Raw genomic sequence first — 55,619 nt, forward strand, 5'->3', positions numbered from 1 at the left:
GCTGCGGAGCGGGGCGGTAAGGGCGGTGTCAGCCATCGCGGCGGGCTCCCTCGGGGTCGTAGAGGACGGGGCTCGCGACGGTCACCGGGACCAGCCGGTCACCGACGGGGGCGTAGAGGCGCTCACCGATGCGCTCGCGTCCGCCCTTGACCAGTGCGAGGGCGAAGGTCCTGCCGAGGGCCGCGCTGCGGTAGCTGGACGTGACGTGGCCGAGCATCGGGACGGGGGGCGCGGGCAGCACGCTGTCGGCGACCAGGTGCGTGCCCTCGGGGAGGAATGTGCCAGGGTCCTCCGGGAGCAGACCGACCAGGTGCTTGCGGTCGGGGCGGACGGTGTCGGCGCGGGCGAAGGAACGCTTGCCGATGAAGTCGGGCTTCTTCTTCGAGACCGCCCAGCTCATGCCGAGGTCCTGCGGTGTCACCGTGCCGTCGGTGTCCTGGCCGACGATCGGATAGCCCTTCTCCGCGCGCAGGACGTGCATGGTCTCCGTGCCGTACGGGGTGATGCCGTACGGGTCACCCGCCGTGTACAGCGCCTCCCACAGGGCGAGGGCCTCCCACGGCGAGACGTTGATCTCGTAGGCGAGCTCGCCGGAGAAGCTGATCCGGCACACCCGGGCCTCGATGCCCGCGACCGTCGTGTCCCGCCATGCCATGAACGGGAAGTCGTCGTTGGCCACAGCCAGTCGCGGTGCGAGTGAGCCGAGCACCTCGCGGGACTTCGGACCGACCAGGGCGACGGTGGCCCACTGTTCGGTCACGGAGGTGCAGTGGACCTTGAGGTCGGGCCACTCCGTCTGGAGCCACTCCTCCATCCAGTCCAGCACGGTGGCGGCGTTGCCCGTGGTGGTGGTGACCAGGTAGCGGTCCTGGTCGAGGCGGATGACGGTGCCGTCGTCGAAGACCATTCCGTCCGGTCGGCACATCACGCCGTAGCGGATCATGCCGACCTTCAGGGTGCTCATCATGTTGGTGTAGAGCAGGTCGAGGAAGACGGCGGCGTCCGGGCCCTGGACGTCGATCTTGCCGAGGGTGGAGGCGTCCATGAAGGCGACGCCCTGGCGGGCGGCGGCGCATTCGCGCAGCACGGCCGTCTCCATGTCCTCGCCGTGCTGCGGGTAGTACCAGGGCCGCTTCCACTGGCCGACGTTCTCGAAGAGAGCGCCGTGCGCGACATGCCACTCGTGCAGGGCGGTGGTGCGGACCGGGTCGCTCAGCACGCCGCGGTCGCGGCCGGCGAGGGCTGCGAAGGAGACCGGGGTGTACGGGGGCCGGAACGTGGTGGTGCCGAGCGCCGAGATCTCCACGCCGAGCAGTTCGGCGACGACACCGCTGGCCAGGACGCCGGAGGTCTTGCCCTGGTCGTTGGCGGTGCCGGCCGTGGTGTAGCGCTTGGTGTGCTCGACCGAGCGCATTCCGGCGCCGGTCGCCCGGGCGAGGTCGTCGACGGTGACGTCGCGTTGGAGGTCGACGAAGCGCGGGGCGCCTTCCCGTCCCGGGACGGTGAAGACCTGCATGGGCGGCGTCTGCGGCTGCTCCGCCACCTGCGGCAGGAGGGGCGTCTCGGCGGTGTAGCCCTCGGCCTCCATCGCGCGGGCACCGGCGGCCGTCCCCTGCGCGAGGACTCGGGCGAGGTCGAAGACGCCGCTCGCGGCGCCCGCGACCTCGACGGCCTGGCGGGAGGTGTCGGGGACGAAGCTGCCGAGCTCCTCGTCGTGGCGGAGCTTGCCCCCGGCCTGGCTGAACAGGTGCGCGACCGGGTTCCAGCCTCCGGAGACCAGGAGCAGGTCGGCGGCGAACTTCCGTCGCCCTGTGGTCGCCCCGTACGGGGCGACGGTCACGGCGGTGAGACGCGGGGCACCGTCCGTGGCGGTGACGGCGTGCCCCGTCAGCACCTCGATGCCGGCCCGGCGGGTGCGCTCGGCCCACTCCCCCGGCTCGGGGCGGGTGTCGACCACGGCCTCGATGGCGACGCCCGCCGCGGCGAGGTCCAGCGCCACCGCGTAGGCACTGTCGTTGGTGGTGAAGACGACCGCGTGGCGACCGGGCAGGGCCCCGTGGCGGTTGACGTGGGCGCGGGCCGAAGCGGCCAGCATCACGCCGGGCCGGTCGTTGTCCGCGAAGGCCAGCGAGCGTTCGTGGGCGCCGGTGGCGAGGACGACGTGGCGGGCCCTGATGCGGTGGACGCGTTCCCGGGAGACCTTCTGGGGAGCCGCGGCGCCGAGGTGGTTGGTGCGGCGCTCGACGGCGAGCAGGTGGTTGTCGTCGTAGTAGCCGAAGACCGTGGTGCGGCGCAGGACGTGTACGTCGGGGGCGGCGTCGAGCCGGGCGGTCGTCTCGGCCACCCAGTCGGGGAGTTCGCCCGTGCCGAGGAGACTGCCGCCGGGCTCCGGCTGGTCGTCGGCGAGGATGACGCGGGCGCCCGATCGGGCGGCGGCCGCCGCCGCGGCGAGGCCGGCCGGGCCCGCGCCGACGACCAGGAGGTCGCAGTGGGTGTGCACGGCGTCGTAGCGGGCCGGGTCCGGTTCGGTGGCGAGGCGGCCCTGGCCGGGGAGGCCGGTCGCGACGAGGCCGTCGTAGAGCTCGACGGTGGTGGCCGGGAGCATGGGCTCGGGGAAGGGTTCCTCGATCTGGATGACGGCGTTGGGTTCTTCGACGCCGGCCGAGAAGATGCCGCGAGGGCGGCCCAGCTTGATGCTGGTGCCGGTCTGGATGACGCCGTTGGCGAGGAGGGCGGAGGCGAGGGTGTCGCCTCTGTAGCCCTGGTACTCCGTGCCGTCGAAGGTGAAGGTGAGGGGCTCGTCGCGGTGGATGCGGCCTCGGGTGGGGTGGCGGAAGGGCTGGGTTGTTTCGCCCCCGCCGCCCCTGCCCGTCCCTTGCTCCAGGGGCTCTGCCCCTTCGATCCCGCTGGGGGCCGCGCCCCCAGACCTCCCTTCGGCCTGGACGGCCTCGTCCTCAAACGCCGGACGGGCTGACGTCACCGAGCGTGCCTCGAAAGTGGCCGGGCGCTCCTCCCCCGCCCGGTACACCGTCAGGATCTCGTTCGTCGACGTGTCCCGTACGGCGTTGAACCAGCGGCGGCAGCCCGCGGTGTGGCTCCAGCGCTCGGCGAAGGGGCCCCTGGGGTTGTCGCGGAAGAAGAGGTAGCGGGCCCACTCCTCGTCGGTGAGGGACGCCGGGGCCTCCGGGTACGGCACATGGGCCTGGCCGCCGTAGTGGAACTCGGCCTCGTCGCGAGGTCCGCACCACGGGCAGGGGATCAGCAGCATGGATCGGCTCCCAAAGCTTCCAGTGGTCCTAGTGGGCCACCGCGGCCGCGCCGTGCTCGTCGACGAGCGCGCCGGTGGTGAAACGGTCGAGCGAGAAGGGGGCGTTCAGCGGATGCGGTGTGTCGTGGGCGATGGTGTGGGCGTAGACCCAGCCGACACCGGGGGTGGCCTTGAAACCGCCGGTGCCCCAGCCGCAGTTGAGGTAGAGGTTGTCCACCGGGCTGAGGCCGATGATGGGCGAGGCGTCGGGGCTGACGTCGACGATGCCGCCCCAGGTGCGCAGGACGTGGGCGCGGGCGAAGGCCGGGAAGAGTTCGAGGGCCGCCGCCATCTGCTCCTCGATGATGTGGAAGGCGCCGCGCTGGGTGTAGGAGTTGTACGCGTCGATGCCGGCGCCCATCACCAGCTCGCCCTTGTGGGCCTGGCTGACGTAGACGTGGACCGCGTTGGACATGACGACCGTCGGGTGGACCGGTTCCAGCAGCTCCGACACGAGCGCCTGCAAGGGGTGGCTCTGCACGGGGAGTTCGATGCCCGCCATGGCCGCCAGGACCGAGGTGTGGCCCGCCGAGCAGAGCGCCACCTTGCCCGCGGCGATCGGGCCCCGGGTGGTCCGGACTCCGACCACCCGGTTGCCGACCACATCGAGGCCGGTGACCTCGCAGTTCTGGATGATGTCGATGCCGGCGGCGTCGGCGGAGCGGGCCAGGCCCCAGGCGACGTGGTCGTGCTTGGCGATCCCCGCGCGGGGCTGGTAGGTGGCGCCCAGAACGGGGTAGCGCACGTCCGGGGAGATGTTGACGATCGGGCAGACGTCCTTGACGCCGTCCGCGTCGAGCCACTCGGCGTCCACGCCGTTGAGGCGGTTGGCCTCGACGCGGCGCACGCTGTCGCGGACGTCCTGGAGGCTGTGGGCGAGGTTCAGTACGCCGCGCTGGGAGAAGAGGATCGGGTAGTCGAGTTCGTCCGCCAGGCCCTCCCACAGCTTGAGGGCGTGCTCGTAGATGCCGGCGCTCTCGTCCCAGAGGTAGTTGGAGCGGATGATCGTGGTGTTGCGGGCCATGTTGCCGCCCGCCAGCCAACCCTTCTCCAGCACGGCGACATTGGTGATGCCGTGGTTCTTCGCCAGGTAGTGCGCGGTGGCCAGGCCGTGTCCGCCGCCGCCCACGACGACGACGTCGTAGGAGCGCTTCGGCTCCGGGTTTCGCCACAGCCAGTCGGGGTGTTCGGGGAGCTCGGCGCCGGGGGTGCGGGGGCTCATCGGGCGTCTCCGTTGTGGGACAGGTGCGGGTAGAGCGGGTGCTTGGCGGCCAGGGCCTCCGTGCGGGCACGCAGGGCGGCCATGTCCGGCTCCGGCTGGAGGGCCATGGCGATGACGTCCGCGACCTCGGCGAAGTCCTCCTCGGTGAAGCCGCGGGTGGCCAGGGCCGGGGTGCCGATGCGCAGGCCCGAGGTGACCACGGGCGGACGCGGGTCGAAGGGCACGGCGTTGCGGTTGACGGTGATGCCGATCTCGTGGAGCAGGTCCTCGGCCTGGCGGCCGTCCAGCTCGGAGTCGCGCAGGTCGACCAGGACGAGGTGGACGTCCGTGCCGCCGGTCAGCACCTTCACTCCGGCCGCCGCCGCGTCCGCCCGGGTGAGGCGTTCGGCGAGGATGCGGGACCCGGCGAGCGTCCGAGCCTGGCGTTCGGCGAACTCCGGTGTCGCGGCGACCTTGAACGACACCGCCTTCGCGGCGATGACGTGCTCCAGGGGGCCGCCCTGCATGCCGGGGAACACCGCCGAGTTGATCTTCTTGGCGAGGTCGGCCTCGTTGGTGAGGATGACGCCGCCTCGCGGGCCCCCGAGGGTCTTGTGCGTCGTCGTGGTCGTGACGTGGGCGTGCGGTACGGGGCTCGGGTGCAGGCCGGCCGCCACCAGCCCGGCGAAGTGCGCCATGTCGACCATCAGCAGGGCGCCCACCTCGTCGGCGATCCTGCGGAAGACCGCGAAGTCCAGCTGCCTGGGGTACGCCGACCAGCCCGCGATGATCATCTTGGGGCGGTGCTCCTTGGCGAGCCGCTCTACCTCGTCCATGTCGACGAGGTTGTCCGCCTCGGACACGTGGTACGGCACCACGTTGAGCATCTTGCCGCTGTAGTTGATGCGCATGCCGTGCGTGAGGTGCCCGCCGTGCGCGAGATCGAGGCCGAGGACGGTGTCGCCGGGCTGGAGCAGGGCGAAGAAGACGGCGGTGTTCGCCTGGGCGCCCGAGTGCGGCTGCACGTTGGCGAAGCCCGCGCCGAAGAGGGACTTGACGCGCTCGATGGCCAGTCGCTCGGTGACGTCGACGTGTTCGCAGCCGCCGTAGTAGCGGCGGCCGGGGTAGCCCTCGGCGTACTTGTTGGTCGCCACCGAGCCCTGGGCCTCCATCACAGCGGAGGGCGCGAAGTTCTCGGAGGCGATCATCTCCAGGGTGGACTGCTGGCGGTGCAGCTCGGCGCGGAGCGCGGCGTGGACCTCGGGGTCCAGCTCCGCCAGGGGGGTGTTCAGCGCGTTCATACGGCGTTCGCGTTCCTCTCGGCGGCCTCGACGACATTGGCGAGCAACATGGCGCGGGTCATGGGGCCGACGCCCCCGGGCATCGGCGCGAGCCATCCGGCGACCTGGGCGGCGCCCGGGTGGATGTCTCCGGCCAGGCCCTGGTCGGTGCGGGTGATGCCGACGTCCAGGACGGCCGCGCCGGGACGCAGCATGTCCTTGGTGATCAGCCCGGGCGAGCCGGCGGCCGCGACGACGATGTCCGCCTCGCGTACGTGCCAGGCCAGGCCCTTGGTTCCGGTGTGGCAGAGGGTGACGGTGGCGTTCTCGGAGCGGCGGGTGAGCAGGAGCCCGATCGGCCGTCCGACCGTGATGCCCCGCCCGATCACACACACCCGGGCTCCGGCGAGCGGTACGTCGTGGCGGCGTAGGAGTTCGACGATGCCACGCGGGGTGCACGGCAGGGGCGCCTCGACGCCGAGGACGAGCCGGCCGAGGTTGACGGGGTGCAGTCCGTCGGCGTCCTTGGCCGGGTCCATGCGCTCCAGTACGGCGTTGGCGTCCAGGTGGCGGGGCAGCGGGAGCTGGACGATGTAGCCGGTGCAGGCGGAGTCGGCGTTGAGCTCGTCGATCGTCTCCTCGACCTGCTGCTGGGAGGCGTCGGCGGGCAGCTCCCGCCGGATGGAGGCGATCCCGACCTGCGCGCAGTCCCGGTGCTTGCCACCGACGTAGGCGTGACTGCCCGGATCGTCGCCGACCAGGACCGTGCCAAGGCCAGGTGCCCGGCCGGTGAGGGCGGTCAACTTGGCCACGCGCTCGGCGAGTTCCTGCCGGATGGCGGCTGCGGTCGCCTTGCCGTCGAGGAGTTGTGCAGTCACCTCAAGGGTTCCTTCCAACGAGGGTGTAGCTGAACGCCCCCTTGAGGGGCGCGGGGAACTGCGCGACAAGCCACGACGCGCCCGCAGGCGACGACTCAGCCACGAAGCCGGGACATCGTCGGATCGAACAAAGGCTCCTGAGCCACTACCGCCTCGACGGACTGATCGAAGTACCCGATGTGCACGACGGTCCCCGGCTCCGCGAGTTCCACGGGCAACCACGCATAGGCAATGCCCTTGCCGATCGTGTAGCCATAAGCCGCACTGGTGACGTACCCCACCGCACAGTCCCCGTCGTACACCGGCTCCTTGCCCATGACGACGGCCTTCGGGTCATCGATCGTGAGACAGGTCAGCTTCCGCCGGACATCGGCCTTGCGCCGCTCCAGCGCCGCCTTCCCGACGAAGTCGTCCTTGTCGAGCTTCACGGCGAAGCCGACACCCGCCTCGTACGGGTCGTGCTCGTACGTCATGTCCGTGCCGAAGGAGCGGTAGCCCTTCTCCAGCCGGAGACTGTTGAAGGCGCCCCGCCCGGCCACGATGCCGCCCACCGGCTCGGCCGCCCGCCACAGCGTGTCCCACAGCTTCTGCCCCAGGTCGGCGGTGGTGTACAGCTCCCAGCCGAGCTCGCCGACGTACGACAGGCGCATCGCGGTGACGGGCACGGAGCCGATGTGGGCGCGCTTGGCGCGGAAGTACTTCAGGCCGGTCGCGGAGAAGTCGGCGTCGGTGAGGGGCTGGAGGACGTCGCGGGCGCGCGGTCCCCACAGGCCGATGCAGCAGGTGCCGGGGGTGATGTCGCGGACCTGGACCGTGCCGTCGACGGGCAGGTGGCGGGTGAACCAGTCGAGGTCCAGGTTGCCGTTGGCGCCGACCTGGAAGAGGTCGGGGGCGAGCCGGGCGACGGTGACGTCGCTGCGGATGCCGCCGTCGTGGTCGAGGAGCAGCGTGTAGGTCACCGAGCCGACGGACTTGGCGACCTTGCCGGTGCACAGCCGCTCCAGGAACTCGCCGGCGCCGCGTCCGCTGACCTCGAGCCGCTTGAGGGCCGTCATGTCGTACATCGCGACGGTCTCTCGGGTGGTCTGGGCCTCGGCGGCGACGATGGGCGACCAGTACCGCGCGGCCCAGTCGTTGGGGGTGACGATGGAACGGCCCTCGACGAGGCCCGCGTTGGCCTCGTACCACTGCGGGCGCTCCCAGCCGTTCGCCTCCAGGAAGAAGGCCCCCAGTTCCTGCTGGCGGGTGTGGAACGGGCTGGTGCGGATCGGGCGTGGGTCCCCCGACGGCTGGAGGGGGTGGAGGATGTCGTAGACCTCGACGAAGTTCTGGCAGTCGCGGGCCAGTACGTACTCGGGCGAGAGCTGGTGCGGTTCGAAGCGGTTGACGTCGCACTCGTGCAGGTCGAAGGAGGAGCAGTAGCCGTCGACGAGCCACTCGGCCATGGCCCGTCCGACGCCTGCGGAGTGCGTGACCCAGACGGCCTCGGCGACCCAGAAGCCCTTGACGTCGGGGGATTCGCCGAGCAGGGGCAGTCCGTCGGTGGTGAAGGAGAACAGGCCGTTGATGCCTTCCTCGACCTTGGCGTCCTTCGTCGCGGGGAGCAGGGACTGGGTCTCGCTCCAGGCCTCCTCGAAGTCCTCCTCGGTGAACTTCAGGACGGAGGGCATCTGGTCGGACTCGTCCACGGAGAGGATGTCGTCGGCGGAGATCGGCATCGGGCGGTGGCCGTAGTAGCCGATGCCCAGGCCGTCGAAGCGGTCGCGGTAGTAGAGGTCGGCGTCCTGGTGGCGCAGGATCGGGCGGACCGCCTCCTGCGTCTGTCCGGCCAGGGCCGGGACCGGGCCCGTCCAGGCGAGCTGGTGGGCGAGCGGGGTGAGCGGGAGGTTCATGCCGGCCATGCGGGCGATCTTCGGGCCCCAGATGCCGGCGCAGCACACGACGATGTCGGCGGGAATCTCGCCCTGGTCGGTCAGGACGCCGGTCACCTCGCCCTCGGCCTGCCGGACGTCGAGGACTTCGTGGCGGGCGAGAAAGTCGACGCCGCGCTCGGTGGCCCGGCGGATCTGCGCCTCGACGGCGAGGACCGCCTTGGCGAGGCCGTCCGTCGGGACGTGGAGGCCGGCGAGGACCTTGTCGGGGTTGACGAGGGGGTGCTGTGCGACGCACTCCTCGGTGGTCAGCAGCCGGGACTCGATGCCCCAGGAGGCGAGCCAGCCGTGGCGCCGCTGGAGCTCGGTGACGCGCTCGGGGCTGGTGGCCACCTCCAGGCCGCCGACCTGGAGGAAGCAGGGTTGCCCGTCGACGTCGAGGGAGCAGAACTTCTCGACGGTGTAACGGGCCATCTCGGTCATGGTCTTGGAGGGGTTGGTCTGGAAGACCAGGCCCGGGGCGTGCGACGAGGAGCCCCCGGTGGCGGGCAGTGGGCCCTGGTCGACCACGGTCACTTCGGTCCAGCCGCGCGCGGAGATCTCGTCGGCGAGCGCTGCCCCCACGACGCCCGCTCCGATGATGACCACCCGGGGTCCCGCCATCGCCGCACCTCCGACGTTGAAAGCGATCCAGTTGCTGTCTACGCAACAGGGTTCAGGTTGCGCAACTCAATGTGCCCGCCGTGCATCGGCGTGTCAAGAGGTCCGCGACGCCGGAAAAACACCCGGGCGCGACGGGGAGGTACCGGCGCAAAACGGCGAGGCCCGGCAGGCTGACGACACAGCCTGCCGGGCCTCTGCGGCCGGACTCACACGGGTGTTCCCGCGCCCTACTTGATCCAGGCGTCGACCTTGCCGCGGTTGGCCTCGACCCACTTCTTCGCCGCGGCCTCGGGCGCCATCTTGTCCACCGCGATGTACTTGGCCACGGTGTTCTGATCGTCGTTCGTCCAGGTGAAGTTCTTCACCAGGTCATAGGCAGGGCTGCCCGACTTGGCGAACTTCGCGCTGACGATCTTGTCGAGTTCGTACACGGGGTAGTCACAGGCGACCTTTTCCGCGTCGGCGTCGCAGCCCTCCTTGTACTCGGGAAGGCTGACCTTCTTCAGCGGCACCTCGGACAGGAACCACTGCGGCTCGTAGAAGTAGCCGATGACCCATTCCTTGTTCTTCTCGGCGTTGCGGTAGGCCTGGATGAGCGCGGTCTCGCTGCCCGCGTACACCACCTTGAAGTCCAGCTTGAGGTTCTTCACCAGCGCCTCGTCGTTGGTCACGTACGAGGGATCGCCGTCGAGGAGCTGGCCCTTGCCTCCCGACTCCGAAGTCTTGAACTTCGACGCGTACTTGTCGAGGTTCTTCCAGTCGGTGATGTCAGGGTGCGCTTTCGCCAGCCACGGCGGCACGTACCAGCCGATGAGGCCTTTGTTGCCCGTCGGGCCGGCCTCGACGGCCGTCTTCTGTTCGGTGATGTACTTCTTCTTCAGGTCGTCGTGGCCCCAGTTCTCGACGACGGCGTCGACCTCGCCCGTCCCGAAGCCCTGCCAGGCGATCTCCTCCTTGAGGTCCTTCTGCTCGACCTTGCAGCCGAGGTCGTGTTCGGCGACGTAGGCGAGGACCGCCGCGTTCGCCTCGTAGCCCACCCACGGGTTGATCGCGAGGTTGAAGGTGCCGCACTTGCCCGAGCTGCCCGAGCCGGCCGCGCTGTCGTCGCCGACCTTCGCGCCCCCGCAGGCCGTGAGGGTGAGGCCGAGGACGGCCAGGCCGGCAGCGCCGGCTCTCCAGTGTCGTGCCATGGTGAGGTGCTCCTTATGCCCCGGCGCGGCGAGCCGCTGCCTGAGTGATCCGGTCGAACATGACTCCGAGCAGGACGATGGCGAGTCCGGCCGCCAGTCCCTTGCCGTACAGCTGGCCCTGCGAGAACCCGGCCACGACGTCGTAGCCGAGGGCGCCCGCGCCCACCAGGCCGCCCACCACGACCATCGACAGCACGTAGATCAGGCCCTGGTTGGTGGCGAGGGTCAGGGCTCCCCGTGACATCGGCAGCTGGACCTTGGTGATGATCTGCCAGGTGTTGCACCCGGTGGACATCGCCGCCTCGACGGTGGTCCCGGGCACGGCCCGCACCCCGTCGGCGATGATCTTGATGGCGACGGGTGCCGCGTAGACGATCGCGGCGACGATCGCCGTGAACCGTGTCGCCCCGAACAGCGCGAGGAACGGCACGAGATAGACGAACGGCGGCATGACCTGGGCCGCGTCCAGGGAAGGCCTGAGCAGCCGGTCGACGAGCGCGCTGCGGCCCATCCACACCCCGAGAACGACGCCGAGCAGCATCACGAGCACGGTCGCCACCGCGGTGGACGCCAGGGTCGTCATGGCGTCCGACCACACACCGGTGCCGACGAGCAGGCCCACGCACACGGCGGTGGTGGCCCCGGCGCGCCATCCGCCCAGCACCGAGCCGAGCGCGACGAGGGCAGCGCCCACGAGCCACCACGGGGAGTCCGTCAGCAGGGTCTGGAAAGGGTTGAGGAGACCGTTGGTGAGGGCGTCCCGGAAGGCGTTGGTCAGGCCCGACAGGTTGTCCTGTGCCCAGGCGGTCACATCGGTCGCCGCCCTGGCGATGGTGCTTCCGGTGCTGCCCTCGCCGGGGAACTCGGCCGCCCACAGATACGTGTGCGACAGGTACACCAGGACCAGGGCCGCCACTCCCCCGGCCACCAGCAGGTGCCGCCGCCACTTGAGGAAGGGACTGTCCGAACCCCGGGCCGTGTCCGCGCGTCCACTCGCGGCGGTGGTGACCCGGTCCAGCACGATGGCCATGACGACGATGGCGAGTCCGGCGTTGAACGCCGTGCCGACGTCCAGTGACTGCAGCGCCTGGACGACGGTCGCTCCGAGGCCGGGCGCGTTGATCAGGGCCGCGATGGTCACCATGGCCAGGGCGGCCATGATGGTCTGGTTGACGCCCATCACCACGGTCCGCTTCGACATGGGCAGCAGGACCTTCAGCAGCGCCTGGCGCCGCGTCGCGCCCATCGAGTCCGCCGCCTCGACCGTGGTCTCGGGCACCGAGCGGATGGCGTGGGCGGTGATGCGGATCGCGGGTGGTGCCGCATAGATGGCCGTCGCGATGGTGGCGGAGGCCGGGCCGATGAGGAAGAACAGGGTCAGGGGCGCCAGGTACACGAAAGTCGGCATCGTCTGCATGAAATCCAGGAACGGCGTCACGATCCGGTTGACACGGTCGGACAGCCCGGCCCACACCCCGAGGGGAAGAGCGAACAGCAGCGCCACGAAGACCGCGGAGAGGGTCAGCGCCAGCGTGTCCATGCTCTCCTGCCAGAGCCCCTGCAGACCGAGGAAGGTGAAGCCGGCGACGGCCAGCAGCGCGACCCGCCAATTTCCCACGGCCCAGGAGACGTAGCCGACGATGCCCACCACACCGAGCCAGCCGATCTGCGGAACCGGGCGGCCCGCGGTCGGCTGCGAGATCAGCTGCTGGACGAAGGTCACCAGGGTGTCGATGACCAGGCGGATCTCGTTGAAGAAGTAGAGGAAGAGCGGGTTGGAGTTGCGGTTCGCACCGATGGAGTCGTTGACGTCGTTGAACCACCGGTGCAGGTCGGTCAGATCGGCCGCGGCCAGGGACAGGGTCTGCTTGCCGCGCAGCACGGCGAAGAGAACGAGCCAGGCGACCAGAATCGCGGCCACGACCATCGAACGGCTGACCGTGCGCGTGCGCCGGGCGGGAGCGGGCGGCTCCTCGGTCCCGGTTCTCTCCGGCCTCCGCGTCTTCTGCACGGCGACGGTCATCACGCGTCGCCTTCCTGCCCGGCGACCACCGCGAGGATCTCTTCGTCACCGACGATGCCGAGCAGCTTGCCGTTCTCGACGACCTTGACCGGCTTGTCGGCCGCGAGCACCGCCCGCGTGGCCTCCTTCACCACGACGTCCGGGCCCAGTTCGGGACCGTCGAGAAGGTCGTCCGGCTCCGCCGGGCGCATGATCCACCGCAGGGTCAGCACGTCACCCCGGGGCACGTCCCGGACGAAGTCGCGTACATAGTCGTCCGCGGGGGCGCCGACCAGCTCGTCGCCGGTGCCGCACTGGACCATCCTGCCGTCGCGCATGATGAGGATGCGGTCGCCCAGGCGCAGTGCTTCGGACAGGTCGTGGGTGATGAACACCATCGTCTTGCCGACCTCGTGGTGCAAACGGACGACCTCGTTCTGCATGTCCCGCCGGATCAGCGGGTCGAGCGCCGAGAACGGCTCGTCGAAGAGGAGGACATCGGGGTCGCCGGCCAGGGCGCGGGCGAGGCCCACGCGCTGCTGCATGCCGCCGGAGAGCTGGTCGGGGTAGGAGCTCTCGTACCCGGAGAGGCCGACGAGTTCGACGACCTCCAGCGCGCGCCTGGTGCGCTCGGCTCTGCTCATGCCGCGGATCTCCAGGCCGAAGGCCACGTTGTCGACGACCCGGCGGTGCGGCAGCAGCCCGAAGTGCTGGAAGACCATGGAGAACTTGCTGCGGCGCAGCTCGCGCAGGCGGCTCGCGTCCGCGTCGCGGATGTCCTCGCCCTCGAAGAGGATCTCGCCCGCGGTGGGTTCGATGAGCCGGGTCAGGCAGCGCACCAGGGTGGACTTGCCGGAACCGGACAGGCCCATCACGACGAACACCTCGCCGGGCGCGACGTCGAAGTGCACGTCGCGCACGGCGGCCGTGCATCCGGTGCGGTCCATCAGTTCGCGGCGGGTGAGTCCACGCAGTTCCTCGGAGCCGGGTACCTGGGCCGCCTTCGGCCCGAACACCTTCCACAGCTCGCGTACGGAGATGACCGGGGTGGGTGCCGCGTCCTGGGGGGTGCCGCGCCGCCGCGGCGCCTCGGTCGTTGCTGGGGTCATGTTCGACCTCTTTCGGCGTTCAGCCGCGGAACCAGTGCTGCGGCCGGGGTTGGATGTTCTGCCAGATGTGTTTGGGCTCCCGGTACTCGTCCAGGCCCGTCGGTCCCAGCTCCCGGCCCACGCCGGAGTGCCCGAACCCACCCCATTCCGCCTGCGGCACATAGGGGTGGTAGTCGTTGATCCACACCGTGCCGTGGCGCAGTCGGCGCGCGACCCGTTGGGCCTTGCCGGCGTCCTGCGTCCAGACGGCGCCGGCGAGTCCGTACTCGGTGTCGTTGGCGATGCGTACCGCGTCGTCCTCGTCGGTGAAGCGCTCCACGGTGAGGACGGGCCCGAAGGACTCCTCGTGTACCACGCGCATGTGCTGACCGCACGCGTCGAGCACGGTCGGCGGGTAGTAGTGGCCGTCGGCCAGGGCCGGGTCGCCCGGGCGTTCGCCGCCGCAGCGCAGGACTGCGCCCTCGGCGAGTCCGGCCGCGACGTACGCCTCGACCTTCGCCAGGTGCTGGGCGGAGATCAGCGGGCCGGTGTCGGCCTGTGGGTCGAAGGGGCCACCGAGGCGGATGTGCCGGGCGCGGCGGACCACCTCGTCGACGAACCGGTCGTGCAGCGAGTCCTCGACGATCAGCCGGGCGCCCGCCGAGCAGACCTGCCCGGAATGCAGAAAGACGGCCGTGAGCGCGAAGTCCACGGCCGTCTCGAAGTCGGCGTCGGCGAAGACGACATTGGGGTTCTTGCCGCCGAGTTCCAGGGCGACCTTCTTCACGGTCGCGGCGGCGGTGGCCATGATGCGTCTGCCGGTGTCCAGGCCGCCGGTGAAGGAGACCATGTCGACGGCGGGGTCTTGGGCGAGCGGTGCTCCCACCTCGGGTCCGGTGCCCAGTACGAGATTGGCGGCGCCGTCGGGAAGTCCGGCCTCCGCCAGGGCCCTCATCAGCAGGATCGAGGTGGAGGGGGTGAGCTCGCTGGGCTTGAGGACGATCGTGTTGCCGGCGAGGAGTGCCGGTGCGACCTTCCAACTCGCCTGTAGCAATGGGTAGTTCCAGGGGGTGATCAGTGCGCACACGCCGATCGGTTCGTAGACGACGCGGCTGACGGCGTCGTCGCGGCCGGTGTCGATCACGCGGCCGGCGTCGGTGCCGCCCAGCCCTCCGAAGTAGCGGAAGCAGGAGACGACATCGGCGATGTCGTACTCGCTCTCCACCAGCCGCTTGCCGGTGTCCAGTGATTCGGCGCGGGCGAACGCGCCGGCGTCGCGTTCGAGGATGTCGGCGGTGCGCAGCAGGAGCGCGCCGCGCTCGCGCTCGGGGGTACGTGGCCACGGCCCCTCGTCGAAGGCCCGCCGGGCCGCGGCGATGGCCGCCTCGGCGTCGGGGCGGGCTCCTTCGGAGACGGTCACGGAGAGTGTGCCGTCTGCGGGGCAGCGGATGTCCCGCCGGCCTCCGGCCACGGGATCCCGCCATTTGCCATCCACGTACAGGTCTGCCACGTCGGGGCCCTTCGAGCGAATCGCGTTGCGCATCACGCACCGCATTGCTTGTGGTGGAACACTCTGGAGAAGGCGAGAACGCACGTCAAGGGGTTGGCCGATGACGGTTTCACCAAGGAGGCACCCCATAGAACCCGACGCCGACCAGCCCGGACCACCGGATTTCCGGGCCGGTCGGCTGTCTGAGAACAGTGGGTTACGCGGATGCTTCGCGGTGCCGGTAGTACGCGGCGCCGGACGGCGGCAGCGGCTCCTTGCCGAGGATGAGGTCGGCTGCCTTCTCGGCGATCATCATCACCGGCGCGTAGATGTTGCCGTTGGTGATGTAGGGCATCACGGACGCGTCGACGACCCGCAGTCCCTCCACGCCGTGCACGCGCAGGTCGGCCGGGTTCACGACGGACATCTCGTCGGTGCCCATCTTGCAGGTGCAGGACGGATGCAGCGCGGTCTCGGCGTCCTTGGCGACCCAGGCGAGGATCTCCTCGTCACTCTCCACGGACGGGCCGGGCGAGACCTCCCCGGCGTTGAACGGCTCCAGGGCGGGCTGGTTGAGCAGCCTGCGCGCGACCCTGACGGCCTCGACCCATTCGCGGCGGTCCTGCTCGGTGGAGAGGTAGTTGAAGCGCAGCGCCGGGTGCTCGGCGGGATCCTTGCTCTTGATCTTCACCGAGCCGATGGCGTCGGAGTACATGGGTCCGACGTGCACCTGGTAGCCGTGTCCGCCGGCCGGCACGGAGCCGTCGTAGCGGACCGCGATGGGCAGGAAGTGGAACATCAGGTTGGGGTAGTCCACGTCGTCGTTGCCGCGGACGAAGCCGCCCGCCTCGAAGTGGTTGGTCGCGGCCGGTCCCGTGCGGAAGAGCCACTGCAGGCCGATGAAGGGGGCGCGCCACTTCGCGAGGTACGGCTGCATGGAGACGGGCTGCTTGCAGCCGTACTGGATGTACACCTCCAGATGGTCCTGAAGGTTCTCGCCGACGCCCGGCAGATCGTGTACGACGTCCACGCCGAGCGCCGCGAGCTCCTCGGCGTTGCCGACGCCGGAGAGCTGGAGGAGCTGCGGGGAGTTGATCGCGCCTCCGCAGAGGATGACCTCACCGGCCCGCACCCGCTGGGGCCTGCCGCGACCGCGCCGGTACTCGACGCCGACGGCCCGCTTGCCCTCGAAGAGGACGCGGGTGACCAGGGCGCGCGTGGTGACGGTGAGGTTGGGCCGCTTCCGCACGGGCTTGAGGTACGCCTTCGCGGCCGACAGACGGCGCCCGCGGTGCACATTGCGGTCGAACCTGGCGAAACCTTCCTGGCGATAGCCGTTCACATCGCTGGTCGGAGGGTGCCCCGCCTCCTCGGTGGCCTTGAGGAAGGCCTCGAAGAGCGGGTTGGTCCCCGGACCCCGTTCGAGGACGAGGGGGCCGTCGTGGCCGCGGAACTCGTCGTCCCGGTCGGCGGCCAGGCAGTTCTCCATCCGCCGGAAGTACGGCAGGCAGTGCGCGTAGTCCCAGCTCTCCATTCCGGGATCGGCCGCCCAGCGCTCGTAGTCCATGGGGTTGCCGCGCTGGAAGATCATGCCGTTGATGCTGCTGGAACCACCCAGGACCTTGCCCCGCGCGTGGTAGACGCGCCGGCCGCCCATGTGGGGCTCTGGTTCGGACTCGTACTTCCAGTCGTAGAAGCGGCTGCCGATCGGATAGGTCAGCGCCGCGGGCATGTGGATGAAGACGTCCCATGGGTAGTCGGGTCTGCCCGCCTCAAGGACCAGTACCCGGTTGCCGGGATCCGCGGAGAGCCGGTTGGCCAGTGCACAGCCGGCCGATCCACCACCGACGATGACGAAGTCGTACTGCAAGTCAGCCATGAGGCCTCGTCTCGCTCGCGCCGTAGAGAATGCGCGGCATGCTAGTACCGGTATCTCTATGCGCACCAGGTTGCGGACAACGCAACTTCAGATTTTCCGCTCCAGGCCCGTGACCTGCATCGCTGCCGGCTATGTTAATCACCCGTATAGTTGCGTTGTGAGCAACTACCATGCAGATACCGAAACGACAAGTGCGCCGACCGGTGGGGTGCAGTCGGTCGACCGGGCCATCACCGTGCTGGAGATCCTGGCCCGGCGCGGCGAGGCCGGCGTCAGCGAGGTAGCCGCCGAGATCGACGTCCACAAGTCCACCGCGTTCCGGCTGCTCGGCGCTCTGGAGGTGCGCGGCCTGGTGGAACAGGCGGGTGAGCGCGGAAAGTACCGCCTCGGTTTCGGCATCGTCCGTCTCGCCGGCGCGGTCACAGGGCGCATCGACATCACCCAGCAGAGCCGGCCGGTCTGTGAGCGTCTCGCCGAGGAGATCGGCGAGACGGTGAACCTCGCCGTGATGCAGGAGAAGTACGCGATCAACCTGTACCAGGTGCGCGGCCCGGGCGCCGTCACCGCGTTCAACTGGGTCGGCCAGCTGACGCCGCTGCACGCCACGTCCAGCGGCAAGATCCTGCTCGCCCACATGCCGGCGAAGGAGCGTGCCGCGCTGCTGTCGGACGCGGGACTGAAGAAGATGACGCCCCGCACCCTGACCGCGAAGACGAAGCTGGAGAAGAACCTAGCCGAGGCGCTGGAGCGCGGCTACTCCTGGACGCTGGAGGAATTCGAGGCGGGCCTGCACGCCATGGCCGCCCCGGTCCGCAACCGGGACGGAGAGGTCATCGCGGCGATCAGTGCCTCGGGGCCTGCGTACCGGCTCACCGAGGACCGTATGCACGACCTCGCTCCGGTGCTGGTCAAGGGCGCGGACGAGATCAGTCATCGGATGGGATACCTGGGCTGAGCCCGCCGCGCCGTCTGCGCCGGCCGCCCCGCACACCGGACTCAAGGGGTACGGGACGCCGGGAGGCGCCGCTACTGCGGCCGCCCCGCGCCCAGGCGATCCTGGACGAAGGTGTGGAACTCGCCGATGTGGTGCTCGCTGGGCACGAGGACCCCTCCCTTGGCGTACAGCCGGGAGCTCATCGCTGGCTGGCAGCGCTCGCACGCGTCGAAGTCCTGCCGGTTGACCCGGTCGAAGAGCTCCACCGACCGGCTGACGTCCTTGCCGCTCTCGACGACGTGCTTGAGGTAGAGCCAGTCGCACTCCACGATCGTGCGGTCCGCGGCGACCGGGAACATCCGGTGGAAGATCACGTGGTCGGGCACGAGGTTGATGAACACCTGCGGCCGGACGGTGATCGCGTAGTAGCGGCGGTCCTGTTCCTCGGTGACGCCCGGGATGCGGTCGAGGCCCTCCGAGCCGTCGACGGTGAAGCCTTTGACGTCCGCGCCGAACTCCGCGCCGTGTCCCACGTAGTACTGGGCGGCATAGCCATCGGCGAACTCGGGGAGCACCTCGGTGAGTTCGGGGTGGATCGTCGCGCAGTGGTAGCACTCCATGAAGTTCTCGACGATGAGCTTCCAGTTCGCCCGGACGTCGTAGACGATCCGTCTGCCGACATCGAGGTCCTCGATGCCGTAGTGCTCGATCGACTCCGTGTCGCCGAGACGCGCGACCACGTCCTGCACGACCTCGTCGAAGGGGGGTGGGTCCTCGGCGAGGCACACCCACACGTAGCCGAGCCATTCGCGCGTCGCCACGGCTGCCAGGCCGTACTCGGTGCGGCCGACATCGGGCATCTTGGTGAGGTTGGGCGCCGCGACGAGTTTGCCCGTCAGGTCGTACGTCCAGGCGTGGTAGGGACATTGGAAGGCGCGCTTGACCTCGCCGCTCTCCGCCGTGCACAGCTTGGCTCCGCGATGCCGGCAGACGTTGAAGAAGGCGCGTATGGACTGGTCGCGTGCACGGGTGAGGAGGATGCTCTCGCGGCCGACCTGGACGGTCCGGAAGGCCCCGGGGCCGGCGAGGTCGGTGGAGCGCACGGCGCAGAACCACATCGCCTCGAAGATGTTCTCCTGCTCCTGGGCGAAGAACCCGGGGTCCGTGTAGGCGGAGCCGGGCAGGGTGGCGATGAGACTTTCCGGCAGGCCGGTCGAGGTCACAGTGCACTCCTCGGAGGAACGTCATGGGTCGGGCATGCACGCGCCGGGACGAGCTGCACCGGACGTCGGCGGATCAAGGAGCAACGCCCTTCTCAGGACGTGTGGGCCGCGAGTTGCTTGCGCCAGCGCATGAACAGCCGGGGCTGGTTCATCCCGAGGACGGCGACCGGGTGCCCGGCACGCCGGTAGACGGCCAGGACGTTACGGTCGTCAGCGGCACCTTCCTCGATGGTGACGCTGTCGGCGCGCGACGCGTTGCCGGCGAACTGGATCTTCACGCCGTACTGGTCGGACCAGAAGTACGGCGGCCTCGGGACTCCCGGTTCGGACTCGCCCCAGGAGAGCAGGGCGGCCACCGCCGCGTCGGGGCGTTCCCGGGCGCCGGTCCAGTGCTCGACGCGGCGGTGGGTGCCCGCGCGCGGGTCGTACCAGGAGGCGCAGTCGCCGACCGCGACCACGCCGGCCAGGCTGGTGCGGCCGTCCGCGCCGCACTTGACGCCGTCGTCGAGTTCGACGCCGGAGCCCGCCAGCCAGTCGACGCAGGGGCGGGCCCCGACACCCACGACGACGATGTCGGCTGGGATGCTGCGGCCGTCCTCCATCAGAACGGCGTCGACGCGGGTCTCGCCGCTCAGTCCCTTGACGCCGACTCCGCACAACAGGCGTACGCCGTGGTCGGCGTGGAGGGCGGAGACGATGCTGCCCATGGTCGCGCCGAGTGGTCCGGCCAGTGGGGTGGGCGCCGCCTCGACGATGGTCACGTCGAGGCCGAGGGCGTAGGCGGTGGAGGCGACCTCGGCGCCGATGAAGCCGCCGCCGATCACGACCAGGCGTCCACCCCGGGCCAGTTCGTCCCGCAGGGCGCGGGCGTCGTCCAGGGTGCGCAGCGTGTGCACACCGGCCAGGCCGTCCATGCCGGGCAGGGTGCGGGCGGAAGCGCCGGTGGCGATGACGACGCCGTCGGCTCTCACCTCCCGGCCGTCGGTGAGCCGCACGGCGCGGGGTGTCGTGTCGAGTCCGGCGGCGCGGGCGCCGAGCAGCCACTCCGCTTGCAAATCCTCGTCGTCCGGCTCCAGCGCGAGCTCGGCTTCGCCGATGCCGCCGGCCAGGAACTCCTTGGACAGGGGCGGCCTGTCGTACGGACGGTGGAGCTCGTCGCCTATGACGACCAGCCGGCCGTCGTACCCCTGCTTTCGCAAGGAGCGCGCCGCTGACAGACCGGCCAGCGACGCGCCCACCACGGCGACCGTCCTCACGCGACGCCCCCGGCGAGCCGGGCGGCGATGCAGGGAGGCAGGTTCGGGGCTGCCGTGGACAGCCGGACGTAGATCATGCCGTCCTCGACGAAGACCTCGTGCGTGCGCACCGGGAGCTTGGCCGGCGGGGCGTCGACGGCTCCGGTCTTGAGGTTGAACTTCGAGGCGTGCAGCGGGCATTCGACTTCGCCACCCTCCAGCCAGCCGTCGGCGAGCGAGGCGTCCTGGTGGGTGCATGTGTCGTCGATGGCGAAGAGTTCGCCGTCGTCGGTGTGGAACACCGAGACCGGCGGGTCGATGTCGAGCCTGTGGGCCTCGCCTCGGGGCAGATCCACGAGACGGCACGCGGGAATCATCATGACACCTCGGTGCGTATAGCGAAACGGATTGCGGTGAACGCAACGCCAGTTTGGGGTCGCCCACAAACCCTTGTCAAGGAGTTCACGGGTCGCTCGCCGCCCCGATTTTTCGTTGCGTGATATGAAACGTCCTGCGCCATAGGAAACGCAGGTCAGGCCGGGTACCCCTCAGAACCGGGGCACCGGCGAACGCGTCGACCCGTTCTCGATACCCCAGCGGGCGGTCACGCGCACCGCGTCGGCCGTCGAGGAGACGTCGTGGACACGGACGCACCAGGCGCCCTGCACGGCGGCCAGGACCGACACGGCGGAGGTGGCCGCGTCCCGCAGGTGCGCCGGGCGGGGCCGGCCCGTCTCCGGGTCCCTCAGCAGGTGGCCGAGAAACGCCTTCCGCGCCGCGCCCACCAGAACCGGCCGGCCGAGCGCGGCGGCGACCTCGGCGAGGCGGCCGAGGAGTCGCCAATTGTGCTCGGCGTCCTTGGCGAATCCCAGTCCCGGGTCGACGATGAGACAGTCCGGCGGGATTCCGGCGTTCACGGCCGCATCGACTCTCGCCCGCAACTCGTCGACGACGTCGGTGACGACGTCGTCGTAGACGGCCTGCGCCTGCATGCCGTCGGAGTGCCCACGCCAGTGCATCACCACATAGGGCGTACCGGCCCGCGCCATCAGTGGCAGCATCGCCGGGTCGGCGAGTCCCCCGGAGACGTCGTTGACCAGGACGGCGCCGGCCTCGACGGCGCGGGCGGCGACCTCGGCCCGCATGGTGTCGACACTGACCCTCGCGCCCGCGGCGGCGAGTGCGCGGACGACCGGCAGCACGCGCCGCAGTTCCTCCTCGACCGTCGGACGCGTGGCGCCGGGGCGGGTCGACTCGCCGCCCACGTCCAGGAGGTCCGCGCCCTCCTCCAGTAGTGCGAGTCCGTGTGTGACGGCCCGTTCCGGATCGAACCACCGACCGCCGTCGGAGAACGAGTCGGGCGTGACGTTCACGATGCCCATCACCAGGGTCCGGCCCGGACGGGGAAGACCTCGCGGGAACAGGGCGGGAGTGTCCTGGGCGGCGGTGCTCATGCGGCGCGGGGCGGGTCGGCGAGGGGACGCACGGAAGTCGTCATGGACTGCTCCACCTCGTTGCATAGAGAGGAACGATGTGCGATTTGGGCAACGAGTGTGAGGACGGGCGCCCGGCACTGTCAAGGCAGGTGCGTGACCCCGGCCGCGCGACGGGGTCCGGACGCCGGCGCGACCAGCCGGGAGGCCTTCAGCTCGGTCTCGTCCCACTCCGGTCCGGGTCGGACCCCCAGGTGATACCAGTCCTGGTCGGTGCCCGCTCGGGACTTGGAGGACCGAGGGCGTTCGGCCACCCCGGCCGGTACGGCGGTGCTCGTGTCACCAGCCGCGGGCGGCCCACGCCTCCAGGTGCGGGGCTTCCGCCGCGATGGTGGTCGTGTCACCGTGTCCGGTGTGCACGACCGTCTCGCCGGGGAGCGTCAGCAGCCGGTCGCCGATCGAGGTGATGATCGTGCCGAAGTCGCTGTACGAGCGCCCCGTCGCGCCGGGCCCTCCCGCGAACAGCGTGTCGCCGCTGAACAGCGCCCCGAGGTCGGGCGCGTACAGGCACACGGCCCCGGGTGCGTGGCCTGGCGTGTGGAGGACGCGCAGCCCGATGCCCGCCACGACGAGTTCGTCGCCGTCGGCGAGGGGGCCGTCGGGGCGTCGGTTCGGATGCGCCATCTTCCACAGCACCTGGTCGTCGGGGTGCAGCAGGACGCGCGCGCCGGTGGCGAGAGCGACGTCCGGTGCGGCGCGCACATGGTCGTCGTGAGCGTGGGTGCACACGACGGCCGACACGCGGCGGTCGCCGACGGCCTCCAGGATGGCGTCGGAGTCGTGTGCCGCGTCGATGACGACCACCTCGTCGTCGTCACCGACGAGCCAGACGTTGTTGTCGACGTCCCAGGTGCCGCCGTCGAGACTGAACGTCCCGCTCGTGACGAGGCGTTCGATACGGAGTGCACCGGCCATCACAGCACCACCACGGAACGCAGCACGTCGCCGCCGTGCATCTTCTCGAAAGCCTCCTCCACATCACCGAGGCCGATGGTCTCGGAGACGAACGCGTCCAGGTCGAACCGGCCGCCCAGGTACAGGTCGATGAGGGCCGGGAAGTCGCGCGAGGGCAGGCAGTCGCCGTACCAGCTGGACTTCAGCGAGCCGCCGCGACCGAAGACGTCGAGCAGCGGCAGCTCCACCTTCATCTCCGGGGTGGGCACACCGACCAGTACGACCGTGCCGGCCAGGTCCCGCGCGTAGAAGGCCTGCCGGTACGTCTCCGGGCGGCCCACGGCCTCGACGACGACGTCCGCGCCGAACCCGCCGGTGAGTTCGCGCACCGCCTCCACCACGTCGCTCTTGGCGCCGTCGACGGTGTGGGTGGCCCCCATGGTCATGGCACGGTCCAGCTTGCGCTGGTCGATGTCGACGGCGATGACCTTGGACGCGCCGGCGAGCCGGGCGCCGGCGACGGCTGCCATGCCGACACCACCGCAGCCGATGACGGCGACGGAGTCCCCCCGCCCGACGGCACCGGTGTTGACGGCCGCGCCGAAGCCCGCCATGACACCGCATCCGAGCAGCCCGGCTGCGGCCGCCGGTGCGGCCGGGTCCACCTTGGTGCACTGTCCGGCGGCGGCCAGGGTCTTCTCCGCGAAGGCACCGATGCCGAGAGCGGGCGAGAGCGGGGTGCCGTCCAGCAGTGTCATAGGCTGCGTCGCGTTGTGGGTGGCGAAGCAGTACCAGGGCTTGCCCTTGCTGCACGCCCGGCACTGGCCGCACACGGCACGCCAGTTGAGGATGACGAAGTCCCCGGGCTCGACGCCGGTGACCCCCTCCCCCACCGCCTCGACGCGGCCGGCTGCTTCGTGGCCCAGAAGGAAGGGGAACTCGTCGTTGATCCCGCCCTCGCGGTAGTGGAGGTCGGTGTGGCAGACGCCGCACGCCTCGACCTTGACCAGCGCCTCGCCCGGACCGGGATCGGGGACGACGATCGTCTCGACGGAAACCGGGGCGCCCTTCTTCCGGGCGACGACGGCACGTACCTCGTGAGCCATGAGCTGCTCCTCAGACGGGAAACTCGCGCGGGTGCACTGATCCATGAGTTGCTTCATCAGGCACATGCACCGCTATACGCAACTGAGCATCGGGGAGGAGGACACCGGGGGTCAAGGGGTCGACCGGAACCGGACCGACTCGGCCGGATCGGCGAGGCGGCGGACGGCAGTTCCGCAGGCGCACGGCGGGCAAGGCCGCCGCCCGGGCAGCTCAGCTCGCGGACTGCGCATCCGCCATGGCCTCGGCCGACACCGAACCAGGCCCCTGCTCGGGCTCCGGTTCCGGCTCGTGGCGAGGTGCGTACAAGCCGATCACCCGTGTACTGCGATCGCAGTAGAAGGAAGTGTCTGCGAGCGGCCAACGACGAGAGACCGGAGAACTGCGAGCGTAAGAGTGGGTCGTGATCGTCGGCCCGAATCCGCGGCAGTCCCCCGGAAAGGCACATCGATGTCCCCTCTCGCTCGCTGGTGTCACAGGCACCGGCTCGCCGTCGTCCTGGCCTGGGTAGGCCTGCTGATCGCCCTGGGCGGGGCGGTCGGCGCGGCCGGCGGCAACTTCGGCAGCAGCCCGCTCTCCCAGGACACCGACTCGGCCAGGGCGACGGCTCTGCTGCAGAAGGGCGCGAGCAGCGAGGCGGGCAAAAGCGGCCGGGTCGTCTGGCAGGTGAGCGAGGGCAAGGTCACCGACGGCACAGCTGAGAAGGCGATGACCGGCACGCTCAAGGAGATCGCCGACACACCGGGCGTCGCTGCGGTGACCAGCCCCTACACGCCTGTCGGCGACGGACAGATCAGTAAGGACGGCAGGACCGCCTACGCGACGGTCGCCTTCGACCGGGACGTCTCGGACACCCGGATCGACCACGTGAAGGAACTCGCCACCGAACCGGAGACGGGCAGCCTGCACATCGCCCTCAACGGACAGGCGTTCACCGTCAACCCGGAGCCCAACGCCGTCGCCGACGCCATGGGCATCGTCCTCGCCTTCATCGTGCTGCTGTTCGTCTTCCGGGCGGTATGGGTGGCGGCGCTGCCCATCATCACGGCCGTCATGGGCGTCGGCACTTCCGCCGTCACGGTGATCCTGCTCAGCCACGTCATCACGCTCTCCGACACCACGCTGACCCTGGGTTCGCTGATCGGTCTCGGCGTGGGCATCGACTACGCCCTCTTCGTCGTCAACCGGCACCGCGCCAATCTGATGGCGGGCATGAGCGTAGCCGAGTCGGTCGCCAAGGCCCTCAACACCTCCGGCCGGGCCGTGGTGTTCGCCGGACTGACCGTGGTCGTCGCGCTGCTGGGCATGCTCACCCTGAACGTCGGCATCATCAACGGCATGGCGATCGGCGCGGCGATCACCGTCGTCCTCACCGTGCTGGCCGCCATCACCCTGCTGCCGGCGCTGCTCGGCATGATCGGGCCACGTGTCCTCAGCACGAAGGAACGCCGGGAGATGGCCGGTCAGGGGTGGCCGCGATCCTCGGGCCGGGCCGGGCTGTGGGGCCGGTGGGCCGAGCGCGTCCAGGCCCGTCCGAAGTCCCTGGGCCTGGTCGCCCTGGCCGTGCTGACCGCGCTCGCGTTCCCGACGCTCTCCCTGCGCCTGGGCGCCTCCGACGACGGCAACCTGCCCGCGTCCTCCACGAACCGACAGGCCTACGACATGATCGCGGACGGATTCGGACCGGGCTTCAACGGCCCGCTCGTCCTCGCGGTCCAGGCACCCGACACCGACGGCAGGACCGCCGCGGCGAACCTCGTCACCACTCTCGGAAAGGTCGACGGTGTCGCCGGTGTCGGTGCCGCGCCCATGAAGGAAGGTCAGACCGTCGGAGTGATATCCGTCGTCCCGACGACCTCACCACAGTCCGAGGCCACCTCCGACCTCATCCACCACCTGCGTGACGGTGTGATACCCGAGGCGGAACGCGGCACGTCGATGAAGGTCTACGTGGGTGGTGTCACCGCGAGCAACGACGACTTCGCGTCGGTCCTCATGGGCAAACTGCCGATGTTCGTGCTGGTGATCGCCGCGCTCGGCTTTCTGCTGCTGACCGTCGCCTTCCGCAGTCTGCTCATCCCGGCGGTCGGCGCGCTGCTGAACATCCTCAGCATCGGCGTGGCCTTCGGCGCGATCGTCGTCGTCTTCCAGTACGGCTTCGGAGCCGGAGCGCTCGGACTGGGTGCCGCAGGGCCGATCGAGTCGTTCGTGCCGATCCTGGTCGTCGGCATCATGTTCGGCCTGTCCATGGACTACCAGGTCTTCCTCGTCAGCCGGATGCGCGAGGAATGGGCCCACACCGGCGACAGCCGTCGTGCCGTCCGGGTCGGGCAGGCCGAGACCGGCAAGGTCATCGCCGTCGCGGCCACCATCATGGTCTGCGTCTTCGGCTCCTTCGTCTTCGGCGGCATGCGGGTCATCTCCGAGTTCGGCGTCAGCCTCGCCGTGGCCGTGGCCCTGGACGCCTTGCTGATCCGCATGGTCGTCGTCCCCGCCCTCATGCACCTGTGCGGACGGGCCAACTGGTGGCTGCCCCGCCGACTGGACAGGGCACTGCCCAACGTCTCGGTCGAGGGCCCCGCGGACGAGCCGGCGCGACCGTCCCGGGCCATCCGGGAGCCGGAGACGGCCGGCCTGGCCAACTGACCGTTTCCCCGTCGGACCAAGATCGCACACGGGCCGGCGGAGGGTGGGCACCCACTTTCCGCCGTCCCGCGCTGCCTACAGTGAGGGAATGGAACTGCCCATGGTGTGGCGACAATGGCTGGCTCGTCATGACCGGATCAGAGACGCGCTGCCCGCGGTTCCGCTGATCGTGATCGCCGCGGCGGCGACCGCCGTCGGCACGTCCGACTGGCACGAGCCGCGCTGGGACGAGGTGGTGTGGACGGCCCTGTCGTGCGTGCCGCTCGCTTTCCGCAGCCGCTGGCCCCTGGGCATCGCCCTCTTCACCGTGGCAGGTGACCTCACGCTGATGACCGTCGCCTCGCACATCGCACCGACACCGGCAGCGAGCCTGGTCGCCCTGTACACCCTCGCCGCCCTCGGCAGCCGCCGCACCGCGTGGATCGTCGGCTTCACCGCCGCTGTGGCGATCACCGGTGTCCACGCCGCCACCCACACGGAGTCCCTGCTGGGGGGAGCCAGTCTGCTGCGGTTCGACTTCGCGATCGGGGCCACCGCCCTCGGCCGCGCGGTCCTCAGCCGCCGCGAGCACCTCGCGGCGGCCAGGGAACGGGCGGAACGCGCGGAGCGCATGCAGGAGGAAGAGGCCCGGCGCCGGGTCACCGAGGAACGTGTGCGTATCGCGCGCGACCTGCACGACGTGGTCGCCCACCACATCACCCTGGTCAACGCCCAGGCGGGGGTGGCCCACCACCTCATGCGCGCCAACCCGGATCAGGCCTACGAGGCACTGGCCCACATCAAGGACAACAGCCGCGCCGCACTGGACGAACTGCGGGCCACCGTCGGTCTGCTACGTCAGCCCGACGACGCCCCCGGCACTCGGTCCCCCGTCCCGCGCCTGGCCGACCTCGATCGCCTCGTGGGCGTGTTGCAGGCGAGCGGACTCTCCGTGAACGTGGCCCGGACCGGGGATTCCTCGCCGCTGACTCCGGCTACGGAGCTGACCGCCTATCGCATCATCCAGGAGGCCCTCACCAACACCCACAAGCACGCGTCCGCCACCCGGACCGACGTCGTCCTCGACTACGGCGCGCACTCACTACGGGTCACCGTGACGGACGACGGACGCCCCGGCGCGCCCCAGGGGGCGGGCACCGGCCACGGTCTGATCGGCATGCGCGAACGGGCCATCGCCATCGGCGGTACGGTGACCGCCGGGCCCCGGCCCGAAGGCGGCTTCCAAGTCGTCGCCGACCTGCCGCTCTCGCTCGCCCGCCACACCGTCTGATGTCCTGTGAGGAAGACTCGCCCATGTCCATTCGCGTCCTGCTCGCCGACGACCAGGCCCTTCTCCGGGGCACGTTCCGGCTGCTCATCGACGCGCAGCCGGACATGGAGGTCGTCGCCGAGGCGTCCAACGGGCGGGAGGCGGCGCACCTCGCCCGGTCCGAGCGGGCCGATGTCGTGGTCATGGACATCCGGATGCCCGAGGTCGACGGCATCGAGGCGACCCGGCTCATCGCCCAGGACGAGGACATGGCCGGGGTCAAAGTCCTCGTCCTGACCACCTTCGAAGAGGACGACCTGGTCATCGCGGCCCTCCGGGCCGGTGCCAGCGGCTTCCTGGGCAAGGGGGTCGAACCGGCGCAACTGCTCGACGCCGTCCGCCTGGTGGCTGCCGGAGAGGCCCTGCTCTCTCCGGCAGCCACCAAGGGTCTCATCACCCGTGTCCTTGCCCACCCCTCCCCCGGTGACCTGGTCGACCCGCAACGACTGGCCACGCTCACCCCACGGGAGCGCGAGGTGCTGACCCTGGTGGGCAGCGGCCTGGCCAACGACGAGATCGCCGAGCGCCTCTTCGTCACCCCGGTCACCGTCAAGACGCACGCCAATCGGGCCATGGCGAAACTCGACGCCCGCGACCGCGCCCAGCTGGTCGTCATCGCCTACGAGTCCGGCTTGATACGCGCGGGAGTACGACAGGCCTGAGGTGAGGGCCGGGCGCGGTCGACGGTCGGGCTGTCGGCACGCGCCGCCGGCCTCATCGATGGTCTGGGCAGAGCGCAGGAGCTCGAGGTGGAGCGGCTTCCCAGGGACTCGGGGAGCTCCCGTACCGCAGGGCCGCCCGGCCGCCAGGCCGTGCCGGGGCCAGGCCCCAGGGGACTTGCCGGGGCCACTTTCACCCCGCCGCCCTCCCCGGCTGCGTCAGCGTCACCCCAGAGGGCAGGCACCTCACGGGTCACCGTTCGTCCCCATGGAACAGGGCGGGACAGACCTGGGGATCCGGTCGTGCCCCGCCCTGGGCTCACCGCGTCAGGGTCAGGCGATCTTCACCAGCTTCCACTGCTGGTTGGTGCCGCCGGTGGTGGGCCACTGGATGATGGCTGCGCCGTCGGCGGTGGAGTTCGCCGAGATGGCGACGTCGTAGGCGTTCAAGCGTGACTCGATGGTGAAGCTGCCGTTGTCGGACGGAGCGATCTGCCACTGCTGGTTCGGCTGGCCGGTGGGTGTCCACAGCTGGAGCTGAGTGTCGGGCGTGGTGGTGGCGAAGGGGATGTCCAGCGCCCTGTTGCTGGCGACACCCGTGATGCTGTAGTAGCCCGCGCTGTTGCGGGCCAGCTTCCACTGCTGGTTGGTGCTTCCGGTGTCGGTCCACTGGATGATGGGCGTGCCGTTGGCGGTACCGCCTCCGGAGGCGTCCAGAGCCTTGCCGCTCCTGACACTGACGATCTTGTAGGTGCCGGAGAGGTCGGGGACCGTTCCGGGGGTGATGGACAGGTTGGAGTACTGGACGGGGTAGTACCCGGCGGTGCCGAGGCCGGCCAGGCCGCCGCTGAAGCTGTTGTCGGTGACCGTGCCGACCGTGTTGCCGTCGATTTTCGCGGTCACGGTGGATCCCTGGAAGCCGAGGGACAGCTTGTGCCAGGTGTTCGTTCCTGGGGCGGACACGGTGCCGTTGGCCAGGGTGGTCCAGACCCAGTCGTTGTTCGACGTGTTCGACCTCAGCAGCGACCAGGCACCGGTGTCGGACAGGCGCAGGTGGTAGGCGTTCAGACCGCCGTTGTTACGGCCCTGGGTGCCGACCCGGCCGAGGATCTCGGCAGCACTGCCGCTCTTCTCCAGCAGCACGTCCGAACTGACCGTGTAGTTGCTCCAGCCCAGCTCGCCCATGATCGTGTAGGGCTGGGTGCTGTTCTCATGGGTCCACCTGAGCGGCTGGACCGGTGCCATCTGGCGCAGGCACTGGCCGCTGCGGCCGCCGGCGCAGGAGGCCGACTCGAAGGCGCCGTTCATGGTGGCGAAGTACCTGGCTTCGTGTCCGGCGCCGTAGCCGGCGAAGGTGTCGGAGTACGGCAGCGCGAGCTGGCTGCGCTGGGGGGAGGTGACGGTGCCGGGGGCCTGCCCGCTGGTGGTGGTCACCGTGTAGACACGGCCGGGCTGCATGGTGAGCGTGTACGTCCCGCTGCTCGCCGTCAGGTCGGAACCGCGCACCATGCTCGGCGTGTCCTTGCCGGGCTGCGACAGGTCGGTGGACCACACCCGCAGGGTGCCGCCGGGAAGTCCGCCCGCCACCTTGAGGTCGACCGTCTGCGCCTCGGTGGCCTGCGTCGTCTCCAGGACGGTGCTCCAGGCGCTTTTGTCGGGCGCGGCGTAGCTCACGTAACTGCCGTTGGCCCGGTTTCCCCCGAGGTAGCCGCCCGCGGTGTCGAGGTACTTCCAGCCGGGCGAGGTGAACTGGGTCGTCTGCGCGATGGTCCAGGCGGTGCGGCCCACCCGGTAGTTGCCGGACCACGGCTGGTTGGCATTGATCAGACCGACGGTCTCGAAGTCGAGGTTCTGGTAGATGGACGCGACAATGGGCCAGTTGATGTAGGCGGTGGTCTTGGCGTCGAGGTAGCCGCGGTTGATGGCGCGGGCCACCGGGGCAGCACCGGTCTCGGCATCCTGCGAGCCGTTCTCACTGGCCCAGATCGGCTTTCCGAGTGTCTGGGCGTCGGAGGTGGACGTGCAGGTCGTCATCGCGGAGATGCCATCGCAGATGTAGTGGCCGCCGGCGATGTCGGCAGCGTTGTACAGGGCGCTGTTGTTCTTCATGTCGGTGGCGATGTCCCAGGCGTTGGCTCCGAAGTGGTCGCCGCCGACCAGCTTGACCGCGGAGTAGCCGTTCGCCCGCAGGGCCGACTTCAGGTTTACGTACCAGCTGGCGTTGTAGTCCTTCTCGTTCCAGCCGCCCACGTAGTCGACCGTCACACCGTGCTGCTTGGCGCAGCCCAGCCAGGACAGGTAGTAGTCGATCATGTCCTGGGAGTAGAAGTTGCCGTTGCCGATCCAGCCGGGCGCACCCCAGGGCATGCCGAGGATCTTGATGCCGGGGTTGCGGGCCTTCGCCTGCTCCATCAGCCACCATTCGTATCCGGCATCGCAGTCGACGGTGCCCTTGGTGTGCTGGTGGCTGGCCTCCGCGCCGTCGGTGGAGTTGGTGTCACCGCCCATCTCCACCTTGAGGATCTGGAGGTTGGCGCCGAAGCCCGGCTTGAACAGGTAGTCGAGGACCTGGCCGCGCTGGGTGGCCGGGTAGTCGTAGAGCAGGCGGGTGTTGCCGCCACCGCCGCTGATCGCCCCGACGCCGTCGAAGGTACGGCCGCCGCTGGTGCCGTCCACGGTGATCGCGGTGCTGGTCGCGGCGTACGCGGGCGACGGCGCTCGCCCGGTGAGCAGGGTGAGGGTGAGGAAGAGGGCGGCAACGGCCGCCACCCGTCTGATGTGTGGGTGTGGCAGACGCAGGATGTCGGGCAAGGGTCGGTCCTCCTAGGGGGCGTTGCTTCCGTGCTGCGGCTTCGGCACGTACGAGGTGGGAGGGGTGAGGGGAATGCGAAGTGCCGGACGCGTGTGGGCCCCGCGTGACGTCGCCCGCCGCGGTCAGTGCTGTGGTGGCCGGGGCGCTGCCAGGGATCTCAGGTGAGTGTCCACTTCTGGTTGGCCCCTCCGGTGCAGGTCCACAGGATCGGCTTGGTGCCGTAGTCGGTCGCCGCGCCCGAGGCGTCCAGGCACAGGCCGGAGAGGTCGTTGGTGATGGTGCCGTTCGGGTTGACGGTCCACTTCTGGTTGGTGCCGCTAGTGCAGTCCCAGATGATGACCCTGGTGCCGTTGGCGGTGCCTGCGTTGTCGGCATCGAGGCACTTGTTGCCGTACACCACCAGCTCGCCCCGCGGCGTCTGCCGGAAGGTCTGGTTGCGGCCCCCGGAGCAGTCCCACAACTGTGCCTGGGTGGCGTTGAGGTAGGTGCTCTTCTCGATGGCGACGCAGCGGCCCGAGGCGGGGCCGACGAGGGCGGTGCCGTCGGTGCCGGGGATGCCCTGGACGCGCAGGGCGTCGATGTCGGGTGCGGTGCCGCCGGAGACCGCGGCGAACTTCACCGTGTTGCCTCCCTTGGCCAGGTGTGCGAGTACGGACACGGTCCGGTAGGTGGTGGCCGAACCGGTCGGCGGGAAGGAAACGACGTAGGGGTACTGGCCGTTGACCTGGACGGTGGCTTTGCGTGCGGTGGCGGCGCCGTTGGCGTAGGTGACATCCACCAGTTCGGTGCGGTGGGCGGTGACGCGCCTGGTCCGTCGTCGTGCGGCGCTGCGGGGCATGCGGCTCCCCAGAGGGAGGGAAACGGTTGGGGCTTGCGAGCTACTTCATTCCCGTGGTGGCGATTCCCTTGACGAGGTAGCGCTGGCCGACCAGGAAGACGATGAAGACCGGGATCAGCGTGACGACGGACATCGCGAACAGCGATCCCCATGACGCTCCGCTGGTGGCGTCCACGTAATTGCGCAGGGCCACGGGCGCCGTCTGCAGTTCGGGCTTGGTCAGGTAGATCAGCTGGCTCAGGAAGTCGTTCCACGTCCAGATGAAGGTGAAGATGGCGGTGGTGGCCAGGGCGGGCAGCGAGATCGGCAGCAGGATGCGGAAGTAGATGCGCCAGTACCCCGCTCCGTCGATCTTGGCCGCCTCGTCGAGCTCGGTGGGGAGTCCCCGGAAGAATTGGACCATCAGGAAGATGAAGAAGGCATCCGTGGCCAGGAACTTGGGCACGATCAGCGGGAGGAACGTGTTGACCCACTCGATCTTCGAGAACATCACGTATTGCGGAATGACGAGTACGTAGATCGGCACCATCAAGGTCAGCAGCATCATGCCGAAGAAGAGCCCCCTCCCGCGGAACTTCAGCCGCGCGAAGGCGTAGGCCGCCATGGAGCAGCTGACCAGGTTGCCGAGCAGTGCACCCAGGACGACGATCGCCGAGTTCACCAGGTACAGCCCGAACGGGTGGGACAGCGCGGTCCAGCCGTCGGAGTAGTGGCCGAAGTCGGTGTCGGTGGGCAGCAGGGAGGGATCGCGGAAAATCAGGGCGTCGGGTTTGACGGAGCTGGCGATCATCCACAGCAGCGGGTAGACCATCACGAGCCCGAAGGCGATCAGCACGGCGTGCTTGAGGAGCGCGCGTGCGCGAGCCACCCGCCTGCGGCGGTGTGCGGCAGGAGGAGCGGGAGCAGGCGAAGGGATGTCTTCGGCCTTCATGAGTGTCATCTCACTTACCGTCACCGTAGAACACCCATCTCTTGCTGAAGTAGAAGTTGATCGCGGTCAGAGCGCCGACGATCACCACGAGCAGCCATGCCATGGCCGAGGCGTAGCCCATGTGGAGCCGGCCGAAGCCCTCGTCGTAGAGGTACAGCGAGTAGAAAAGGGTCGAGTCCGAGGGGCCACCCGTCCCGCCGCTGACGACGAAGGCCTGGGTGAAGGACTGGAAGGAGCTGATGACCTGCAGCACCAGGTTGAAGAAGATGATCGGGGTGAGCAGCGGCACGGTGACGTGGCGGAACCGGTGCCAGCGGCCGGCGCCGTCGAGAGCGGCCGCTTCGTAGTACTGCTCGGGGATCTGCCGCAGGCCGGCCAGGAATATCACCATGGAGGAGCCGAAGGTCCACACGTGCAGGACGACGAGGCTGTACAGCGCGGTGTCCGGGTTGGAGATCCAGCCGGGGCCGTGGACGCCGAACAGTCCGAGGAACTTGTTCACCAGGCCGTCGGTGCCGAAGACCTGGCGCCACAGGATGCCCACCGCGACCGAGGCACCGAGGAGCGAGGGCAGGTAGTAGACGGACCGGTAGAACGCCAGCCCCTTGATTCCGCGGTTGAGGACCATCGCCAGGGCGAGGGCGACGGCCAGCAGCAACGGCACGCTGAGGGCGACGTAGACGAAGGTCACGGTCAGGGACTGGCGCAGCCGGGGATCGTCGAGCATCTTGCTGTAGTTCTCGAAGCCCACCCATTGGGGAGAGCTCAGCAGGTTGTAGTCCGTCATCGAGAAGTACAGCGAGGCGATCATCGGGCCGAGCGTGACGCCGGCCATGCCGACGAACCACGGCAGCAGGAAGACCCATGCGGTTCGTTCTTCTTTTCTGGCCGCCTGGCTGAGGGATCTGCGGAGCACAGTCATCGTCCTCGGGTTCTTGGCTCGGGTGCGGGCTTCAGGAGTCGCTCGACTACGGCTCGTCGTGCTGCGACGTGGCCGACGGACTGCGCACGACGGCGAGATCCGCCGCGTCGAGGACGAGCGTCTCCCCGGCCTCCAGGCGGCGTCCGCTGATCAGGTCGGTGCCGGCGCGGTCGAGTGTGACGGTCGCCTTGTCCTGCCGGTGGTTCAGCAGGAACAGGTACGCGTGCGTCCCCGTCCGCCGCTCGGTGACCTCGACGCCCCGCGGCGCGGCGTGCACGGGTCGCACGTCGGCACGGTCCAGGACGTGCCGTACCAGCGCCTCGAGGGCGTCGTCGTCCAGACGTGTGCCGACGTACACGGCCCGGCCTCGGCCGAGTTCGTGCTCGATCACCGCGGCCTTGCCGGTGAGATGCCCCTTGCGGTAGACGGCGAGCGGTCGGGCGGTCTCCGTTTCGAGGTCGTCCTGCCACACGGAGGCCGTCGCGAAGAATCCGTTCAGCGTTGTGTTCTCGGCCGCCGCCTGGACCGGCACCGTGGCCTCGGCGGGCAGTGGGGAGAACTCCTGGACATGCGCTCCGATGATCTCGCGCAGGGCCCCGGGGTATCCGCCTTCGACGATCCGGTCGTCCTCGTCGACGATTCCGGAGAAGTACGAGACGACGAGATGGCCGCCGTCCGCCACGAACTCCATTACACGGGCGCTGTGGTGGCGACTCATCAGGTACTGGTTGGGGATGACCAGGACGCGGTAGGGCGACAGGTCGTCATCGAGGGTGACGACGTCGACGGCGACCTGGCTGTGCCACAGGGCCCGGTGGTGCCGGGCCACGGTGTCCCGGTAGTCGAAGGCGTTGTCGGGGTGGGCACAGCCCTCCACGGCCCACCAGTTCTGCCAGTCCCACACGATCGCCACCTGCGCGCTGGTGCGTGCCGTTGCGACCTCGTCGACGGCCCGCAGTTCGTTGCCGAGCGCTTTGACCTCCTGCCAGGTCCGGGTCGTCTCACCGCCGTGCGGGAGCATCGCGGAGTGGAACTTCTCCTGGCCCTGGCGCGAAGCCCGCCACTGGAAGAACATCACCGCGTCGGAGCCGTGCGCGACGGCCTGGTAGGAGCCAAGGCGCATCCGGCCGGGCTGTTTGACCTGGTTGGTCTTCCACTGGCTCACCGCGCCGGCGGCCTGTTCCATCAGCATCCAGGGCCGGCCGCCACCGAGTGAGCGCATCAGGTCGTACTGGAAGGCGGCAACGGCCATCGAGTCGGGCTTGCCCGGGTCGGGGTAGCAGTCGAAGGCGATGACGTCGAGTTCCCTCGCCCACCGGTGGCTGTCGGTGAGCCGGCACCCGAAGAAGTTGGTGGTCGCCGGCACATCGGGGGTGATCGCGTGAAGCAGGTCCCGCTCCTGCGTGACGAGTTCCAGCAGGAGGTCGGAGGTGAAGCGGGAGAAGTCCAGCTCACGGGAGGGGTTGACCCAGCCGCGCACGGGCTGCGGAAGATGCACTTGGGACCAGTCGCTGTAGCGCTGGCTCCAGAATGCCGTGCCCCAATGGTGGTTGAGCTCGTCCAGTGTGTCGTACCGCTGCCGCAGCCAGGTGCGGAAGCGTTCGTCGCACAGGTCGCAGAAGCAGTCGGAGTGGTACTCGTTGCCGATGTGCCACATGGCCAGAGCGGGATGCCTCCCGTACCGCTCGGCCAGCTCGGTGGCGATGCGCCGGCTGCGCTCCCGGTAGACCGGGGAGGACGGGCAGAAGTGTCCTCTGCTGCCGATGCCGTGCCGCACCCCCTGCCGGTCGGCCGACAGGATCTCGGGGAAGTCCGTGGCGAGCCACGGCGGCGGCGCGGCGTTCGGGGTCGCAAGGTTGACATGGATGCCGTTCTCCCACAGCAGGTCCATGATCTCGTCGAGCCAGGAGAAGTCGAACCGGCCGTCGGCCGGCTCCAGCATGGCCCAGGAGAAGACGCCCAGGCTCACGAGCCGCACGCCTGCGGCTCGCATGAGCCGGACGTCCTCCTGCCACACCTCCCTCGGCCACTGCTCCGGGTTGTAGTCCCCGCCGTACACGACTCCCGGCAGTCGACGGTGAAAGGTGCTCATGCGCGGATCGGACACGGCGGGGATTCCCTTCGGGAGTGCTACTACGTGTGGCTGCTCAGAGCTGCGACTTGATCTCGGAGATGAACTTCTTCGCTGCTTCCTTCGGCGACACACGGTTGAACAGCACGTCCTCGTTGAGGCGCTGGAAGATCTCGGGGACAGCGGGTCCGGCCTTCGCGTTGGGGAGGTTCAACGCGGACGGCTTCAGGGCGTTGACCCGGCCCAGGTAGTCCGCGATCCGCTTCTCCGTGGGGGACAACTCGGGCGTGATCGCCTTGAGCACGTCGGGGTTGTCGGGAACGCCGCGGTCGAACTTCTGGATCTTTGCCGCCTCGGGAGAGTTGACCAGGAAGTCGATCAGTTCCGCGGCCTCCTTGGGGTGCTCGGTCCGCGCGGAGGCGCCGTAGAAGATGCCCGGCTTGGCGTAGGCGCCGACCTGAGAAGCGCCGTTCTCCCCGGGGAAGAGCAGCAGCTTGGCCTCGCGTCCGCTGGCTCCCTCGAGCGCACCGAGCTGGGTCACGGATATGTCGGTCATGGCCGCCTTGTGCTGCGCGACCAGACTCTGCTCGACACCGGCACCTGACGACAGCGCCTCGACCGCCGCGTCCGCGCTGGTCGTGCCGCCGCTGTCACGCAGCTTGACGACCCAGTCCCAGTAGGCGGCCATGGTCCCTTCGGTGAAACCGATCCGACTGCCGTCCTTGGTCCAGTAGTCCTCGCCGTGCTGCCGCAGCCACGGCCCCAGGTCATTGGGGTAGAGCGGCATCACCGTGCCGACCAGGCCCTTGGTCCTGGAGACGGCCTTGGAGACCTTCACGTAGTCGTCCCACGACCACTTGTCGTCGTCGGGCATGGGCACCCCGGCCTTCTTGAACGCCGCCGGGTCCGCGGCGATGCCGAACGCGCTCTCGCCGGCCGGGACGCCATAGAGGCCGCCCTTCACCGTCGTCATCGACATCGAGTTCGCGGGCAGCTTGTCCGTGTGCAGCACGCCCTTGACCTTCTTCAGGTCCATCAGCTGACCGTTGTCGATGTAGGAGTACATGAACGGGTCGGTGATCTGCAGGACGTCGGGCATGTCACCGGCGGCGGCACCGGTCGACAGCTTCTTCCAGTAGTCGTCCCAGTTGGAGTACTCGACCTGGACCATGATGTCCGGGTGCTCCTTCTCGAACACCGCGATCATCTGCTTGGTCATCTGGTGCCGGGAGTCCGATCCCCACCAGTTGAACCGGATGACGGTCTTGCCGCCGTTGCTCCCGGAGGAGTCTCCGGCGCAGCCCGCGGTCAGGACGAGGGCGAAGACCGAACAGGTCAGCCCGACCGCCCGGAGGCGGAAGCGTCTGCTGAGACGGGACGAGTGGTTCATGGTGGGACTCCTCTGCTGCCATCACCGGGCGGTGCGCCCAGTCGGGGGAACGTCGTCTCAAGAAGCCGGCGTACGGCGCCGGCCGTCGCGCCGAGTGGCGGCGAACGCACAACTCGACTGCTTTGCAGGCCGCGAAAGTTACCTGCGGCCCGGGTGTCGGCAGCCGTCCCGGCTCGTCGGGATCCCGAGTGGGCTGCAGCGGCTCTGACAGGGGTTGATGTGAACGAATGCTGGAGCCTTGAGCCGGTGCGCCGAGCTGATCCGCAGGGTTGACCGCGAGCATCGCACCGAGTCGGGGCTGTATGCGTCAGCAATAGTGAACGTTCACGCGGTGAGCGTAGTGACCGGCCACATCTCGGTCAAGGCTTCTGTACGTAACACTTGGGCGCTTGGTGCGACTTCACCGATGCCGGGCCGGTACGGAAGCGGCACGGACCGCGCGCGAACATGCCGGGTCAGCGTTCCGCCCAGTGCGGACGGTGCGCTCGGGCGCTCTTTCCGCGCGAACGCCCTCTGCGCGACGACCGGTTGGTGGGGCCGACGCACTACAGGGTGTGGTTCGTCCTCGCCGGTCCGGACGACTCACGCAGCACGAGGCGGCAGTCGAGGTCCAGATGCAGGTCCGGCTCCGTCTCCTCCCGGATGCGGGCGAGCAGGGCCTGCATGGCCCGCCGGCCCATGGCCTCGCGGTCGAGATCCACGGTGGAGATGGACGGGTTGAAGTACGCGGTGAACTCCTGGTTGTCCCAGCCGAAGACACTCACGTCCTCCGGGACCCGCCACCCGCGGTCCTGGAAGCCGCGGATGACGCCCATGGCGACGTCGTCGTTGGCGGCGAGAACCGCGGTGACACCGGAGTCCGCCGACAGGCCCTGGGCCGCGTCGTATCCGGACCGCACGGACCAGTCACCGTCGATGACGGCGTAGTTCTCCAGGCCACGCTCGGCGACCGTCCTCAGGTAGACCTCGCGTCGTTTTCGTGCCGACATCCAGTCCGTGCTGCCGGCGACATGGATGAAACGCCGATGGCCCAGGGAGACGAGGTGATCGATGATCATGGCGGCCGGTTCGCCGTCAGCCGTGATTCCGTGGGACCGCATCTGGTCGTCGTACTCCCCTATGACGACGGTCGGAGTGTGGTCCAGCCCCAGCTTCTCCAAGTCGCCGATGGGGGTGAAGGTCAGCACTCCGTCCGCCTGACCGGAGTCGAGGAGAGCACGGACACGGTCACCCCTGACCCGTTCGTCGCCTTCCAGGCCGACGATGTCCAGCAGGTACCCGGCCGCCTGTGCCTCCGCGGACGCGCCCCGCAGGATCTGCGAGGGCACGAACGTCGTCATGGCCGGCAGGACCACGGTGACGCGGTTGGACTTGCGGGTGCGCATCGACCGCGCCACCAGGTTGGGCCGGTAGTCGAGGTCGGCCACGGCCTGCTCGATGCGGGCCACCGTCTGCGGCTTCATGCCTCCGTTGCCCCGCAGAAAGCGCGAGACGGTCTGGTGCGACACCCCCGCGTGCGCCGCGACGTCGAGGATGGTGGGACGTTTCCTCGTGTGCGGCTTCGGCCGTTTCACCTGCCGCTCCGATCTCTCCGGTCCCGTGTCCGCGCCCACCGTGCTGCCCCCCGCCGCATCTCCGCGCCCCGCACACCCATCGGTACTGTAATGCCCAGTACGCCAGGACAGGCCGGGTCCTTGACTGTTGCCGTCTCTCCGGAGCCGACCGCACCGGCCGGTCGATCCCGGCTGCCGTGCGGATCGTCCGGCCCGGTCGGCCGCATGGTCTCCGTCCGGGCCGTGCGGCCGGCCGCCGAGTCCGCCATCACCGGGCGGCACGCGTTCTTCATGTCAGACCTGCACAGTCCAGTGCTGGTTTGTGTGCTGCTCGTCGTTCCAGCAGGTGTACTGCAGCAGCCTGGCCCCGTCGGTCGTGAAGGCCCGGTCCACGTCGAGGCACTTGCCGGAGTGGCGGGCGATGATCTCGACGTAGCCGGTGCCGGTGTCGCTCAGCCGCCACTGCTGGCTGGTGCGGCCGTCGCAGGTCTGCTGCACCACCGCGGCCTTGTCCGCCGTGGAGGAGCCGGTCACGTCCAGGCACAGTCCCGAGGGCCGGGAGAGGATCTGGTAGTAGCCTCCGCCGACTTCGTGCAGCTGCCACCGCTGGTCGGCGCCGCCCGAGCAGCCGGCCTGCTCGATCGCGGTGCCGGCCGTGGTCGAGGAACCGACCGGCTCGGCGCACTTTCCCGAGTGCCGCGCCTTGAGCGTTGTCGTGTCGGCGAGCCGGGACATCGTCGACGTGAGGACGGGCACGTAGAAGTCGGTGATGCCGGCGATGTTCGGGTGCGTCCCGGTGCCGCCGCTGCCGGGGAAGGTGTTGACGAGGTTGTCGAACGTGTACGCCACCCGCTGAGCGTCGTCACGCGTGTCGAGGGTCGCGTCCGCGAAGACGTCGGCAACCGCGACGCCCCACTTCTGGGCGGCTTGCAGGTACACATCGCGCAGGGCGAGTTGGGTGTCCCAGTCCCGGGAGCCCATTTTGTGGGCGGCCACGTACACGAGCTGGGCGGAAGGCCACTTCTGCCACATCGTGCGGATGGTGGTCTCGAGCGTTCCGGCGTACGTGCCGGTGTCGAACGTGGCGGGGTCCTGGGAGGCACTGACGGTGCCGACCGTGTAGGTGTGGTTGTCGTGGATCTCACCGGCGTCGTTCGTGGCGCCGTCGAAGACGACGAAGTCAGGGGCCTGTGAGCCGGCGTTCTGCACCTGGGTGAGAATCTGGTTGCTGGTCGGCCCCACGGTCGCACCGTTCACCGCGTACTTCGTCAGCGTCATGCCTTCACGTTCGGCCAGGAAGTTCATGAAGCTGCGGGAGTACTTGTGCCCCCAGACGATGCTGTCGCCGAAGGCGTAGACGGACGAGCCGGCGAGGCTTCCGTACGCGGGGTTCGCGGGGCGGGTCAGCCGGAAGTTGTCGAGCGACTGCACGCCGGTTCCGTAATAGTTGCAGGCGACGAACTTCGCCAGGTTGGTCCCCGTGATGGTCTTCGTGGCGGAGGCCAGCACGATCGGCGCGGCCTCCTTGCTGGTGATCGTGTACTGGAGCTTCTGGAGGGTGAAGTCCATGTGCAGATCGACCGTGTACCACTTGGTCCGGTCGAAGCCGATCTTGGTCCAGGTGGGATTGAGTGAGTCCGGGGCGGAGGCTGAGTCCGAGTCGGGTCCGGTCGCGGCGTAGCGGAGTTCAGCCGCGGTCGCGGCCAGCCCGAAGACGAGGTGTCCGGTGTTGTCACGAAGTTCCAGACCGGTCTTCATCCCGGTGCTGGTGTTGGCCGTCTTCCAGTCGAACCGCAGGTCGAGCGTCTTTTCCTGCGTGATTGACGACGCGAACGGCCGCACTGATGTCGTGTAGTTCCCCATGTTCTGTGTGATGTTCAGCGCGCCGTTGCCGATGGCGGCCCCGACCGGGAACCCGAAGTTCGCGGGGTCCGTCTGGGCGTCGAACGTCTCGTTGATCAGCGTGGCGCCCGGGGTTTCGGCGGCGGAGGCGGCCGGAGCTGTGAGGAAGGCCGAGAGGAGCAGGACGCCGGCGGCCAGGGCGCCGGCCCATCTTCGGGGCCGGCGGCCCGTTCTGCGCATGACCGTATACACGTGATCTCCCTTGATCTCTGGTGATACCGACCGGTGCCCGGCGAGGAGGAAGAGGACCCCGGCCGCGGTTCGGCCCGACGGGCACACCGAAAAGCCACGAAGTACCGGGAAGGATGAGGTGTCCGACAACTGCAGGGGCAACGTAGTGATCGTTCACCTGAGCGGTCAAGATGTCTGCAGGTGATCGTTCACTACGTGAGAGACGCCTGGGCACACCTGAGCTGAACCGCTCTGGACTGCGGCGGAAGTCTTCCTGTCCACACCATTGACACGCAAGCGTTACAGGCAGTCTCATGTGCGCCATCGTTGGTTTCAGTCAAACCGCTGATAGCCAGGGCCCCGCCATCGCCTGTCGACTCGATCGCGCTGCGCCCGGCGCTCCCGCCTCGAAGGTTCCTGACGGGTGCCGTCCATCCTCGATCGTGATCGTTCACTATCCGGCAAGGCCGCCTGACACGGAGGTAGTGCAATGAAGCCGAACACCGGCCCCTGGTCGCGCCGCAGATTCCTCGCCACGAGCGGGGCGGCAGCCCTCGGGGGCATGGCGCTGAACCTCGTCGGCGGCCTCCCGCGGGCCGCCGCGGCCGGAGGCGTGGTGTCGTACGTCGACACATCGAGGTCCACGTACGACAAGCTCGTCCTGATGGTGGACGACAAGCCCTTCTACCACAGTGGTGTCCAGTTCCGGTACGAGAAGCACAGGTACACGTTCGGCTGGACGGACGCCCAGCTGAAGCCGGTGCTCGGGATGATCCGCGACGACGGGTTCACCGTGGTGAACATCCCCATCTGGTGGTCGAAGGTCGAGACCTCGAAGGACGTCTTCGACTGGACCGACATCGACCGGTACCTGGCCTGGTGCGGGGAGTACGGCCTCAAGCTGGAACTCTTGTGGTTCGGCCACGAATCGACCGGCTCCTCCCTGGCAGCCCGGATGCCGGCCTACGTACTGAACGACTACCAGTGCGTGGTGAGGGCCGACGGCACCAAGCTGACCCTGAACGGCAACCCCCTTCTGGACAAGACGGATCCGAACCTGCTCGCCAGGGAGAGGTTCGTACTCGGCCGGCTCATGGCCCACCTCGCGTCCGCCGACACCGCACACACCGTCGTCGGCATCCAGGTGCTCAACGAACCGAACGTGTCGAAGCAGCAAGGCGGCTCGTCCATCGACCGGAGCTACAGCAGCTACAGCACCGACCGCTGGAACAGCGGCGGGTACACCGACGCGACGAAGTTCCGCAAGGACGTGCTGCTGAACTACCTGACCCAGCTCGGACAGGTGATCAAGCAGTCGGACTACTCCGTGTACACCCGGACCAATATCGCCGGCAGCGGGGACACGGTGCCGGTCGCCGAGAACGAGGCCCTCAGGGCCCAGGGGACGTCGACCATCGACTTCTTCGGGAAGGACCCGTACACCACGGGCCTCGACACTCTCTACAACTACGGGAGGGACGCCGTCTGGGCCCAGGGGAAGAACTTCCCCATGATCATGGAGAACTTCGGAGGAACCCCGGCAGCGGACGTCGAGAAGTTCAACGGCATCGCCGGCAACACCGCCTTCAATCTCTACGCCTCCCTGGACCCGGACTCCAGCACGGGCAGCAGCAATTACGGCCTGTACGACTTCAACCCCACCACCAAGGTCGTCACCCGCAAGGCCGTCTCGGACAAGGTCGCACGTCTCAACCACGTACTGAACAAGATCCATCGGGACCTCGCGGGCAAGCTTCCGGTGGAACGCGGCGGAACCGACCTGCAGACCTTCAACCGGAGCGCGACCGCCGCCATCACCACCACCAAGCCCGTGGGCGGCGTCAACATCACGCTGACGACATCGAGCGGTGCGCAGGCATTCGGTGTCAGGCGCGGTGCGGCCGAGTTCGCTTTCACCACCACGACCCAGGCCACGTTCACGCTGCCGGGAACCGTCGGCGTCGTGCGGTCCATGGAAACCGGCCAATACGATGTGAACGACAACTGGGTGAAGTCCGGCACCAAGGCGTACACCACGGTGTCCGGAGACACCGCCATCGCCCTGGCGGACGGCGAATGCGTGCGGGTCGCCTACCTCGTCAGCGGTGCGCGGTACAAGCTGAGGAACACGTCCTCGGGCAAGTACCTCGACACCGATGCGAACGGTGCGGTCATCCTCTCGACCGCGACCACCTACGACGACCAGGACTGGATCATCGCCAAGGACGCGTCCGGAGCCTGGACCATCAGGAACGCGCGAACAGGGCGCTTCTATCTGGAAGCCGACGCCACCGGCAACAACGTCATATGGAACACCGGCACCGTTTCGGACGCCTCGCTCTGGAACCTGGAAGGTGTCCCGGCAGGAGGGCTCCGCATCAAGAACACCCATACGGGAAGGGCCTACCTGTACGGGAACTCCGCGGGCGAGGCGAAGTGGAACACGGGAACGCAGGACGCGAGCACGGTCTGGGAGTTCCAGCCCAGGTAGCCGCCCTCGCCGTCCCCTCTCCCGCGAGCCCGCAAAGCGGTACACGAGAGGGAGCGGGGCGGCGCAGGGTGCCCGTGTAATGATTGCTGCATGACTCACGCCGACGTGTTGCGGGCTCTGGACGCCAGGGCCGCCGGCCAGTGGGGTCTGGTGACCACCGCCCAGGCGAAGCTGGACGGCGCGCAGGGAGTCCAGCTCCTGCGGCTGGAACGGTCCGGAGCGCTGGAGAGTGTGGGCCACGGGGTGTACCGCCTGGTCGCCTTTCCCCCGCCGGAGCACCTACGGATCAAGGTCGCGTGGCTGCGGCTGGATCCCGGGACCCCGGCGCGGGACCGTCGTACCGACGACCCCGGGGCGGGCGTCGTCTCCCATACCTCCGCGTGTGCGGTGCACGGCCTGGGCGGCCGGCCCACCGACCTCGTGGAGCTGACGGTCTCGTCCCGCCGTACCACTCGTGACGAGACCGTCGTGTTGCACCGCGCGGCCACGGCCTCCGAGGACATCACCGTCGTCGACGGTCTGCCCGTCACCACCGTGCCCCGTACCGTCGTCGACTTGCTGGAAGCCCGTGCCGACGCGCGCCGTCTGGGCGCGTTCGTCGCCGAAGCGGCCGCCCGTGACCTGCTGCGCGTCGACGACCTCGCGCCACGGGTCGCGGGCTTCGCCGACGCCTACGGGCTGACCGCAGGGGCGTCCGGCGCGGAGCTGCTGGAGTTCCTGTGCGAGCAGGCGGATCGTCCTCTGCGGGCGGCGAAGGCCGCTCGGCCCGCCGCGAAGGCCGCCGGGCCGGGGGCGGCCGCCGACCCGGAGAGGAAGCGGCCGACCATCTGGGAGGTCGCCAAACGGGCCGGTGTGTCGCACCAGACCGTGTCCCGGTTCCTGAAGAGCGACAGCGGCATGAAGCCGGCGACGCGAGCGAAGATCGAGCGGGCCGTCGCCGAGCTGGACTACCGGCCCAACCTCATGGCGCGGTCGATGCGCACGCAGCGGTCCCACCGGATCACCATCGTGCTGCCCGAGTTGAGCGGCTTCGTTCCGATCCCTCTGCTGAGGGGCGCCTCGGCCGCGGCGCACGAGGCCGGGTACATGACCGACGTCGTCGGGCTGGAGGGCGGGGAGTCCCGACGCGCCCGCAGCGTGCTGTCCCTGCTGGAGACCCGGCAGGCGGACGGGGTGCTGTCGCTGGTGCCGCTGGGGGACCTCGCCGGGGACCAGGGCGCCGGGCGGCGGCCCGTGGTGATTCTGGGCGAGTACGACGACAACCTCCAGTCCCGGGGACGGCTGGCCGACGGACGGCCCGCCGAGGAGATCCTGCGTCACCTCGCAGACCAGGGACACCGCCGGTTCCTCCACGTCGCCGGCTCACAGGACTGGGCCTCCGCACGCAACCGGCGCGCGGTCTATCTCGAGGCGGTCGAGCGACTGGGCCTGGAGTCCTACGGCGTAGTCGACGGGGACTGGTCCGTGCGCTCCGGCTACGAAGCTGCGCGGGACCTGCCCGCCGATTCCGGCGTGACGGCCGTACTGGCCGCCAATGACTACGTCGCCCTGGGCGTGCTGCGTGGTTTCCAGGACCGCGGTACGCGGGTGCCCGAGGAGATGAGCGTCTTCGGCTGGGACGACGAGGAGTTCACCCGGTACTTCTCGCCGAGCATCTCGACGGTGCACATCAACAAGGAAGAAGTCGGCCGCCAGTCGATGCTGTCGCTGCTCGCTCTGCTGCGCGGCGAGCCCGAGCCGGAGTCCGAGGTCACGGATCTGTTCCACCTGGTGCCGCGTGGGTCGAGCGGCCCGGCCCTGCACTGACTCCTCCGGTGCCCCGTCAGGACATCGGCCACAACGTGAACGATCACTGCGCAACTCTTGACCACTGAGGTGACCGTTCACTACGTTCATGCCGCCGCCCGGTTCACATCGGCGCGAGCCGAGTTCGTCCGGCAGGACCATTCTCCTCGACCGCACGGCCATGCGCGCACGCCCTGAGCTGAGCAGGTCGAAGCAACTTTTTCGTCAGCAGTCGGCGCCCCCAGTGCCGCGCCCAGGCACCGCCCGCGCTTCCACGTAAGGGCCCCATTACTGACTACAGCCACCCCGTGAGGGTGGCGATCATCGGCGCCGGAAACGCCGCCGACGGCTGGAGATCGCCGAACAAGGAGGCAGTTCAATGAAGTCCGAGACCGGTCAGTGGTCGCGGCGCAGGTTTCTCGCCACGACAGGGGCGGCGGCCCTCGGGGGTATGGCCCTGAATCTCGCCGGCAATCTCCCGCAGGCCGCGGCGGCCACCGTCGTGTCGCATGTCGACACCTCGCTGTCGACCTACGACAAGCCCGTCCTGATGGTGGACGGCGCACCCTTCTTCCACAGCGGCCTTCAGTTCCGCTACGAGAAGCACAAAATCACGTACGGCTGGACCGACGGCCAACTGGAGCCGGTCCTGAGGATGGCGAGCGAGGACGGCTTCACCATTGTCAACATGTCCATCTGGTGGTCCCAGGTCGAACCGTCGAAGGACGTGTTCGACTGGACCGAGCTCAACCGGTACATCGACCTCTGCAAGAAGTACGGGCTCAAGCTCGAACTGCTGTGGTTCGGCACCGACTCGGGCGGCTCCTCCGTGGGGCAGGGGCCCCGTCTGCCCACCTACGTGACCACCGACTATCAATGGGTGGTGGACTCCACCGGCACCCGCGTGGCCAACGACGGCAAGTCCCTGCTCGACAAGACCGACCCCAGCCTCCTCGCCAGGGAGAAGTTCGTCCTCGGCCAGGTCATGGCCCACATCGCCGCCTACGACACCACCCACGCTCTGGTCGGCGTCCAGATCCTCAACGAACCCAACGTCAGCAGCGTGTGGGGCAAGCAGGTCGGTCGCAGCTACAGCACCTACAGCACCCAGCTGTGGAACGACGGCGGCTACACCAGCCAAGCCCAGTTCCGCAACGACGTGCTGCTGAACTACGTGACCGAACTCGGACGCGTGGTCAAGCAGTCCGAGCACTCGGTGTGGACCCGCTGCAACGTCATCGGCGACGCCAAGCCGGTCGCCGAGAACGAGGTACTGCGCCAGCAGGGCAAGGCCTACCTGGACTTCTTCGGCGGCGACCCGTACACCCAGGACCAGGACACCATCTACAACTACGGCTTGACGTCGGTCTTCGCCCAGGGCGAGAACCTTCGGATGATCATGGAGACGTTCGCCGGCGCACCGCTGTCCGACGTGTTGAAGTTCAACGGCATCGCCGGCGACGCGGTGTTCAACATGTACGCCGCCGTCGACCCCGACTCCTCGACGGGAAGCAGCAATCTCGGCCTGTACGACTTCGACCCGGCCACCAAGGTCGTGACCCGCAAGCCGGTCTCCAACCGCGTCGCCGCCCTGAACCGGCTGCTCAACAAGATCCACCGCGACCTGTCGACCAGGTCCACGGTGGAAGCGGGCGGCAGCACCCTGCAGACCTTCAACCGCAAGGCCACGGCCGGCGTCGACATCGCCAAGACCCTGGACGGGCTGAGCATCGGCTTCGCGACCACGAGCAGTGCGCAAGGTTTCGCGGCCAGGCGCGGTCCGGCCGAGTTCGCTCTCGCCGCCACCGCCGCTGCCACGTTCACGCTGCCCGGGACCATCGGCGTCGTGAGGTCTGTCGAGACCGGGCACTACGACGGGGCCGACAAGTGGGTGAAGTCCGGCGTCAAGGCGTTCAGCACGGCATCCGCAGGCATCGCCGTCACCCTGGCAGCCGGCGAATGCGTACGGGTCTCCTATCTCGTCAGCGGCGCGACCTACAAGATCAGGAATTCTTCCGCGGGCCGGTACCTCGACACCGACCTGAACGGTGTGGTCACACTCGCGGCCGCGACCGCCTACGACGACCAGGACTGGATCGTCGCCAAGGATTCATCGGGGTCGTGGACCATCAAGAACGCAAGGACGGGGCGCTTCTACCTGGAGACCGGCTCCAGCAACAACAGCGTCGTCTGGAATGCGGGCGCCGTCTCGGACAGCTCCCTCTGGACCTTGGAAGGGGTCGCGGGGGGTGGACTTCGTGTCAGGAACACTCACACGGGCAGGGCCTACCTGTACGGGACCTCCGCGAACGAAGTGAAGTGGAACACGGGAACGCAGGACTCGAACACCGTCTGGGAGTTCCAGCCGAAGTAGAGCACGCTCCTGCCTCGCGGGACGCCTGATCAAGAGGGCGTACGGTTCCTCGTGCCGGACGAGGAACCGTACGTCCTCTTGCCGTGTCCGAGCGTCCGTGGCTCCGCCTCACCGGTGTAACCATTGCTGAATGAGTCAGGCCGCCGTGTTGGAAGCGCGGACCGCCGCCCACTGAGGCGTGCTGCCCGATGGACGCGGGTCGGTTCGCCCTGCGATCACAAGAAAGTGAACGATCACTGCGCAACTCTTGACCGCCAAGGTGACCGTTCACTACGTTCATGCTGCCGCCCCGTTCACACCGGCGCGAGCCGAGTTCGTCCGACAGAGCCATTCCCGTCGACCGCACGGCCATGCGTGCACGTCCTGAGCCGAGCAGGTCGAACCACCCTTCTTCGTCAGCTGTTCGACGCCCCCCGTGTCGCGCCCAGGCACCGCCCGAGCTTCCACGAAAGAGCCCCATGACTGACTACAGCCAACCCGCGAGGGTGGCGATCGTCGGCGCCGGAAACATCGCCGACGGCTGCCACATGCCCGCCGTCCAGGCCCAGAGCGGCGAAGCGACCGTCATCGCCGTCGTCGACGTCGACCTGCGGCGTGCCGAGGCCTTCGCCGCCCGCTGGGGCATTCCCGCCGCCTACGACGGCCTCGACCGGATGCTCCAGGAGCAGCACCCGGACCTGGTCATCGTCTGCACGCCCCCGATCGCTCACGGCGAGGCCATCACCGCCTGTCTGGACGCCGGCGCGTCGGTGTGGTGCGAGAAGCCCCCCACCCTCTCGGTCGCCGAGTACGACGCCGTCGCCGCCCACGAGCGCGAGGGCGGCCCGTACGTCTCCTACGTCTTCCAGCACCGGTTCGGGTCCGCCGCCCGAGCCCTGCGGGAGCACATCCGCACCGGCCGTCTCGGTGCTCCCCTGGTCGGCGTCTGCCACACCCTGTGGTACCGGGACGACGCCTACTTCGAGGTTCCCTGGCGCGGCAAGTGGGAGACCGAGGGTGGCGGCCCCACCATGGGTCATGGCATCCACCAGATGGACCTCATGCTGTCCCTCATGGGTGAATGGACCGAAGTCCGCGCCGCCATGGGGACGTTGGCCCGCGATGTGGAGACCGAGGACGTCTCCATGGCTATGGTCCGCTTCGCCAGTGGCGCCATGGTGTCCATGGTCAACAGCCTCCTGTCCCCTCGCGAGACCAGCTACCTGCGCTTCGACTTCCCTGAAGCCACGGTCGAGCTGTCCCATCTCTACGGCTACGACAACTCCCACTGGACGTGGACTCCTGCTCCCCACCGGGTCGATGTCACGCCGGAGGAACTGGGAGCACCCCTCGACGACGAGCCCAGTTCGCACGCCGCGCAGTTGCGCGCGCTGCTGCGGTCGCTGCGTGCCGGGGAACGCCCCGAGGCCGGCGGCGACGACGGCCGCCGCGTCCTGGCCCTCATCGCCGCCCTGTACGAGTCGGCGAGTACGGGACGCCCCGTCACCCCCGCCATGATCACCGCGGCCAACCCGTTCTACCACTCCATGAGCGGCCGCCCCGGCGCCGCCCGGGACGACGACGTCAAGGAGAAGACCGGTGTCTGAGACGCCCTTCCACATCGGACACGACGACGCCGGAACGCAGTTCGTGGTGTCGGCCGCGGGCACCGACCTCGCCACGTACGTCTACCGGCCGGACACCCCGCTCGAAGAATCCCCCAAGCCCTACGTCTACCCGCTGAGAACACTCTCCGGCGCCTCCGTGGGCGTCTACCGGCCCTGGGACCACCGCTGGCACAAGGGCCTGCAGATGACCTGGTCCCACCTGTCCGGCGACAACTTCTGGGGCGGGCCCACCTTCCAGCAGGGTGCGCCCGGACACGGCTACGTCTGGCGTGAGAACCACGGGCGCCAGGTCCACCGCACCTTCGACCGGCAGGACGTCGGCGACAGCGAGGTGTCGGTCGTCCAGGCGCTGGACTGGATCTCCTCCAGCGACGAGACGTGGATCGACGAGACCCGCACCCTGCGCTTCCACAGCGCCGACACCGACGACGGCGTCTGGGCGCTGGACTTCACCACCGCCCTGACCAACGTCCACCACGAGCCCCTGCAGATGGGCAGCCCCACCACACACGGGCGCCCCAACGCCGGCTATACAGGACTGTTCTGGCGGGGGCCCCGGGCCTGGACAGGTGCGGACGTCATCGCCGACGGGGGTCATGAAGGCGACGCCGTCATGGGTACCCGGGGCGCCTGGGCGGCCATCACCGGTGAGCACGACGAGATCGACGGCGGCGCAACGGTCCTGGCCTGCGCCGGCACCACCAGCGCCTCCACCCCGCTGACGTGGTTCGCCCGCAGCAGCGCCTTCGCCTGCCTCAACCCCTCGCCCGCCTTCGGCACGGAGATCAAGCTGGAACCCGGTGAAACCCTGCACCTGACCCACCGCTTCGTCTTCCTCGACCGCACGGTGGATCGTCACGAACTCGAACCGATCGCACGGAGGTTGGCCCTGTGACCTCACTCCCCGACTTCCCCGGAGCCGTGGGGCTCAGCCGGCTCGAGGTCTATCCCTGGCCCACGGCGGACCACGAGCACGGCGGCTCGCCCCACATGCACCTCACCTGCTCGGAGTGCTACGTCGTCATCGGTGGCCTCGGCCGGCTGGAGACCCTCGGCTACAAGGGGCTCACGACGGCCGAGCTGCGCCCCGGAGACGTCGTCTGGTTCACCCCCGGCACGATCCACCGAGCCATCAACGACGATGAGCTGCGCGTGATCGTCGTCATGCAGAACAACGGCCTCCCCGAGGCAGGCGACGCGGTCATGACGTTCCCGCCCGAGTACCTGTCCCCCGAGACCTACCCGGCCGCGGCCTCACTCCTCGACGCCGACGGCAGCCCCAGCCACGAGCGCTCCCGAGCTCGCAGGGATCTGGCCGTCGCAGGCTTCACCGAACTGAAGCGGCAGTGGCGGCGAGGCAACCGCTCGGCGTACGAGGGCTTCTGCGCGGCAGCGGTGCGCCTCGTCCAACCCCACCTGGACACGTGGGAGAAGACGGTCGAGGACGGTGCGCTGGCCGCCGCGAACACGGCACTACGGCATATCGACGCACTGCGGCAGGGCCGCTACGACCACTTGTTCAGAGCGGAGATCTCGCACATCGGCCTGCCTTCCCCACAGACGCTGGGCATGTGCGGTTTCCTGCGCGCCTACGACCCGGCCCGCCGGGCCGGAACATCGACCGGGACGAAGTGACACCTGTTGGCGGCGGGTGGTGAGGAACATGTCCGACCGGGTGCCGATCTGCCCCGGCCTGAGCTGAGGAAAGCGTTTCGTATGGGTGCGACACAACCGGAGGGCGGTCGGAGCGCAGACGCTGCGACCACCCCGATCCTGTCGGGGATGTACCCCGATCCATCGGTGTGCCAGGTCGGAGGGGATTTCTTCCTGGCGAATTCGTCGTTCGAGTACAGCCCCGGCGTTCCGGTCTGGCATTCCCGCGACCTGGTCTCGTGGCGGCAGATCGGCAACGCCCTGACGAGGGACGAGCAGTTCCCCGCGGGCTGTTCGCCGTCGAGCCGCGGCATCTACGCCCCGACGCTGCGCCACCACGGGGGCCGGTTCTGGCTGATCACCACGAACATCGACGACGCTCGCGGCGGCCATCAGGTCTACCACGCGAGCGACCCGGCCGGGCCGTGGTCCGCGCCGGTGTGCCTCACCGGACTCGACGGCATAGACCCGGACCTGGCCTGGGACGACGAGAGAACGTGCCTGGTCACGTACTGCTCGTGGTCGGAGACCGAGATCGGCATCAGGCAGGTCGCGGTCGACCTGGAGAGGGGTCTGCTCCAGGAGAAACCGCGGTGGATCTGGCACGGAACCGGCCTGGCCCATCCCGAGGGGCCGCACCTGTACCGGCGCGGCGACTGGTGGTACCTGGTCATCGCCGAAGGCGGCACCGACCGGGGGCACGTGGTGTCGGTCGCACGCTCACGGAGCCCCCGAGGGCCCTTCGAAGCCGCCGGGCACAATCCGGTCTTCACCCACCGCAGCACGGCTCATCCCGTCCAGAACGTCGGCCATGCCGATCTGGTCGAGCGTCCCGACGGGACGTGGGCAGCGGTGTACCTCGGCACGCGGCCACGAGGCCGCAGCCCCCGCTTCCACGTCAACGGGCGTGAGACGTTCCTGGCCGACGTCTCCTGGGTGGACGATTGGCCGCGGCTCGAACCGGCGAGACGCCATGTCCCGACCGGGCAGCGGGACTTCGAGGACGAGTTTTGCTCCCCCGGGCTGGACCCCAGGTGGGTATCACCGGGGCAGCGTCCCGACCGGTTCGTGCACAGGGCACCGGCAGGGGTGGTCGTGCGTCACGCCCCGAGCGAGACCGGCGAGCCCTCGGGACTGTTCACGCGGGTCGGCGGAGACCACTGGGAGGCCGACTTCGTCGTCGATCCGGGCGAGGGCGCGTTCACCGTCGCGCTACGGCTGGACGGTGTCCACTGGTACGGCCTGCACGTCGCCGAAGGCGAAGTCACCGCCGTCGCACGGATCGGGCAGGTCCGGTCGGTTCTCGGCTCCCGCCCGCTGCCAGAGTCCCCCGTCACCCTCCGCGTCCGCTCCACGGAACCCGCTTGGAACGGACCGGACGACATCGAACTGGGCATCGGCGACGGAACCGGCACGGATGTCCTCGCCCGTCTGGACGGACGTTATCTCTCCACCGAGGTGGCGGGCGGGTTCACCGGACGTCTGGTCGGTGTGTGGGCCGAGTCGCGGGAGGTGCTTGTCCGCCGGGTCCGGTTCACCGAACGTCGCGCGTGACGCCGTGCCGTAAACCGCGGCTTCGCCGCCCCGGTCTTCTCCGCCGGCCGTCGGGAGGAGATCGCCGAGGCCCGTCACCCGATCGAACCGGTCGTACTGAGGCCGACGATCGAGCGCGTGGACCTCGAAGCCGGACACCTTCGGCCGTGCGCACCGTGAACTGGTGTCTCTCCGGCCGATACCAGAAGGCCGCGTGAACGGGGCGGTGGGCCAGGCTACTTCGCCAGCGCGCCCATGGCCCGGTCGAGCAACACGGCCAGCGGGACAGTGCCCTCACAGGTCACCCACGCTGTGGAGGCTGCATCCAGGCAGGCGAGCGCGGCGGCGGCCAGTGCGTTCGGCCTGGTGTCCTCGGGCCGGTCGGGGTCGGCCCCCAATCGCCGGGCGATCTCCGGCACCAGCAGTTTCTGCCAGCCCAGTTGCTTCTCGTGATGCCTGGCGCGCAGGGACGGGGTCTCCTGGAGCATGCGCAGATAGCTGAGTACCTGCTCGGGGGGCGCTGCCTCGTTGATCCGCGTGAGGGCGTCGAAGGCCCGGCGCAGTGCCTCCCAGGGCTCCTCGTCGTCGGGGCGGGCGGCGAGCTCCGCCGCGATCTGGCGGCCCGACTCTTCCAGGCGTCCCAGGACGATGTCTTCCTTGGTACCGAAGTACCTGAACAGGCTGGCGCGTGAGAGGCCCACCTCGGCGGCGATCTGGTCGACGGTGGTCTGGTCGAACCCCTGCTCGGTGAAGAGCCGGTGCGCCACCTCGACCACTTCCGCCTGAACCGTCGCACGCACGCGCTCACGCAGGCCGGGCGGCTTGCGTGCGGACTGGTCGGCGGCACGGACGGATTCAGACATACTCGAAGGGTACAGCAAGGACTCACTTTGAGACCGAGTATCAGAACTCGGTCTCTGCGAAGACCAACCGCTCGGTGCGTTCGCGCAGGCCCACTGCAGGGGTCACGACCTTCCGACCGGCCACCGCACTCCGCCCGTTCGCCCCAGGGCTTCGGGGTCCTTGCACGCCTCCTCTTCTCCCCCATGCCGACGGCCGGCGGGGGTGCGATCTCCCGTCGAGGGATCACGCATGCCCGCCGGCCGGTCCCTGGCCGCAGCGCCGAGCGCCGGACCACGACCGGCGCCTGCCGTACGGTTACGCGGCGCTGCCCTGGGCCTCGGTGGCGACGTCGGCCCATTCCTCCCAGACCTTCAGGCGCTCGGCGTAGACCTGCGGGACGAGCTGGAGCGGGGAGGTGCCGAAGAAGACCCGCAGGGGCGGGTTGTCGGCGTCCACGACCTTCAGCAAGGCCGCACCGGTGGCGGTCGGGTCGCCGGGCTGGAAGTCGCTCCAGTAGGCGGCGAGAGCCGTGCGCAGGTCGTCGTAGGCGGGCAGCTGCCCGGTGAAGGTGGCGGAGGAGCCTCCCCAGTCGGTGGCGAAACCGCCCGGCTCGACGAGGGTGACCTTGATACCGAATCCGGCGACCTCCTGGGCGAGGGCCTCACTCGCGGCCTCCAGGGCCCACTTCGAGGCGTTGTAGACACCGAGGTTGGGAAAGGCGGTGACTCCTCCGACGCTGGAAATCTGCACGATGTGGCCACTGCCCTGGGCCCGCATGAGGGGCAGGGCGGCCTGAGTAACCCACAGGGCGCCGTAGAAGTTGGTCTCCATCTGGTCGCGGACCTGCTGTTCCGTCGACTCCTCGACCGTGCCGAACAGACCGTAGCCGGCGTTGTTGACGACGACGTCGAGACGGCCGAAGTGGTCGTGCGCCCGCCGGACGGCCTCGGTGGCGGCGGCCTTGTCGCTCACGTCCAGAGTGAGGGGAAGGATCGCCTCGCCGTGGGCGGCGACGAGGTCCGCGAGGGAGTCGGTGTTGCGGGCGGTGGCCGCGACCTTGTCGCCGCGCTCCAGGGCCGCCGTGACGAACTGACGGCCGAAACCGCGCGAGGAACCAGTGATGAACCAGATCTTGCTCACGAGAAACGCTCCCGTTCGAAGTGAAGCCTTATGGGGAGACTCTACATCTCTCTGAGACTGAGTATCAAGATGATTCTTGGAGTCGATGTTGTACGCTGCTCCGCACCAGCCAGGCACGTATGACAACCGAGGGATTGCGGCGTGAGGAGCTGGCGCAACTGGTGGGGGTTGTCCTACGCGTACTACGCGCGCCTGAGCAGGGATACCGCGAGACGATGTCGGCCGAGGTGTTGCCGCCCGAGGAGCGCAATGGGGCCCGGCTGGGCGGGCAAGAGCCCGGGTCGCACGCCGAGGTCGCACGCCGAGCCGAAGGAGCGGGTGACGGAAGCCCGCACGCGTCGGCGCTCGCCGGACGTGAGAAGTGCGCCGGTGACGAAAACTAGGTTCAGTTCCCGCGAGAACCGTGAAGAAACCAGGCAGTTCGGTTGCGTGTTCTTCGAATCGCCGGGCAAGAGGAGCGACGGAGGTTGATATCTATGGTTCCCCTGCTTCTCGTCCTGCTTCTGGCTCTGATCCTCTTCGGCGCGGGCTTCGCGCTGAAGGCACTGTGGTGGATCGCCGTCATCGTGCTGGTCGTCTGGCTGCTGGGCTTCGTGCTGCGCAGTGCGGACACAGGCGGCCGCAAGGGCCGCTGGTATCGCTGGTAACGCATCCGGCAGCAGCTGGCCTGTGGGCCTCGGGAACCCCCGGGGCCCACAGGCATGTCCTGCCTCAGGGCGTCTCCTCGGGTAAACGGTGTACCCACCACTTGCCCGGGCACCAGGCCTGATAGCTGGGGCCCGGTGAAGCAGCGGAACCTGCACCTCCAACCACCGGGTCCCAGCGGCACCGCGAGGACTCTCGGCCACCGCACCGTCGCCGGCCGCTGCCCTATGGGCATGTTGAGGCAGGTGGCACCACCCGCTGAAGCAGCTCCCTTGGCGATGAATCGGCGCGTACCTTGTCACCGGCCACAGGTTCAGGCCGACGAGCGGCGTTCTGGACTGGAAGGGGCGGGGCGGGGCGGCCGGATTCGAACCGACGTCCTCCGAGATGATGTCGCGGCGCACTACCTCTGTGCTACGACCCCGCCTTGCTGATGATCGTAGTCCTCACCCACGGCGACGAACAGGCGATGACAGCCGCCGGGGGCGCCACCAGCACTCCGCATGAGACGACGTCTTAAAGAGCGTTTTGTCCCAGCGGGGTTGTTTCGTTCGAGGTTCAGGTGTCGCGCCAGTTCGGGGTGGATTCGCGGGTGAGTCGTCGGCTTATGAGG

The 55,619-nt window shown here is 69.1% G+C and carries 39 protein-coding genes (1 of these 39 cut by a window edge); 12 read left to right on the forward strand and 27 right to left on the reverse strand.

Going from position 1 to position 55,619, the window contains the following annotated elements; translation table 11 throughout:
* From ABTX60_RS27555 to betA, 11 genes are all read right to left on the reverse strand, one after another.
* Positions 1-36, reverse strand: partial view of a sarcosine oxidase subunit gamma gene (locus ABTX60_RS27555; RefSeq protein WP_352099702.1) — the 5' end (the start) only. 570 nt of this gene lie to the left of the window's left edge; only the first 36 of its 606 coding nucleotides appear in the window; the start codon lies at positions 34-36; its stop codon lies off the left edge, out of view.
* Positions 29-3,268 (reverse strand): sarcosine oxidase subunit alpha family protein, encoded by a 3,240-nt coding sequence (locus tag ABTX60_RS27560; protein ID WP_352099703.1) that lies wholly within the window; start codon positions 3,266-3,268, stop codon positions 29-31. The genes ABTX60_RS27555 and ABTX60_RS27560 overlap by 8 nt, the downstream gene beginning before the upstream one ends.
* Positions 3,269-3,296: 28 nt before the next feature.
* A complete protein-coding gene (locus ABTX60_RS27565; RefSeq protein WP_352099704.1) occupies positions 3,297-4,529 on the reverse strand; it encodes a sarcosine oxidase subunit beta family protein in 1,233 nt (410 codons plus the stop codon).
* A complete protein-coding gene (glyA, locus tag ABTX60_RS27570; RefSeq protein ID WP_352099705.1) occupies positions 4,526-5,809 on the reverse strand; it encodes a serine hydroxymethyltransferase in 1,284 nt (427 codons plus the stop codon). The genes ABTX60_RS27565 and glyA overlap by 4 nt, the downstream gene beginning before the upstream one ends.
* Positions 5,806-6,666: a bifunctional methylenetetrahydrofolate dehydrogenase/methenyltetrahydrofolate cyclohydrolase gene (locus ABTX60_RS27575; RefSeq protein WP_352099706.1), complete on the reverse strand. Its 861-nt coding sequence runs from the start codon at positions 6,664-6,666 to the stop codon at positions 5,806-5,808. The genes glyA and ABTX60_RS27575 overlap by 4 nt, the downstream gene beginning before the upstream one ends.
* Positions 6,667-6,761: 95 nt before the next feature.
* Positions 6,762-9,200 carry a GcvT family protein gene (locus ABTX60_RS27580; protein ID WP_352099707.1) on the reverse strand — a complete coding sequence of 813 codons (2,439 nt, stop codon included), beginning with the start codon at positions 9,198-9,200 and terminating at the stop codon, positions 6,762-6,764.
* Positions 9,201-9,427: 227 nt separating this feature from the next.
* Positions 9,428-10,390: an ABC transporter substrate-binding protein gene (locus ABTX60_RS27585; protein ID WP_352099708.1), complete on the reverse strand. Its 963-nt coding sequence runs from the start codon at positions 10,388-10,390 to the stop codon at positions 9,428-9,430.
* A 13-nt stretch (positions 10,391-10,403) separates the two neighbouring features.
* A complete protein-coding gene (locus tag ABTX60_RS27590; protein ID WP_352099709.1) occupies positions 10,404-12,413 on the reverse strand; it encodes an ABC transporter permease in 2,010 nt (669 codons plus the stop codon).
* Positions 12,413-13,501, reverse strand: coding sequence for a quaternary amine ABC transporter ATP-binding protein (locus ABTX60_RS27595; RefSeq protein ID WP_352099710.1), 1,089 nt, complete (start codon positions 13,499-13,501; stop codon positions 12,413-12,415). The genes ABTX60_RS27590 and ABTX60_RS27595 overlap by 1 nt, the downstream gene beginning before the upstream one ends.
* A gap of 19 nt (positions 13,502-13,520) precedes the next feature.
* Complete coding sequence (locus ABTX60_RS27600) at positions 13,521-14,990, reverse strand: aldehyde dehydrogenase family protein (RefSeq protein ID WP_352099739.1); 1,470 nt, start codon at positions 14,988-14,990, stop codon at positions 13,521-13,523.
* 196 nt (positions 14,991-15,186) lie between these two features.
* On the reverse strand, positions 15,187-16,848 hold the full coding sequence (gene betA / locus ABTX60_RS27605) for a choline dehydrogenase (RefSeq protein WP_352099711.1): 1,662 nt from the start codon (positions 16,846-16,848) through the stop codon (positions 15,187-15,189).
* A 208-nt stretch (positions 16,849-17,056) separates the two neighbouring features.
* On the opposite strand from betA, the gene ABTX60_RS27610 reads away from it, so the two are divergent.
* Complete coding sequence (locus ABTX60_RS27610) at positions 17,057-17,803, forward strand: IclR family transcriptional regulator (protein WP_107457790.1); 747 nt, start codon at positions 17,057-17,059, stop codon at positions 17,801-17,803.
* Between the two features lie 71 nt (positions 17,804-17,874).
* Here ABTX60_RS27610 and ABTX60_RS27615 read toward each other — a convergent pair whose 3' ends face one another.
* The 6 genes from ABTX60_RS27615 to ABTX60_RS27640 form a co-directional block, all read right to left on the reverse strand.
* On the reverse strand, positions 17,875-19,005 hold the full coding sequence (locus ABTX60_RS27615) for an aromatic ring-hydroxylating oxygenase subunit alpha (RefSeq protein WP_352099712.1): 1,131 nt from the start codon (positions 19,003-19,005) through the stop codon (positions 17,875-17,877).
* Between the two features lie 92 nt (positions 19,006-19,097).
* The gene (locus ABTX60_RS27620; RefSeq protein WP_352099713.1) at positions 19,098-20,261 is read right to left on the reverse strand and encodes an NAD(P)/FAD-dependent oxidoreductase; all 1,164 of its coding nucleotides are present in this window, start codon (positions 20,259-20,261) and stop codon (positions 19,098-19,100) included.
* Positions 20,258-20,620, reverse strand: coding sequence for a bifunctional 3-phenylpropionate/cinnamic acid dioxygenase ferredoxin subunit (locus tag ABTX60_RS27625; protein WP_352099714.1), 363 nt, complete (start codon positions 20,618-20,620; stop codon positions 20,258-20,260). The genes ABTX60_RS27620 and ABTX60_RS27625 overlap by 4 nt, the downstream gene beginning before the upstream one ends.
* A 168-nt stretch (positions 20,621-20,788) precedes the next feature.
* Positions 20,789-21,694 (reverse strand): dihydropteroate synthase, encoded by a 906-nt coding sequence (gene folP / locus ABTX60_RS27630; RefSeq protein ID WP_502992407.1) that lies wholly within the window; start codon positions 21,692-21,694, stop codon positions 20,789-20,791.
* Positions 21,695-22,012: 318 nt separating this feature from the next.
* A complete protein-coding gene (locus tag ABTX60_RS27635; protein ID WP_352099715.1) occupies positions 22,013-22,648 on the reverse strand; it encodes an MBL fold metallo-hydrolase in 636 nt (211 codons plus the stop codon).
* The gene (locus ABTX60_RS27640) at positions 22,648-23,733 is read right to left on the reverse strand and encodes an S-(hydroxymethyl)mycothiol dehydrogenase (RefSeq protein ID WP_352099716.1); all 1,086 of its coding nucleotides are present in this window, start codon (positions 23,731-23,733) and stop codon (positions 22,648-22,650) included. The genes ABTX60_RS27635 and ABTX60_RS27640 overlap by 1 nt, the downstream gene beginning before the upstream one ends.
* A gap of 448 nt (positions 23,734-24,181) precedes the next feature.
* Here ABTX60_RS27640 and ABTX60_RS27645 point away from each other — a divergent pair, with 448 nt between their 5' ends.
* The 3 genes from ABTX60_RS27645 (at position 24,182) to ABTX60_RS27655 (ending at position 28,348) form a co-directional block, all read left to right on the forward strand.
* Complete coding sequence (locus ABTX60_RS27645; RefSeq protein ID WP_352099717.1) at positions 24,182-26,377, forward strand: MMPL family transporter; 2,196 nt, start codon at positions 24,182-24,184, stop codon at positions 26,375-26,377.
* Between the two features lie 88 nt (positions 26,378-26,465).
* Complete coding sequence (locus ABTX60_RS27650) at positions 26,466-27,647, forward strand: sensor histidine kinase (protein WP_352099718.1); 1,182 nt, start codon at positions 26,466-26,468, stop codon at positions 27,645-27,647.
* Positions 27,648-27,670: 23 nt separating this feature from the next.
* Positions 27,671-28,348: a response regulator transcription factor gene (locus ABTX60_RS27655; protein WP_352099719.1), complete on the forward strand. Its 678-nt coding sequence runs from the start codon at positions 27,671-27,673 to the stop codon at positions 28,346-28,348.
* A gap of 330 nt (positions 28,349-28,678) precedes the next feature.
* On the opposite strand, the gene ABTX60_RS27660 is transcribed toward ABTX60_RS27655, so the two are convergent.
* From ABTX60_RS27660 to ABTX60_RS27695, 8 genes are all read right to left on the reverse strand, one after another.
* A complete protein-coding gene (locus ABTX60_RS27660; protein WP_352099720.1) occupies positions 28,679-31,114 on the reverse strand; it encodes an RICIN domain-containing protein in 2,436 nt (811 codons plus the stop codon).
* Positions 31,115-31,314: 200 nt separating this feature from the next.
* Positions 31,315-31,995, reverse strand: coding sequence for a ricin-type beta-trefoil lectin domain protein (locus tag ABTX60_RS27665; RefSeq protein WP_352099721.1), 681 nt, complete (start codon positions 31,993-31,995; stop codon positions 31,315-31,317).
* A 40-nt stretch (positions 31,996-32,035) separates the two neighbouring features.
* Positions 32,036-32,935, reverse strand: a complete 900-nt coding sequence (locus tag ABTX60_RS27670) for a carbohydrate ABC transporter permease (RefSeq protein ID WP_352099722.1) — start codon at positions 32,933-32,935, stop codon at positions 32,036-32,038.
* A 1-nt stretch (position 32,936) separates the two neighbouring features.
* Positions 32,937-33,848: a carbohydrate ABC transporter permease gene (locus tag ABTX60_RS27675; RefSeq protein WP_352099723.1), complete on the reverse strand. Its 912-nt coding sequence runs from the start codon at positions 33,846-33,848 to the stop codon at positions 32,937-32,939.
* A gap of 46 nt (positions 33,849-33,894) precedes the next feature.
* Entirely contained in the window at positions 33,895-35,940 is a 2,046-nt protein-coding gene (locus ABTX60_RS27680; protein WP_352099724.1) for a beta-galactosidase, read from the reverse strand.
* A gap of 55 nt (positions 35,941-35,995) precedes the next feature.
* Positions 35,996-37,309 carry an ABC transporter substrate-binding protein gene (locus tag ABTX60_RS27685; RefSeq protein WP_352099725.1) on the reverse strand — a complete coding sequence of 438 codons (1,314 nt, stop codon included), beginning with the start codon at positions 37,307-37,309 and terminating at the stop codon, positions 35,996-35,998.
* Positions 37,310-37,854: 545 nt separating this feature from the next.
* The gene (locus tag ABTX60_RS27690; RefSeq protein WP_352099726.1) at positions 37,855-39,144 is read right to left on the reverse strand and encodes a LacI family DNA-binding transcriptional regulator; all 1,290 of its coding nucleotides are present in this window, start codon (positions 39,142-39,144) and stop codon (positions 37,855-37,857) included.
* 12 nt (positions 39,145-39,156) lie between these two features.
* The gene (locus ABTX60_RS27695; protein WP_352099727.1) at positions 39,157-40,956 is read right to left on the reverse strand and encodes an RICIN domain-containing protein; all 1,800 of its coding nucleotides are present in this window, start codon (positions 40,954-40,956) and stop codon (positions 39,157-39,159) included.
* A gap of 469 nt (positions 40,957-41,425) precedes the next feature.
* Between ABTX60_RS27695 and ABTX60_RS27700 the strand changes: the two genes are divergently transcribed.
* The 7 genes from ABTX60_RS27700 (at position 41,426) to ABTX60_RS27730 (ending at position 52,399) form a co-directional block, all read left to right on the forward strand.
* Complete coding sequence (locus tag ABTX60_RS27700; RefSeq protein ID WP_352099728.1) at positions 41,426-43,426, forward strand: RICIN domain-containing protein; 2,001 nt, start codon at positions 41,426-41,428, stop codon at positions 43,424-43,426.
* Between the two features lie 90 nt (positions 43,427-43,516).
* The gene (locus ABTX60_RS27705) at positions 43,517-45,232 is read left to right on the forward strand and encodes a substrate-binding domain-containing protein (RefSeq protein WP_352099729.1); all 1,716 of its coding nucleotides are present in this window, start codon (positions 43,517-43,519) and stop codon (positions 45,230-45,232) included.
* A 358-nt stretch (positions 45,233-45,590) separates the two neighbouring features.
* Positions 45,591-47,585, forward strand: a complete 1,995-nt coding sequence (locus ABTX60_RS27710; protein ID WP_352099730.1) for a DUF4978 domain-containing protein — start codon at positions 45,591-45,593, stop codon at positions 47,583-47,585.
* A 458-nt stretch (positions 47,586-48,043) separates the two neighbouring features.
* Positions 48,044-49,171 carry a Gfo/Idh/MocA family protein gene (locus ABTX60_RS27715; protein WP_352099731.1) on the forward strand — a complete coding sequence of 376 codons (1,128 nt, stop codon included), beginning with the start codon at positions 48,044-48,046 and terminating at the stop codon, positions 49,169-49,171.
* On the forward strand, positions 49,164-50,087 hold the full coding sequence (locus tag ABTX60_RS27720) for a DUF6807 domain-containing protein (RefSeq protein WP_352099732.1): 924 nt from the start codon (positions 49,164-49,166) through the stop codon (positions 50,085-50,087). The genes ABTX60_RS27715 and ABTX60_RS27720 overlap by 8 nt, the downstream gene beginning before the upstream one ends.
* A complete protein-coding gene (locus ABTX60_RS27725) occupies positions 50,084-50,827 on the forward strand; it encodes a cupin domain-containing protein (RefSeq protein WP_352099733.1) in 744 nt (247 codons plus the stop codon). Before ABTX60_RS27720 ends, ABTX60_RS27725 begins: the two co-directional genes overlap by 4 nt.
* Before the next feature lie 81 nt (positions 50,828-50,908).
* Positions 50,909-52,399, forward strand: a complete 1,491-nt coding sequence (locus tag ABTX60_RS27730; RefSeq protein ID WP_352099734.1) for a glycoside hydrolase family 43 protein — start codon at positions 50,909-50,911, stop codon at positions 52,397-52,399.
* Between the two features lie 215 nt (positions 52,400-52,614).
* Here the strand turns inward: ABTX60_RS27730 and ABTX60_RS27735 are convergent, their stop codons facing one another.
* Together ABTX60_RS27735 and ABTX60_RS27740 are read right to left on the reverse strand one after the other, a co-directional pair.
* Entirely contained in the window at positions 52,615-53,241 is a 627-nt protein-coding gene (locus tag ABTX60_RS27735; protein ID WP_352099735.1) for a TetR family transcriptional regulator, read from the reverse strand.
* A gap of 295 nt (positions 53,242-53,536) precedes the next feature.
* The gene (locus ABTX60_RS27740; RefSeq protein WP_352099736.1) at positions 53,537-54,361 is read right to left on the reverse strand and encodes an SDR family oxidoreductase; all 825 of its coding nucleotides are present in this window, start codon (positions 54,359-54,361) and stop codon (positions 53,537-53,539) included.
* Between the two features lie 476 nt (positions 54,362-54,837).
* Between ABTX60_RS27740 and ABTX60_RS27745 the strand changes: the two genes are divergently transcribed.
* Entirely contained in the window at positions 54,838-55,008 is a 171-nt protein-coding gene (locus ABTX60_RS27745) for a hypothetical protein (RefSeq protein ID WP_031106884.1), read from the forward strand.
* The last annotated feature ends 611 nt before the right edge of the window (positions 55,009-55,619 follow it).

The sequence above is a fragment of the Streptomyces sp. NPDC126510 genome (genome assembly GCF_040302345.1).
Taxonomy (GTDB): Bacteria; Actinomycetota; Actinomycetes; order Streptomycetales; family Streptomycetaceae; genus Streptomyces.

Coding starts and splice junctions, on each gene's coding strand:
- ABTX60_RS27560 (WP_352099703.1), bottom strand. CDS start 3,268: ATGCTGCTGATCCCCTGCCCGTGGTGCGGACCTCGCGACGAGGCCGAG.
- ABTX60_RS27595 (WP_352099710.1), bottom strand. CDS start 13,501: ATGACCCCAGCAACGACCGAGGCGCCGCGGCGGCGCGGCACCCCCCAG.
- folP (WP_502992407.1), bottom strand. CDS start 21,694: ATGAGCACCGCCGCCCAGGACACTCCCGCCCTGTTCCCGCGAGGTCTT.
- ABTX60_RS27685 (WP_352099725.1), bottom strand. CDS start 37,309: ATGAACCACTCGTCCCGTCTCAGCAGACGCTTCCGCCTCCGGGCGGTC.
- ABTX60_RS27665 (WP_352099721.1), bottom strand. CDS start 31,995: ATGCCCCGCAGCGCCGCACGACGACGGACCAGGCGCGTCACCGCCCAC.
- ABTX60_RS27730 (WP_352099734.1), top strand. CDS start 50,909: ATGGGTGCGACACAACCGGAGGGCGGTCGGAGCGCAGACGCTGCGACC.
- ABTX60_RS27745 (WP_031106884.1), top strand. CDS start 54,838: ATGGTTCCCCTGCTTCTCGTCCTGCTTCTGGCTCTGATCCTCTTCGGC.
- ABTX60_RS27705 (WP_352099729.1), top strand. CDS start 43,517: ATGACTCACGCCGACGTGTTGCGGGCTCTGGACGCCAGGGCCGCCGGC.
- ABTX60_RS27655 (WP_352099719.1), top strand. CDS start 27,671: ATGTCCATTCGCGTCCTGCTCGCCGACGACCAGGCCCTTCTCCGGGGC.
- ABTX60_RS27715 (WP_352099731.1), top strand. CDS start 48,044: ATGACTGACTACAGCCAACCCGCGAGGGTGGCGATCGTCGGCGCCGGA.
- ABTX60_RS27645 (WP_352099717.1), top strand. CDS start 24,182: ATGTCCCCTCTCGCTCGCTGGTGTCACAGGCACCGGCTCGCCGTCGTC.
- ABTX60_RS27580 (WP_352099707.1), bottom strand. CDS start 9,200: ATGGCGGGACCCCGGGTGGTCATCATCGGAGCGGGCGTCGTGGGGGCA.
- ABTX60_RS27635 (WP_352099715.1), bottom strand. CDS start 22,648: ATGGCCGGTGCACTCCGTATCGAACGCCTCGTCACGAGCGGGACGTTC.
- glyA (WP_352099705.1), bottom strand. CDS start 5,809: ATGAACGCGCTGAACACCCCCCTGGCGGAGCTGGACCCCGAGGTCCAC.
- ABTX60_RS27700 (WP_352099728.1), top strand. CDS start 41,426: ATGAAGCCGAACACCGGCCCCTGGTCGCGCCGCAGATTCCTCGCCACG.
- ABTX60_RS27735 (WP_352099735.1), bottom strand. CDS start 53,241: ATGTCTGAATCCGTCCGTGCCGCCGACCAGTCCGCACGCAAGCCGCCC.
- ABTX60_RS27565 (WP_352099704.1), bottom strand. CDS start 4,529: ATGAGCCCCCGCACCCCCGGCGCCGAGCTCCCCGAACACCCCGACTGG.
- ABTX60_RS27670 (WP_352099722.1), bottom strand. CDS start 32,935: ATGACACTCATGAAGGCCGAAGACATCCCTTCGCCTGCTCCCGCTCCT.
- ABTX60_RS27585 (WP_352099708.1), bottom strand. CDS start 10,390: ATGGCACGACACTGGAGAGCCGGCGCTGCCGGCCTGGCCGTCCTCGGC.
- betA (WP_352099711.1), bottom strand. CDS start 16,848: ATGGCTGACTTGCAGTACGACTTCGTCATCGTCGGTGGTGGATCGGCC.
- ABTX60_RS27710 (WP_352099730.1), top strand. CDS start 45,591: ATGAAGTCCGAGACCGGTCAGTGGTCGCGGCGCAGGTTTCTCGCCACG.
- ABTX60_RS27640 (WP_352099716.1), bottom strand. CDS start 23,733: ATGGCTCACGAGGTACGTGCCGTCGTCGCCCGGAAGAAGGGCGCCCCG.
- ABTX60_RS27650 (WP_352099718.1), top strand. CDS start 26,466: ATGGAACTGCCCATGGTGTGGCGACAATGGCTGGCTCGTCATGACCGG.
- ABTX60_RS27590 (WP_352099709.1), bottom strand. CDS start 12,413: ATGACCGTCGCCGTGCAGAAGACGCGGAGGCCGGAGAGAACCGGGACC.
- ABTX60_RS27680 (WP_352099724.1), bottom strand. CDS start 35,940: ATGAGCACCTTTCACCGTCGACTGCCGGGAGTCGTGTACGGCGGGGAC.
- ABTX60_RS27625 (WP_352099714.1), bottom strand. CDS start 20,620: ATGATGATTCCCGCGTGCCGTCTCGTGGATCTGCCCCGAGGCGAGGCC.
- ABTX60_RS27675 (WP_352099723.1), bottom strand. CDS start 33,848: ATGACTGTGCTCCGCAGATCCCTCAGCCAGGCGGCCAGAAAAGAAGAA.